The organism is Mycobacterium sp. NPDC050551 (assembly GCF_040674075.1).
In the GTDB taxonomy this organism is placed as follows: domain Bacteria; phylum Actinomycetota; class Actinomycetes; order Mycobacteriales; family Mycobacteriaceae; genus Mycobacterium.
Genome location: NZ_JBFARC010000003.1, coordinates 397299 through 454494, shown reverse-complemented (window position 1 = coordinate 454494; position 57196 = coordinate 397299). Strand labels below are relative to the sequence as shown.

Here is a 57196-nt window from a genome sequence, read left to right as displayed (position 1 = left end):
GGTGACGGTGCAGTTTCCGGCTTCGATCGCCACCACCCGCGTGCGCCGCACCACCGCGACGATGCCCGCCATGTCGAAGGAGAGCGTTATCGCCAATTGAACGGTGGCACGGCGTGTTCCGTCGATGAAGACGTCGACCGTCGGGCGATGGCTCGACTCGATCCGGTGCGTCGCCATCGAGACCCGCTCCTCTTTGCCCGTGCCGCTGGAGCGGATCGCCGCCTGGCGGAGCTTCTCGTACCGCCGCCACGCGGACGCCACGAGGTCCGTCGGATTGGTGTCGAGGAAACCATCGGTCGCCTTCGCCACCTCCCGCTCGACGATGGCGGTGAGGCCGGGGTAGCCGGGAAGGAGGCGGCGAGCGGTGGCATTGTCGTGCAGCGATCGGGTCAATTCCGCGCATGCGTCGGGCCCGAAGAAGAAGTCCCGAACGGTGGCTTCGCGGGTCGGTTCAAGGGACATGGTGCACCTCCGTGATGGTGGGAACGCTGATTCCGGCGCGGGCCTCTACGCGGATGGCGTGAGTCATCTCGCCGTTGGCGGGTGTCTCGTGGAAGTCGGCGGCGGGCGGATTGGTCGTACTGGCGACGACGTGTACGCGATTGAGTTGCCGCTTCTGGTGGCGACGACGGAGGTGGCGTGCGGTGAGTGACGCCGCTACCACCAGGGCCAGCGCGACCAGCCACGGCCAGATGCTCGGGCCGGACGGCGGATCTTCGTCGGAGTCGGTGTCGTCTTCATGGGCGACGGCAGTGGTCGGTGGGGCCGTCGTACGGAGCGTGGTCGTGGTCTCGGTGGCGGTCGTGGTCTCGGTGGTGGTGGTCGTGGTCGTCGGAGGTGGAGGTGCTGCGACGATCTCGACCGACTTGCGGTCGGCGATGGACGGGTCGTCCTGACACTCCGCCACCAGTACGCGTGGGCCGAGGGGAGCATCGTCGTCGATCCGGATCGGCACGTCGAAGTCGGGCGGCGTGGCCTGCATGACAGGTGACTCGCCGTCGGCCCAGCTGAGGTCGACCGATGACGTGCAGGCGAAACCGGTTCCGGTCGCCCGAATTTCTGAGCCGCGTTGTGGCTCTGCCGTATCGAGTACGAGATGCGGGTCCGGCGGTGGTGCTACGACAGTGAATGTGTCGTACGCCGCCTGTCCTCCGCACGCTGCCGCAACGGTGTAGCTCGGAGCCGCAGGATCATCCGGCACGGTATGTCGAATGGTCGCGACGCCGTCACTCACGGTGGCGTTCGAGATGACATCCTCGGCGCCCCACACCACCAGTAGTCGCTGTCTATCCAGTTCGAATGAACTTGTACAACCGCTGACGCCGCCCACGGTGATCGTCACTTCTGTTCCAGGAGGACCTGATTCTGGTGAGAGGCCGATCGTCAGCGCTGCCGGCTGGGTGACGTTGTTCCTGATCAACGGATCCTCAGCGGGCAGCGGAAGTCCGGGCGTCGTTGGCGTCGGGTCCGCCGGTGGCGGCTGCGCGCCTGCCGCAGCACTTCCCGCGATCAGCAGCACGAACGCGACGGCAGCCGTCCACGCGGCGAGCAATAGCCGCGGGGTGACCCCGTAGGACCTCGCTCGTGATGGCGCCATACCTGCACTGTCGCCCTCGGCGCAGCCGCCGTCATGCGTAGTCGACTACCCGAAGCGCTCTAGCGGCCCTCGAACTTCGACAGGTAGAGCCACGTCGGGCGATAGCCGCGTCGCTGATAGAGCCGGATCGCGTCCTCGTTGCCCGAAAGCACACCGAAGACAATGTCTTTGACGCACTGCTCGTGCAGGCGGCGCTCCAGCGCGTCGAGCAGTTGCGATCCCAGGCCGGTTCCCCGGTAAGCCGGCAGCACACTGAGCGACTCGATCTCGCCGATCCGCTCACCGGTGCGCCATGTGTCGGCGACCCACGTGTCGCCCACCGCCATCACATGCGCCAGCCCGTATCCGACCAACTCGCCGTCGACCGACGCCAGCAGCAATACCGTGTCGGGCTTGGCCAGCAGCCCGGCGTACACGCGCCGGCGCTCGCTCCACGTTGCGTCGTCGTCCACGTAGGGAGCGAGCTCCGGCATCGACTCGACGTGCCGGTGGTGCACGGCGAGCCACAACGGCGCCAACGACTCCAGGTCGTCGGCCGATCCGGAACGCACCTGCCAGGCGTCGGTCATCGCCCGTGCGGCGGTCTAGTTCCAGATCCGCACGCGCCGTTCGGGTTCCAGGTACAGGGCGTCGTTCTCCGACACGTCGAACGCCTCGTAGAAGGCGTCCATGTTGCGGATCACGCCGTTGCACCGGAACTCCGGCGGCGAGTGCGGGTCGACGGCCAGCCGCCGAATCGCCTCGGCTGAACGGGATTTCGTGCGCCACACCTGCGCCCAGCCGAAGAAGACCCGCTGCTCGCCGGTCAACCCGTCGATCACCGGCGCCTCCTCGCCCTTCAGGGACAACCGGTACGCCAGCAGCGCGATCGACAGACCGCCGAGGTCGCCGATGTTCTCTCCTACGGTGAACGCGCCGTTGACATGGTGTCCGTTGGACAGCTCGCGGGGCACGAACTCCTCGTACTGCTCGATCAGCGCCTTGGTGCGGGCGCCGAACTCCGTGCGGTCGGCGTCGGTCCACCAGTCGACGAGGTTGCCGTCACCGTCGTACTTGGCGCCCTGATCGTCGAAGCCGTGCCCGATCTCGTGACCGATGACCGCACCGATGCCGCCGTAGTTCGCCGCGTCGTCGGCCTCGGCGTCGAAGAACGGTGGCTGCAGAATGGCTGCAGGAAAGACGATCTCGTTCATGCCGGGGTTGTAGTAGGCGTTGACCGTCTGCGGCGTCATGAACCACTCGTCGCGGTCCACCGGCCCGCCGAGCTTGGCCAGCTCGCGGTCGTAGCCCACCTCGTAACCGCGCCGGTAGTTGCCGTACAGGTCGTCGCGCCGGATGACCAGCGCCGAGTAGTCCCGCCAGTTCTTCGGGTAACCGATCTTCGGCGTGAACTTGTCGAGCTTGACCAGCGCCTTGCGCCGGGTCTCCGGCGTCATCCAGTCCAGCTCGTCGATGCTGACGCGGTAGGCCTCCCGCAGGTTGGCCACCAGCTCGTCCATCCGAGCCTTGGCCTCGGGCGGGAAGTACCGCTCGACGTAGAGCTTGCCCAGCGCGTCGCCCATCAGGCTCTCCACCACCGACACCGCCCGCTTCCAGCGGTCACGGATCGCCTCAGTGCCCGACAGCGTGCGCCCGTAGAAGGCGAAGTTCTCGGCGACCAGCGCGTCGGTCAGCAGGAAGGCCCTGGCGTGGATGACCCGCCAGCGCGCCCATGCCTTCCAGTCCTCCAGCGACTCGCTCGACCATGCGGCCGCGAAGGCAGTCAGGTAGTCGGGCTGGCGCACCACGACCTCGGCGGCCTTCTCGACCGAACCGCCCAGCGCCACCAGCCAGCCGGCCCAGTCGAAGCCGGGCGCCTCCTCGGGCAGGTCCGCGAACCGGCGCAGGTTGTAGGTCAGGTCGGCGTCGCGGCGCTTGACGACGTCCCAGTGCGCCGCCGCCAGCTTCGTCTCCAGCGCCACGATGCGCTCGGCCGTCGACGCGTGGTCGTCCGCGGTGCCGCCGTGCACGAGGGCGAGCATCGCCGCGATGTGCCGCGGATAGCCGGCCAGGATCTCGGCGTGCTGCTCGTCGCGGTAGTACGACTCGTCGGGCAGCCCGAGGCCGGACTGGCTCAGGTGCAGCAGGTAGCGGGTGGAGTCCTTGGAGTCGGTGTCGACGTAACCGCCGGTGCCACCGCCGACCCCGGTGCGCTGCAACGCGCCCAGCACCGCGGCCAGCGCGTCGGGGCTGTCGGCGGCGTCGATGGCGGCCAGCTCCTCGAGCAGCGGGGCGACGCCCACCCGCTCGACGGTCTCCTCGTCGAGGAAGCTCGCGTACAGGTCGCCGATGCGCTGCTCGTCGGATCCGTCCTGGGCGCCGCTCTCGGCGGCCTCGGTGATGAGGTCGCGGATCTGCTCCTCCGCGCGGTCGTGCAGCAGGCGAAACGCGCCGTCGGTGGCGCGGTCGGCGGGGATCTCGTAATCGGTCAGCCAGCGCCCGTTGACGTGACCGAAGAGGTCATCCTGGGGGCGGGCTGAGGGGTCGACGTGGGTCAGGTCGATGCCTGACCGGATTGCTTCTACCGTCACCCCGACATTCTTCCAGAACCCGCCCGGTACCCTCACGGCCATGCCCGACGACCCCTCCGACGAGCCCGCCGACACGCCCGCCGACGAGGTCGAAGGGTCCAGCGGGACGTTCACCGCGTTCGGGGTTGCGTCGATGGCGCTGGGGGCGGTGGCCGTCGCGGCGGTGCTGCTGGCCACGATGATCTGGTCGGGGCACCGCGACGAGGTCGACGAGCGCCGCTACCAGACGCAGGTGCTGCAGGCCGCCGCCGAGTGGGCAAGCGTGCTGGTCAACATGAACAAGGACAACGTCGCGGGCAACATGGCGCGGCTGCACGAGAACACCATCGGCGAACTCAACGCCGACTTCGACTCGGCGGTGCAGCCGTACCGGCAACTGGTGCAGACGCTGCAGTCACGCACCACCGGCCAGGTCGACTCGGTGTCCATCGAGACGCTGCACCACGCCACCGGGCCCGACGGCGCCCCGGCTCCGCCGCCGCCACCCAACCCGCAGCTGTCGGCGTTCGCCTCCCGCACCGACACCGTGCTGGTGGTCGCCACGTCGATCAGTGAGAACGCCGCCGGGGAAGAGCCCCGAACGGTGCGCTGGACGCTGCGGCTGGACGTCTCCGACGTGGACGGCAAGCTGATGATCTCGCGGCTGGAGCCGATCCGATGAAGAACCTCCTGCGGGTACTGGCCGTCGACGTGCTGGCGCCGGCCGCCGCGATCGCCGCGCTGATCTACATCGGTGTCGCGCTGGCCTGGCCGTCGTGGTGGGTGTCGGTGTGCTCGGTGCTGTGCCTGCTGATCGTGCAGGGCGTGATCGTCGACTTCGTGCTGGCCCGCCGCGACGGGGTGACCGTCGGCACCGACGACGACGGGCCCGGTCTGCGGCTGGCCGTCGTCGGCGTGGCCACCGCCGCGCTGTGCGCCGCCGTGCTGGTCGGCTACCTGCGATGGACCACGCCCGACCGTGACTTCGACGCCGACTCCGACGAGGTGGTGGGCATCGCCAGCAGCGTCTCGGAGGCGACCGCCACCTTCACCCCGCAGAGCCCCACGGCGTCGATCGACCGCGCCGCCGAGATGATGTCACCCGAGCGTGCCGAGGCGTTCAAGACCGAGTTCGCCGGGGTGGCAAAGCAGCTGACGAGCCGCAACGTCTCCGCGCAGGCCACCACGGTGTCGGCGGGCGTCGAGGCGATGGGTCCGGCGGTGGCCAGTGTGGCCGTGGTGCTGCGTGGCACCCAGAGTGTGCCGGGCAAGCCCGTCGACACTGCGGTGCTGGCGCTGCGCGTCACGCTGACCAAGACCGACACCCGGTGGCAGGTGGAGGACGTCGTCCCCATCCACTCCCGTTAGCGGTCGAGTTTGCCTGCCACGGCGCCCACTTCGCGGACGACGTCCATGGCGATCTCTTCGAACGACCGCACTTCGCCCTCGGCGATCCAGTGTGCGAACGCGATGCCGAACGCCATGACGGCGATCTGGGCCGCCACGTCCGCGGCCATTCCGTCGACGCCCCGATCGCGGAGCGCACCGCCGAGCGCCTGTCCGAGGCCGACGAGCTTGAGCGCCTCGCGTTCTCGCAGGGCGGGGTTGTCGTCGATGACGGACTGACGCATGCGTGATCGCGGTCGGCGCTCGTCGTCGAAGAAGGTCGACGAGGCCCGCAGCGCGCTGACCGCCAACTCGACGGGCGCGGCGTCGTGGGGTGCGTCGTCCAGCCCGGCCAGGAAGGCGTCGGTCAACGCCTGCTGACCGTGGAAGAGCACCTCGCGCTTGTCGCTGAAGTGGCGGAAGAAGGTGCGCTCGGTGAGGCCGACGGCCTGGGCGATCTCGGTGGCGGTGGTCTGCTCGTAGCCACGGGCGGCGAACAACTCGAGGGCGGCGTCCTGCAGCCGCTCCCGTGTTCCCGACGCCCACCTGGCCATGAAGCAGAAGTCTAGTGATGACAGTGACTGACCTCGCGTGTACGGTCGGGATGTCAGCAACTGACATCGCCTCGGAAGGATCGCCATGCACGTCTTCATCACCGGAGGCTCCGGTTGGATCGGCAGCGCCGTCGTCGCCGAACTCCTGGCCTCCGGCCACGCCCTCACCGGCCTCGCCCGCTCCGACGCGTCCACCGCCGCACTCGAGGCGAAGGGGGTTGACGTCCGCCGCGGTGACCTCGACGACCTGGACGTCATACGATCCGGGGCCCGAGACGCCGACGCCGTCATCCACCTCGCCAACAAGCACGACTGGGCGGACATGGCGGGCACCAACGCCGCCGAACGCGCCGTGGCTCAGACGATCGGGGACGCACTCGTCGACACCGGCAAGCCGTTCCTGCTGGCGTCGGGACTCGCCGGCCTGACCGTGGGTCGGGTGGCGACCGAGGACGACGCCTCGCCGTTCCACGGTCCCGAGTCACCGCGCGGGGGCAGCGAGAACCTGCTGCTGGACTTCGTCGACCGTGGCGTCGGCTCTGTGGCACTGCGCTTCTCGCCGACGACGCACGGCACGGGCGACCACGGCTTCATCGCCACGCTGTGCCAGGTGGCCCGCGATCGAGGGGTGTCCGGCTACCCCGGCGAGGGGCAGAATCGTTGGGCTGCAGTGCACGTCGCGGACGCCGCACGCATGGTCGTGCTCGGCCTCGAGAAGGCTCCGGCAGGCACCCGCCTGCACGCCGTCGCCGAAGAGGGGATCCCCACCCGGGTGATCGCCGAGGCTATCGGTCGCGCGTTCGACCTGCCCGTCGCGGCCATCCCAGCCGACCGCATCGACGAGCACTTCGGCTGGATCGGCGGGTTCTTCGCCCGTGACATGGCCGGCACTAGTGCTGCGACGCAACGACTCCTGGGGTGGACGCCGACCGGCCCCACTTTGATCGAGGACATCGACGGCGGCGCGTACCGGCCGGCGCTCAGACGGGTCTAGCGCAACCGGGCGTAGTCGACCTTGAGGCAGCGGTCCATCACGACCTGCAGTCCGGCCGCGGCGCCCTCGCGCGCCACCTCCTCGTCCCACAGGCCCTGCTGCAGCCACAGCGTCTTCGGCCGCGGGTCGAGCGCCAGCACGTCGCGCAGCACCGCTGGCAGTTCCTCGCTGCGGCGGAAAACGTCGACCATGTCGGGCACCACCGGCAGGTCGGCCAGCGACGGGTAGGCGGGCACGCCGTCGACGTCGCTGATCGTCGGGTTGACCAGGTACAGCTCGTAGTGGCTCGACGCCCGCAGTGACTCCCATACGCCGTAGCTGGGCCGCATGGGATTCGCGGAGGCGCCGACGATCGCGACGGTGCGCGTCTCGGCGAGGATGCGCCGCAGGTCGTCGGCGTCGGGTTCGGTCCATTCGACGGAGTTCGTCATGAGGGCAGCATTCCCAACAACCGGCCGGCCAACTCCTCCGGTCGGCTCAAGGCCACCATGTGCCCGCCGGGCATCTCCTCGATGTCGAGTCCGAGCCGCTCCCGGGCCAGGCGCCGCTGGAACTCCAGCGGGAACAGCCGGTCGTCACGACCGGTCAGCACCCTGATCGGCACGTCCGGCCAGCGGTCGAGGGGCCATGGCTGCTCGAACGGCGTGTCGGACTGCTCGGGCTCCGGTGCACTCGCCGCCTCGGCCCGCACCGCCTCGGGCACGTCGTGGTAGAAGTCCTCGTCGGGATCGAACGCCCTGGCGCCGAATCCGAGCCGTTCGAAGTGCGCGGCCATGGCGGCGGGCTGGCCTGTGGCCTCCCACCACTGCCGGGCTGACTCACCGGGCGCGGGCACCATCGGGTTGAGCAGCACCAGAAGTTCCGGGTCGAGGCCGGTCGCCGCGATGGGCGCGGTGTAGGCGCCCATCGAGTGTGCGACGAGGATCAGCGGTCGCGGACTGTCCCGCGCCGCGCGGCGGACCACGTCGGCGTAGGTGAGCAGGTCGGCGGTGTCGTCGCCGGCGGGCAGGTCGACCGCGACGGCGTGCATGCCTGCGGACTCGAGAAGCGGCACCACCAGATGCCAGTCCCAGGCGCTGCCGCCCCCGCCCGGTACGAGCACGTAGGACGCGGCGGCGTCGCCGAGGGTCAGCCCTGGCCGCCCTGCTGCTGCGGGCGTGCCATCTTGGCGAACCGGTCGGAGAGCCGGCGCATGCGGATCATCAGCGATGCCGACGGGCTGGTGCGGCCTTCGAGGTACGCGCCGAAGTCCGTGGGGTGCACGCCGATTCGCGACGCGAACTCCTGCGGGGCCAGGCCCGAGCGCTTCAGCAGCAGCCGCACGTGGCGCGCCACCTCGGTGCGTTCGTCGGCCTCGAGCTGTTCGCGGGTGCGCACCAGCACCTCGGCCAGCGCCTTGGACACGCCGTAGGGCCGCGCTTTGTCCAGCACCTCTTCGACTTGCCGGGCCGTGCGGCCGTACGGGTCGCGCTTGATCGCGGTGACGATGCGCTGCCAGACGGTCAGGTCGTCGGTCTCCAACGCGGCGCGGATGGCCGCGGTGGACCAGAACTCGACGGGGCGCTCGTCGACCGGCGGCCGTCGGGGCGGCACCGGGCGGCCACGCGGAGGACCGGGATCGCGGCGGAATTCCCGCACGTCCGGTGTCACCGTCACCTCGCCTCCTCCAGCATGGCCACGGCCACCGACAGGCAGCGCTGCCTGACCGTGGCCCAGTCGGCCTCCGCATCCGGGTCCGACATCACCGAATCGTGCTCGTCGGACGGCTGCGGGTCGGCCAGGCGGCGCACCAGCTGGGTGGCCACCCACTGCTTTCTCGCGTGCTGCCCACAGTAGTACCGGTCCATCCCGGCCAGCACCACAGCGGCGGTTTGAGTTTCCATGGAGTCGACCAGATCGGCAAACTCTGCGTAGTCGTGGCTGCTGTTCCTGCACATGATCAGGTAGCTCGCCAGGCGCAACGTCTCCGCGCCGGTCGGGATCTGCAGCCGGTCGCCCGTCGGCAGCTGGACGTTGGTGGTCTCCACCGGGCTGCGCCGCTCCACCGGCGGCCGGTCGGTGTCGGCCTCGGTCTCCAGGGCGTCGAGCGCCACCGACAGCCGACCCCGCCACATCGTCACCGGATGCACGGGCAGCGTCGTGCGCACCGTCCTGCCGTTGCCGTCGGAGCCGTTGCGGCCGCCGTTGCGGCTGCCGGCGCCCACCTTGACGGCTGTCCTGACCCGGGACGTGTCCGCGCCACGGACCCGGCGCACCGCCTGCTTGATCGGCTGGCAACCGCTGAACGCCAACGGATCGGCCACGGTGATGGTTTGTGGCGCAAGGTTTTTCAGGCGAGCCGCGGACCGGACCATCATGCGCAGGTCCGCGCCGCTCGGGCCGAGCGCCGAGATGTCGTCGGGGATGATCACCAGGTCGTCGATCTCGACCTTGGGCAGTGGCTTCTCGAAGTCGACCGACGGCAGCACCCGGTCCAGCCAGTGCGGCAGCCACCAGTTCCACTTGTCGAACATGGCCATCAACGCCGGCACCAGCACCAGCCGCACCACGGTGGCGTCGACGGCGATCGCCACCGCGCACGCGACACCGAGCTGCGCGACGAGCGGCATACCGGCGAAGGCGAAGCCGATGAACACCGCGATCATGATCAGCGCCGCGCTGGTGATGGTGCGGGCACTGGTGCTGACGCCGTAGGCGACGGCGTCGCGGGTGTTGCCGGTCTGAAGGAACCGCTCCCGGATGCGGGTCAGCAGGAAGATCTCGTAGTCCATCGACAGGCCGAACGTCATCGCCAGCACCAGCGGCGGGATGGTGCTGTCCAGCGACGGGATCTTCTCGAATCCCAGGGCCTCGAACCAGCCCCACTGGAACACCACGACGAGGCTGCCGTAGGCGGCGGCCACCGACAGCACGGTCATCAGCACGCCCTTGAAGGCCAGCACCACCGACCGGATCGAGATGAGCAGCATCAGGAACGCGATGAGGGAGACGAACGCGAACACCAGCGGCTGTTTTGCCGAGACCTGGTCGTCGAAGTCCTTGATCAGCGCGGTCGGCCCGCCGACGTCGATGTTGACGCCGTCGCCCGCCACGCCGGGAAGCTTCTCTCGCATCCAGTCCACGGTCTGGCGCGCGCCGCTGTCCTCCGGGTCGACCGACAGCACGGCCGACAGCAGCGCACTTCTGTCGTCGGAGGAGAACACCGGCGGGGAGACCGACATGATGTTCGGCGCCTTGGCCATCTCCTGGCGCACGGTGTCGAGCTTGTTCGCGTTGTCCGTGCCCGCGGCGTCGCCACCGGGGAAGCTGACCAGCACCCGGACCGGGCCGAGCGCGCCCGCACCCAGTGCCTCTGCGGCCGCGTTGACGCCGCCCCTGATCTCGTGGGTCGGTTCGAACTGCCGCTGCATGCTGTTGCCGAGTTGCATCGAGAAGGCAGGCGCCGCGAGCACCAGCAGCAGCGCGGCGGCGCCCAGCGCGGCGATCCACGGCCGCCGCATCACCCAGCCGGTCCAGCGGGTCCAGAACCGGGACTGGGTGGCGTCCGGCCTGCGGGACCAGTGCAGGTACGACGACCGCTTGGCCGCCGACCGCCCGAATGTCGCCAGCACCGCGGGCGTCAGCGTGGTCGACGCCAGCACCGCGACCGCCACCGCGAGAATCGCGCCGGTGGCCATCGACACCAGCACCGGGGTGTCGATGAGATAGATGCCGGTGACCGAGGCGATGACCGTCAGCCCGGACAGCACCACCGCGAGCCCGGACGTCGCCATCGCCGCGTCGGCCGCCTGCTCGGGATCGCGGCCGGCACGCAGTTCCTCCCGGAAGCGCATGAGGATGAACAGGGAGTAGTCGATGGCCAGCGCGATGCCGAACATCGACACCGTGGAGGCGACGAACACCGACATCGTGGTGACCGTCGACAGGGCGTAGACCACGCCCATCGTGACCACGACGGTGCACAGGCCGAAGACCAGCGGTACCGCGGCGGCGGCCAGCGAGCCGAACACCGCCAGCAGCACGATCAGCACGATCGGCAGGTTCCACTTCTCCGCCTGGCCGATGTCGGTCTTGATCGCCTCGGACGCCGCGGCGCCCAGTGCGCCCTGACCGATGACGTACAGCTTGACTCGGCCGTCCTCGATCTGGCCGGGCTCCTCGCCCTCGATGCCGACCTTCTTGCGCAGCTGCTTGGCGATGTCGGTGGCGCCGGTGTTATCGAAGCCGAGTTGCAGGGTGACGACGTAGGGCCGGTCCGGCTGCGGCGCCGGTTGCTGCGGGTTGGGCATGATCGTGACGCTCGGCACCTGCGCGGCGATCTGCTCGAGGTGGGCGACCGCGGCGTTCATGTCGTCGAAGGACGCGTCCGCCCGGGGCGCGGCGACCAGGGCCAACGGCGACGAGCCCTGATCGGGGAAGTGGTCCTCGAGCTCGTACTGCACGTGCAGCGACTGCGAGCCCTCCACCTCGAACCCACCACCGGTCAGGTTCGACGAGTGGTTCAGGGCGAGGTAGACGGCCGGCACCAGGAGCAGCAGCCATACCGCGAACACGGCCCAGCGCAATCTGCGCAGCGTGCCGCTGAGGCGCATCATGAACTGCTGGATGGCGGACTCCCCATGTCGTGCCCGGCGTTGCCCCTGTGTTTCAGCGTGAGCGTACCCCGTCATCAGGTAGGCTCGCCCGCTCTTGGAATCGCCCGGTGGCCTGCGGTTCGTTACATCCCCGGCCTACCGGCTCATGCGCCGTCACCTGCGCGTCTGCTGTCAGGATTGGGCACCGCGTCGCTCTTGATGGCAAGATGGCCCCCGGTTGTACGTCGGGTCGGGGACACCACGCCGTCCGATCGCGAGGTTTGCCGGACCCTCGACAGCGTCGCCAGACGCCCGAGAGCGTCCGCGAATCGTAAGGAGCGTCCATGAAGTCCACCGCCATCGGGCTGCGCCGCGGCCTGCTCGCCGCCGTCGTCGCCACCGCAGCGGCAGGCGCCGCGCTGACCGGGCCGTCGGCCACCGCCGCCCCCGATCCGTGCGCGGCCAGCGAGGTGGCCAAGACCATCGGCACCGTCGCCACCAACACCGGCGAGTACCTCGACGCGAACCCGCAGACCAACGCCGCGCTGACCACCGCGTCGCAGTCACAGGGCGGTCCGCAGTCGCTGGCGGCGCTCAAGACCTACTTCGACGCCAACCCCGAGGTCGCCGCGGACATGCAGGAGTTGCAGCGCCCGCTGACGAACCTGTCCGGGCGGTGCAAGTTGCCGGTGACGCTGCCGCAGGTGATGGGTCTGATGCAGGCGGCCCAGTCGCAGACGGCGACGTCGCCGGCCGCGCTGCCCGGTGCGCAGACCCCGCGCGTGCCGATGTCGCCGGCGCAGTCCTCACCGGTGTCCGCGGCCACCCAGGGCAGCGGTCCGCTGCCCGGTCCGTACCGCTGAACCTGCGGGGCGGCGCGCCCCCTGGCAGCGCGGTAGACCTGCGGATTCCCCGTTTTTGATATTGGATGGCCGCAAGGCAGGAAAGTCTCCGCTGATTCTGATTAGCTTTGCGTTACCGATAACCGCCGATGGTTACGGCCACTCCAAGATGAAGGAGTTCGTCCATGTTGCTCTCTGCCCGTACCGCGCGGCGTGCGGTAGCCGGCGCGGTCGGCGCTGGCTCGGTTGCCGGTGCGATGTTGTTCGGTGCGCTGCCCGCGGCCTCGGCCCAGCCGGCACCGCCGCCGCCGAACTGCACTGCCGCCGATCTGGCCGGTGTGGCCGCAGGTGTCTCGGCCTCGACGTCGGCGTACCTGTTCACCCACCCGGACGTGAACAACTTCTTCACCGGCCTCGAGGGCAGGCCGCGCGAGGAGATCCGCACCGAGGTGCAGAAGTACCTCGACGCCAATCCGGTGGTGAAGGGCGAGCTCACCTCCATCCGGCAGCCGTTGGTCGACCTGAAGAATCGCTGCGGCGACACCAACGGCGACGGCCTCGCCGACAGCTAGGCCAGCGTTCGCGTGGCTACTGGGCCGCCCGCGCAGCAGGAGGGTGCGGGCCGCACAGTGCTGATGGTCGACGACGACCCGGACGTGCGAACCTCCGTCGCCCGCGGACTGCGGCTGTCGGGGTTCGATGTCCGGGTCGCTGCGACCGGCAAGGAGGCGCTGCGCCTCCTCTCCAATGAGACCCACGACGCACTGGTGCTCGACGTGCAGATGCCCGAGCTCGACGGTGTCGCGGTGGTGACGGCGCTGCGCGCGCTGGGCAACGAGATCCCGATCTGCGTGCTGTCGGCGCGCGACACGGTCAACGACCGCATCGCGGGACTGGAAGCCGGCGCCGACGACTACCTCACCAAGCCCTTCGACCTCGGTGAGCTCGTCGCGCGGCTGCACGCCCTGCTGCGCCGGGCCAGCCACTCCGATCAGCCGTCGGACACCCTGGTGGTGGGGCCGCTGACCATCGACACGGCGCGCAGGCTGGTCTTCGTCGACGGCGAGCGGGTGGAGCTGACCAAGCGGGAGTTCGACCTGCTGACCGTGCTCGCCGAGAACGCCGGTGTGGTGCTGTCCCGGCAGCGGCTGCTCGAGCTGGTCTGGGGTTACGACTTCGACGTGGACACCAACGTCGCCGACGTGTTCATCTCCTATCTGCGACGCAAGCTGGAACGCGACGGCCTGCCGCGGGTGATCCACACGGTGCGCGGGATCGGATACGTGTTGCGGGACGAGCCGTAACGAGGTGTGGTTCTCGCGGGCCTTCCGGCGTATCAGCTCGGCGTCACTGCGGACGAGGGTCGCCATCGCCTCGGCGGCCGCCGCCTCGGCCGTCGTCGCCGCGTTCACGATCCTGACGTCGCTGGTGCTGGCCAACAACGACGCCGCGCAACTGGACCGCAGGCTCGACTCGATCGTCGACGCCAGCATGTATCCCGAACAGCTGCAGGATCCGCGGCGCGGCGTCCTCACCACCGGCAGGTCCCGGTCGACCGGGCAGGTGGTGTTCCAGCGCGGCTTCCAGCTGCCCTCGCTGCCGCCCGGAACCGAGACCGTCGAGGTCAACGGCCTCGAGTACCGCGTCCGCACCCTGCCCGTCGACCAGGAGGGCGGGGTGCTGGTCTCGATCGGCCTGCGCGCCGACAGCATCCTGCTGAGCAGCGCGCGGATCCCCGAGTACGTCCTCGTCGGGCTGGGCACCGTGCTGATCGCCGCCGGGCTGGGCTGGTTGCTGGCCGGGCCGGCCATCCGGCCGCTGCGCAAGCTCACCGAGCACACGTCGAGGCTGGGCAAGGGCAGCGACGAGATGCCCGCGGTGCACGGCGTGCGGGAGGCCGAGGAGCTGTCCGAGGCGATGGCGGGGATGCTGGCGCGTCTGGCCGCCGCGCAGCAGGCCACCACCAATTCGCTGCAGGCCGCGCAGGACTTCGCCGCCAACGCGGCGCACGAGCTGCGCACGCCGCTGACGGCGATGCGGGCCGACCTGGATACCCTGCGCATCCACGACCTGCCCGAGAACGAGCGTGCCGAGGTGGTGGCCGACCTGGCCCGGGCGCAGCGGCGGGTCGAGGCCATCATCACCGCGCTCGGGCAGCTGGCGTCGGGTCAGCTCGCGCAGGACGAGGACCGGGAGCTGATCGACGTGACCGATCTGCTCGACCGCGTGGCCCGGGAGAACCGGAGGGCGGGCGCCGGGGTGGAGATCGTCGTCGAGGCCGACGACGCGCTCGGCGTGGTGTGGGGGTGGCCGGGCGGGCTGCGGCTGGCCGTGGACAACCTGGTCCGCAACGCCGTGACGCACGGCGGGGCGACGCGGGTGGTGTTGGCGGCGCACCGGAGGGCAGGAGCGGAGCGACCGGGGGAGCTGACGATCGTGGTCGACGACGACGGCCGCGGACTGCCCGCCGACGAGCAGGAGACGGTGCTCGGCCGGTTCCGCCGCGGCAGCACCGCCGCCCCGGGTGGCTCCGGCCTCGGGCTGGCGCTGGTGGCGCAGCAGGCCGCGCTGCACGGCGGGTCGATCCGGCTGTCCGACAGCCCACTGGGCGGGCTGCGCGCCACGCTCACGGTGTCGACGGCACCGGCGGAAGCGGGCTAGCGCCTCGACGCCAGCAGCGCGGCGGCGCGCCAGCCGAGCAGCAGCACGGCGGTCGTCACCGATGCGACCACGATGAAGCTCGTCGCGGTGCCCTGGCCGGTGACCTTGCGCAGCACCATGCCCACCACCACGGTGCACACCCACACGATCAGCCCCGTCGGGGCGAGCGTCAGCGGACGCCGCCACCCGCGGGCCACCAGCCAGCCGACGGCGGTGCCTGCCAGGAACGGCCAGGCGGTGTGCGCGATGCCCGTCGCCGTGAGGCCCTCCTCGTGGCTGCGCCGGCCGAGCGTGCAGAACACCGTCACGCAGACGGCGTCGGCGAGCAGCGCGAGGGCCGCCGGGCGACTACCGGTCCGCATAGGTCATCACGTCGAGGAACAGCGGCATGACGTCAGTCTCGTCGGCTCCGGCGAAGCCGGGCTGCCTGGGTGCCGGCTTGTTGTCGAAGAGCCCGTCGATCGCTGCGGGGGACGCGAGCCGGGAGTCGAGGCGGTAGGAGGAGAACACGAACGGCAGCCCGTCGGAGAGCAGCGGGTCGGGCGTGCTCATCACGTGGAAGTGCAGGTGCGGCGCGTCGGTGTTGCCGGTGTTGCCCAGCGATGCGATCACCTGGCCGGTGGTGAGCCGGTCGCCGGGCTTCACCTTGACGCTGCCGGTCTTCAGGTGCGCGTAGAAGGCGTAGTTGCCGTCGCCGAGGTCCTGCACGATGTGGTTGCCGCCGTACTGGTCGAGCGGCAGCCCGGTGGGGCTGGCCCCGGCGACCTGTTCGGGGAGGTCGTCGACGATCGCGACCACCGGCCCGTCACCCACCGCGTGGATGTCGGCGCCGAAGTAGGCGTAGCTCTCCAGCTTGGCCTTGTCGCCGGTGAACAACAGGCCGTCCGGCTGCATCTGAACGTAGTCGATCGCGAATCGCTCGGCGGCCCAGTACTTTCCGTTCAGCCCGTTGAGCGCCATCCGGTGTGGCGTCATGTCGCAGCAGCCGTTGCCGTCGAGCCAGTTCGGGCCGTGCAGCGGCGGCTCGATCACCACCGGTCTGCGCTTCTGGACGGTCACCGGTGCGATGTCCTCGGTGAGCGTCGCGGGTAGCAGCGGCGGCATGGGTTGTGCCAGAGTGAGTTTCAGCCGGTGGGTCAGCTCGGTGGGGATGGCGGCGGGTGCGCCGTCGGCCTGACGGTCGATGGCCACGTCGAGCCAGACCCTCGCGGTCTGCCCTGGCGCGAGCTTCGTGGTCGGCGCGGGCGCGGGCGTGCCCACCGGCCTCGTCCAGTAACCGAGCCGGTCGCCTGCGAGTTCGAGCAGCGTGGTGTCGCCGGACCGGACCTCCAGCGAGTCCATCGTCACCTCGCTCGGCAGCTGGTTGGTGAGCACCAGTTCGTAGGCCAGGTGGTCTCTGCCGTCGGTGGCGGGCACAGGTATCGGATCGGCGACCGCGTAGGCGAGCACGGGAGTCACCTGCGCGGGTGCCTGCGCCGACGGGCCGGGCGTTGCGCCGGTCGACGGGCCGGCCGCCGGTGGTGGCGTGCCGGTGTCCGCGGGCTCGTCCTGCGACCCGGAGCACGACGTGGCCAGGAGTATCAGCACACCGACAATGGCCGTGGCGCAGCGCTTTCCGGCGATCATCGGCGCTCCTCTTCGCGGGGTTGACGCGGCGCGTCCGGGTCGACGTCCTTCTCGGTGCGGAACATGAAGAAGAACACCACCCAGCCGATCGCGGCGATGAAGATCCAGCTGACCAGCCGGTAGATCAGCATGGCCGAGATGGCCGAGGCCAGCGTCATACCGCTGGAGACGAGGCCGGGCACCAGCACGGCCTCCACCACCAGTAGCCCGCCGGGCATCAGCGGGATCGAGCCGACGGCGCGGGCCGCGGCGTACGCGACCGTCACACCCGCCAGACCCGGGTGCCCGCCGGCGGCGTAGCAGGCGAACGCCAGGCAGGCCACGTCGGCGATCCAGTTGAACAGCGACCAGCCGAAGGCGACACTGAGGTCGCGGCGACCCAGCTGCACGGATTCGAGCTGGCTCAGCGTCGCCCGCCACGTGCCCAGGCCGGTGTCGACGGGCCTGCCGCGCAGCTGATTCGCCCAGCCCAGCACCCGCACCGCGATCCCGTCGATCAGCTCCGGCCGGGTGGCCACCGCCTGGGCCAGCAGCACGATGGCCAGGAATCCGCCGAGCGAGAAGATCAGCGACAGCGGGTTCTTGCTGGCGCCGAGCAGGAACGCGCCGCCCAGCCCCAGCAGTGCCAGGCCGACCACCTGAAGCACGCCCGACATCACCAGCTGCCAGGACGCCACCACCGGCGATGCGCCCCACATCCGCTGCTGGCGGTACACGAACGTCGCGGACAGCACGGGGCCGCCTGGCATCGTGGTCGACAGCGCGTTGCCCGCGTAGAACGCCGCCTCCGACCGCCACTGCCGCACCGGCACGCCGGCCGACTCCAGCAGCGTCCGCTGGATCTGGGCGAAGCTGTGCATCGACGCCATCGCCGCGACGACCGCGGCAAGCACCCACCACCAGTTCGCCGAGATCAGGCTCTTCCAGGCCTTGGCCAGCTGGTCCCACACCAGCACCAGCTCGACGGTCAGGACCGTCACCGCGACGCCGATCAGCACCCACCGCAGCCACCAGTACCTGCTGCGGCCGGAAGCCACCCGGCTGGCACGTTCCGGCTGTGCGCCGGCGGCCGGGGCGTCGTCGGACACGACTTACAGGGTAACTGCGCAGGTACCGCGGACGACGCCGCTGCGCCGGGCGCGTTTCGCCTGCTTCGCGCGCGGTGCCCGGCGGATCGTCGCGGTGCGGCTACGCTCGCGGCATGTCAGCAGGTCTGGGTGTCGATCCGCTCGCCGACAGCGCGGTCACGCCGTTCGTCCGCAAAGCCGCCGCCTGGGCGTGGCGACTGCTCATCCTGTTCGCCGCGCTCCTGGCGTTCCTGTGGCTGGTCAAACAGCTCGAGGTGATCTTCGTGCCGGTCGCGCTGGCCACCATCATCGCCGCGCTGCTGATGCCGGCCGTCGACTTCCTCGACCGTCGTGGAGCCCCGCGCGGAGGCGGGGTCGCGCTGGTGATGCTCACCGGGATCGCCGTCGTGGGCGGCCTGCTGACGTTCGTCGTCAGCCAGTTCATCGAGGGCGCCCCGGCGCTGGTGGCCGAGGTGACCCGGAGCATCGACGGTGTGCGCGGGTGGCTGGTCGACGGGCCGCTGCACCTCAGCCGCGACCAGATCGACAACTCGGGCAACGCGGCGATCGAGGCGTTGCGGGACAACCAGGAGAGGCTCACCACCGGCGCCCTGTCGACGGCGGGCACCATCACCGAGATCCTCACCGGCGCGCTGCTGGTGCTCTTCACGCTGATCTTCCTGCTGCACGGCGGCCGCAACATCTTCGGCTTCGTCACCCAGATCTTCCCCGAGGACGTCCGGGGGCGTGTCCGCGACGCGGGCCGGGCGGGTTTCCACTCGCTGATCGGCTACATCCGGGCCACGTTCCTGGTGGCGCTCGTCGACGCGGTGGGCATCGGCGCCGGCCTGGCGATCATGGGCATCCCGCTGGCGCTGCCGCTGGCCTCGCTGGTGTTCCTCGGCGCGTTCATCCCGCTGATCGGCGCGGTCATCACCGGATTCCTCGCGGTGATCGTGGCGCTGCTGGCCAAGGGCTTCGTCTATGCGCTGATCACCCTCGGCCTGATCATCGCCGTGCAGCAGTTGGAGGCACACGTGCTGCAGCCGCTGGTGATGGGCCGCGCGGTGTCGATCCACCCGTTGGCCGTGGTGCTGGCGATCGCGGGCGGCGGCGTGCTGGCCGGCATCGTCGGCGCGCTGCTCGCGGTGCCCACGATGGCGTTCGTCAACAGTGCGGTCCGCGTCATGCTGGCGTCCGACCCCGAGGCGGTCGCCGAGGCGATGGAGGACGACGACGGGCCGCGGATCGACGCCGAACCCGACGACGTGGGACCGCGGCCCCCCGACGACGACAAGTGATTTCGGCGCGGAGACGTTCGGTGCGCGATCGTGTGCGCGCCGAAGTCGCCAGTCGCTAGAGCCGGCCCTCGCGCCGGAGCAGGTCCGCTGCGCTCATCCCGCCGCCCCGGCGACGCTGCTGCTCGTCGTCGGCCTCACGGGTGTCGATCTTCTCGGTGCTCGCCGGATCCTGCGTCCGCGGCGTCGGGATCGCGGTGGTGGCATCCGACTCTGGCTGCGGCTGCGGCTGCCGCGGACGCGGGGCGGGGATGGCTGTCGTCGGCTCGTTGCCCTCGTCGGCCGTGCGTGGGGTGCCGTTGCCGATGCGTGGCCCGCCCTGGCGCATCGCCCGGGTGGAATCGGCCGAGGGCTGCGGCGGCCGCGGCGGCTGGCCGGGCTCCGCGCCGCCGGCCGGCTTGCCACGCAGCTCGCCCAGCCACGACTCGATCTCGCGGTCCTCGCGCTGCTGTGCAGGCGGCGTGGGCCGCGGCACCCGCTGGGTGGGTGCGTTGCCGACCGCACCGCGGACGGCGTTCTTGGCCGCCGAGAACCGGGTGGTCGGCGGTTCCTCGGGCGTTGCGGCGGGTGCGGCGCCCCGCGTCGGGATGCGGGTGGTGCCCGCGGCCGACGGTCCACTGGCCCGCGGCGGTATCCGCACCGGTCCGGCCCGGACGGGGCCCTCCGGATGGGTCGGGTCGTGCGGCGGACGCGGCGGTGCGGACACCGGGCCGCCTGCGCCGACCAGGGCCTCGGGATCGTCGTCGGGTTCCCGGACGTTGGGGCGCTTGCGCTCGTCGGGCAGTTCGGTCTCGCCGAGGCCCAGACGCTCCTGGATGCGCTTCATCCAGCGCGGCGCCCACCAGCAGTCGTCGCCGAGCATCTTCATGATCGCCGGCACCAGGAACATCCGGACGATGGTCGCGTCCAGAAGCAGCGCGATCAGCAGGCCGAACGCCAGGTACTTCATCATCACCAGGTCGGAGAACACGAACGCGCCCGCGACGACCGCAAGCACCAGGGCGGCGCCGGTGATAAGTCGCCCGGTGGTGGCCGTACCGATCCGGATGGCCTCGGCGGTGGACAGGCCGCGTTCGCGCGCCTCCACCATGCGGGACACCAGGAACACCTCGTAGTCGGTGGACAGGCCCCAGATCACGGCGATGATCAGGCCGATCATCGGCGCCATCAGCGGCTGCGGGGTGTAGTTCATCAGCCCTGAGCCGTGGCCCTCGACGAACATCCAGGTCAGCACGCCCATCGTCGATCCGAGCGTCAGCGCGCTCATCACCGCGGCCTTGATCGGCAACACCACCGAACCGAACGCCAGGAACATCAGGATCGTCGTGGTGATGATCAGGATGGCGACCATCAGCGGCAGCTTGTCGAACAGGCTGTGGATACTGTCCTGCTCCAATGCCGGTGTGCCGCCGACATATACGGTCACGCCCCGCGGTGGCGACAGTGCCCGCAGCTCCTCGATCTTCTTGGCGGCGTCGTTGCGGCTCTCCAGGCCGTTCTGGATCACCCGCACCGAGGGATCCTTCGACCCGGTGTCCTGAGCGGCGCGTTCGGCCCACATCTTCGACGGGTCGTTGTCGGCGTCGATGAAGCCGTTGATGGTCATCGCCTTGGCGCGCATGTCGGCCAGTTGCTGATCGGTGATCGGCTCGCCGTTGTCGCTCTTGAGCACCATCGTCAGCGGTTCGGTCCGGAAGCCGGGGAAGCTGCGGTCGAAGTTCTCCTGCGCCGAGCGCACGGAGTTGTCCGGCGGGAGGTACTTCTCGCTGATGCCACCGAGGGCCAGCTGTCCCAGCGGGATGATCAGCAACACCATCACGATGATGATCGGCACTGCGAAGGCGGCGGGACGCTTCATCACGCGGTTGACGAGCTTGCCCCAGAAGCCCTGCTCCACCTCGGCGCGGGTCTTGGTCTTCTGCGTCTTGTCGGCCAGCCAGTGCAGCCACCAGACGATCGGGGTGCGCGCCAGCGGCACGTAGCGCGCCAGCGCGAGGCCGAAGGTGACGACGACGAGGAAGATGATGATGCCGAGCAGCATCCAGTAGACGGCGTTGCCGATGACGTCGTTGTCCTTGAGCGCCATCACGCCGTAGGCCATGGCGCCGTACAGCGCGGTGTAGCCGAGGACCAGGCCGATCAGCGCCAGGTTGGCGCCCTGCTCACCGGTCTCCTTGATGCGCTTGCGGGCGATGTGGCCGAGTGCGATGCCCGCGGGCGGGACCAGCAGCCCCAGGGGGATCGACGCGATGGCGAAGGTGTTGGTCTTGTGGTTCGCGGGATCGCCCTCGATGGGGTCCGGAAGGGCGAACTTGATCAGCGTCTTGACGCCGAGCGCGTCGACGCGCGGGCCGAGGATGGCCAGTCCGGCGGCCAGCACGGTGATCGACAGGATCGCCGCCAGCATGACCGAGGCGATGATCGCGTAGGTGATCGACTTGAGGAAGCCCTGCGGGAACAGCAGCAGCGGCACCGACGACGCCACCAGGATGACGGCGGAGAACATGATGGTGCGGCCCGACGTCATCACGGTGCGGCGCACGGCCGCCTCGGTGTCGTAGCCCTCGGCGAGTTCCTCCCGGAATCGGCTCACCATGAACAGGCCGTAGTCGACGGCGATGCCCAGGCCCATGAGCGTCACCACCGGCTGGGCGAAGAAGTGCACGGGGATGAACTCGGCGGCCAGGCGCATGACGCCGAGCGCACCGGCGATGGTGAGCCCGCCGATCAGGCCGGGCAGCGCCGCGGCGATCACGCCGCCGAAGACGAAGAACAGCACCACGCAGACCAGCGGGATGGCTGCCACCTCGGCGCGCTTCTGGTCCTCGCCGATGGTGCCGGTGAGCTCGCTGGCCAGCGGCTGCAGGCCGGCCAGCTGGATGTCGCCGCCGTTGATCTGCTGCAGGTCGGGTTCGACGGCCTGGTAGTTCTTCAGGATCGCGTCGTCGTCCTCGCCCTTGAGCGGGATGCTGACGAAGGTCTTCGACAGGTCCTCGGTCTTCATCTGCTGGACGGTCTCGCTGGCCGCGTCGGGCGCCTTCAGCCAGCCGACCCAGCTCACCACCTGGTCGGGGTGGTCGGTGACGAAGGTGTCGAGCTCGCCGACGACGTCACGCTGCCACTGCGGGTCGGTGACCTTCTTGCCGTCCGGTGGCGTCAGGATCGCGACGACGTGGCTGGCGCGGTCGCGGCCGTACACCTCGTCGCCGAGCAGGGACGCCTGCACCGACTGGCTGCCCTCGTCGTAGAACCCACTCTGCGTGACATGCTGGCCCAGGCTGATGCCGTAGACCCCGCCACCCAGGCACAGGGCCACCATGACACCGATGACGATGTACCGGAATCGGTAGACCGTTCGACCCCACCAGGCGAACACGTGAGCTCCTTACATTGGCATCTTCTCTGGGGCGACCTCGCCGCGGTCGATTGAGTTGTCAGACACGCGAGGTCAGCAGCGCGGACAGCGGCCCCGACGGCTGCAGCCACATCCTGGACGGGTCGCCGATCGAGTCCGGTCCGCGGTAGCGGCACCCGGGGGACACAGGGGTGCCCTCCAAGTCGATGGACTCCAAGGTATCCGACGCTAGCGCCCGCCTCGCATGTTCGCGAAATCCCGGCGGCCGGAAATCGGCTGCTTTCTGGGCGGTGTCCTGCGACGATCGCCCCCGCAGACCGGTGGTCACAATCGCATCACGTCGGGCGCCCGTCATCGGTCAGAGGCGCCCTTCGCGGCGGAGGACGTCCTGCGCGCTGATCCCCCGACCACGCCTGCGGTCCTCGTCCGCCGGCGGTGCCTGCGGCTCCGTCGGCACGGCTTCCTGCTGGCGAAGCGCAGGGATCGCGGTGGTGGGCTCGTCGCCTGCCGGCTCGGCGGCGTCGTCGTGCGCCGCGGGCGGCTGTTCCGGGCCGCCGCGCAGCTCACCGAGCCACGACTCGAGTCCCCGTTCCCCGCCGGGTTGCTGCGGCGCCGGCGAGCCGGGCGCCCGCGGGGGAATCCGTCTCGGGGTGGCGCGTGGGGGCGTCGGCTGGGTCGGGTCGTGCGGCCGCGGCGGGCGGGCCGGTCCGGACACCTCGGCGCCGACGGGCACGGCGCCTTCGTCCTCTGCGCCCGGGTGCTTGCGTTCGTCGGGCAGCTCGATCTCGCCGAGGCCCAGTCGCTCCTGGATGCGCTTCATCCAGCGCGGCGCCCACCAGCAGTCGTCGCCGAGCATCTTCATGATCGCCGGCACCAGGAACATCCGGATCACGGTGGCGTCGAGCAGCAGCGCGGCGATCAGCCCGACCGCGAGGTACTTCAGCATCACCAGGTCGCTGAACACGAACGCGCCGCCGACGACCACCAGGATCAGCGCCGCGGCGGTGATGATCCTGCCGGTGGTGGCGGTGCCGACGCGGATCGCCTCCGACGTCGACAGGCCGCGGGCCCGTGCCTCCACCATGCGGGACACCAGGAACACCTCGTAGTCGGTGGACAGGCCGTAGATCACCGCGATGATCAGCCCGACGACCGGAGCGGTCAGCGGTGTCGCGGTGAAGTTCAGCACCCCGGCGCCGTGCCCCTCGACGAAGATCCACGTCAGGATGCCGAGCGTGGAGCCAAGCGTCAGCGCACTCATCACCGCGGCCTTGATCGGCAGCACGAGCGACCCGAACGCCAGGAACATCAGCAGCGTCGTGGTGGACACCAGGATGAGCAGCATCATCGGCAGCTTGTCGTAGAGGCTGTGGATCGAATCCTGTTCCAGCGCGGGTGTGCCGCCCACCGAGATCGTCACCCCCCGCGGCGGTTCGATCGCGCGCAGTTCGGCGAGTCTCTTGGCGGCGTCGTTGCGGACCTCGAGCCCGTTCTGCAGCACGGTCACGTCGGGGTCGGATTTCTGCGGGGTGTTGCCGCTCTCGTCCGGCGCGACCGGACGCTCACTCCACTGCGGCTCGGTGAAGCCGCTGATCTGCGCCGCCTCGCTCTTGATCTGGTCGACCTGGGTGGGCGACCCGCCCTCGATGACGAGGGTCAGCTTCTCGGTGCGGTAGCCGGGGAAGGTCCGGTCGAAGTCCTCCTGCGCCATCCGGACGGGATTGTCCGGCGGCAGGTACTTCTCACTGATACCGCCGAGCGCCAGCTGCCCCAGCGGGACGATCAGCAGCACCATGATGACGAGGATCGGCACGGAGTAGAGCACCGGCCGCTTCATCACCCGGTTGACGAGTCTGCCCCAGAAGCCGTTCTCCACCTCGGCGCGCGTCATGGTCTTCTGGGTCCGCTCGGCGAACCAGTCGATGATGCGGCTGGTGAACTGGTTGTCGCGCAGGAACGGGATGCGGTAGAGCGTGCGCACGCCCAGCGCGTCGACGTTGAGTCCGAGGATCGCCAGCGCCGCGGGCAGCACCGTGATCGACAGCAGCGCCGACAGTGACACCGACGCGATGCCGGCGTAGGTCAGCGACTTGAGGAAGCCCTGCGGGAACAACAGCAGGCCTGCCAGTGAGGCGACGATCAGCACGGCGGAGAACGTCACGGTCCGCCCGGCGGTCTGCACGGTGCGCCGGACGGCGGTCTCGGTGTCGTAGCCCTCGGCGATCTCCTCGCGGAATCGGCTCACCACGAAGAGGCCGTAGTCGATCGCGATGCCGAGGCCGATCAGGGTGACCACCGGCTGGGCGAAGTAGTGCATGGGTTCGCCGGTCAGCCAGATCACCATCCGCAGGATGCCGAGCGAGCCGATGATCGACAGACCGCCGATGATCACCGGCAGGCTGGCCGCGACGACGCCGCCGAAGACGAAGAACAACACGACGGCCACCAGCGGGAGCGCGATGATCTCCATGCGCTTCTGGTCCTTGGCGATGGTGCCCGTCAACTCGTTGGCCAGTGGGTTCAGGCCGGCCAGCTTGATGTTGCCGTCGTCGACCCTCTGCAGGTCGGGCTCGATCTCCTTGTAGTTGTTGAGGACGGTGTCGTCGTTGTCGCCCTTGAGGGTGATGTAGACGAAGGCCCGGTCCTTGTCCGGCGTGGCGAGGGCCGCCGGGAATCCGCGCAGGTAGCCGTACCACTCGAGGAACTGGTCGGGGTGCTCGGCCTTGACCGCGTTCAGCTGGTCGGTGATCTCCTTGGACCACTGCGGATCGTCGACCTTGCGGCCGTCCGGGGCGGAGATGATGCCCACCACGTGGCTGGTCCGGTCGCGGCCGTACACCTCGTCGGCGAGCACCGAGGCCCGCACCGATTCACTGCCGTCGTCGAAGAAGCCGCTCTGGGTGACGTGCTTGCCGAGGTCGAGGCTGAGCACCCCGCCGAGCGCGCACAGCGCGACCATGACGGCGATGACGATGTACCGGAACCGGTAGACGATTCGACCCCACCAGGCGAACACCTCGAGCTCCTAACGTCGGGACTGTCCGGGGGGACGCGGCACCGGGCTGCCGCTATGCACGAGAGGTCAGCAGCGCAGACAGCGGCCGGAACGGCTGCAGCCACGCGCCCTGCTCGGGAAGCGAATCCAGGCCGATCCTCGGGAGCGGCTCCCGGAACACCCCCGGGATGTCCTCCAGGTCCAGGAAGTGCAGCGCGTCGGACGCCAGTGCCCAGCTGGCGTGTTCGCGGAAGCCGAGCACCTGCACCGGGATCTCGTCGCGGGCGATGTCCTCGAGCGGCTGCCGGAACGCCTGACCGTCGGCCGAGGCGACGATCACCGAGGCCAGCCCTTCGCCGCGGCGCAGCGCGATGTGCGCGAGCATGTCGGAGTCGACGTCGCTGTCGTCGTCGATCTTCGGTTTGGCGAACACCGCGAACCCGACGTTGCGCAGCGCCTCCACCCACGGCCGGACCACGTCCGCGCTGCCCGGGGCGATGTTGGTGAACACGGTGGCCTCGGGTTCGAGGGTGACGTCGGAGCCGCCGTCGGCCAGCTGCGCCGACAGCTCGGCGGTGCGCCCGAGCAGCCAGCGGCCCAGCGCGTCGAACCGCGGCCGGTGCGCGGCGGTGGGCCGCCCGCCGAGGATGGAGCCGAGGCCCATGTCGAGGTTCGGCGCGTCCCACACCAGCAGCACCCGCTGGCTGCCCGCAGGCGGGCCCGCGGGCGGTGGCGGGGTCGTGACGGGGACGTCCTCGGTGAGACTCATCGCGAAGCCTTCTCCCAGAGCAGTTCGGTGACGTCAGGACCTGCCAGCGCCTTGCGCTCGTACTTGGTCACCGGGCGCTGCACCGAGATCGGCAGCTCGGCGTGGCCCGCGACGCTCACCCGGCGCAGCAGTGGTTCAGCGTCCCCGACCGCGGCGATGTGCTCGGCATAGCCGTCGTGATCGGTGGCGGCGTGCAGCACCCCGCCGGGCCGCAGCCGGTCGGCGATCAGGGCCACCGTCGCGGGTTGCAACAGGCGGCGCTTGTGGTGGCGGGCCTTGGGCCACGGATCGGGGAAGAACACCCGCACCCCGGTGAGCGACTCGCCGGCGAACATGTGCTCCAGCACGTCGACACCGTCGCCGCGGACGAGCCGGAGGTTGGTGACCGGCGGGTCGGCGCGGTCGACGGCGCTGAGCAGCTGGGCCAGCCCGCGGCGGTACACCTCCACCGCCACGACGTCGAGATGCGGCTCGGCCTGAGCCATGGCCAGTGTCGACGTACCGGTGCCGCAGCCGATCTCGAGCACCACCGGCGCGGACCGGCCGAACCATGCCGGAAGGTCGATCAGCGGGGCCGGCCGGCCCTCGTCGTCGCGGGCCTGGGCGCCCAGTTCGGGCCAGAGCCGGTCCCAGGCGGCCTGCTGACCGCCGGACAGCGCGGAACGCCGGGAGCGGAAGCTCGTCACCCGCGGATACGGGTGGCCTGCCGGGGCGCCGGTGGCGTCGTGCGGAGCCGGGGTGCCCGCGACGTCGGACCTGCGCGCTTGCATCCGTCCATGGTCGCTCATCACATCTCGGGTACCCGCTTCGTGGTGCATATTGATACCCAACAGTTGCCTTCGGCTGGTACGTCGGCGCAGGCCGGGCCCTGGGGACGAAGCGTTCGCCAAGCGGCGCGGCAGCTGCCACGATCGGCGTGAGCACCAACGCCCGAACCACCGGAAGGGACGCGCCATCTTCGCCGACGCGCTGACGGATTTCGCCGCACGGTCGGGTGACCGCCGGACGGCCCTGGCCCCTCTCATCGCCGGGCTCACCGCGCCGTTGTCGGTCGAGGTGCTGGGCCGCCGCGGAGTGGGACGTCGCACGGTGGCCGCGGCGCTGCGGACCGCCGGTGTGTCCGTCGTGGACGGCCGTGCGGCCGACCTCGCGGTGCTGGTGATCGCAGAGACGCTCAAACCGGAGGACACGGCGATGCTCGCCGCCGCGCGCGTGCCGGTGCTGATCGTGTTGAACAAGGCCGACCTGTCCGGCGCCGCGGGCGGCGGGCCGGTGGCGCGGGCGCAGCTGCGTGCTACCGAGTGCCGCGCGCGCACCGGCGTGCCGACAGTGCCGCTCATCGGGTTGCTCGCCTGCGCTGCACTCGACGCCGAACTGGTCGCGGCGCTCGACGTGCTGGTCCATCACCCCGCCGATTTGCGCTCGACCGACGCGTTCCTCGACGGCGGACACGACCTCGACCGTGCGGTGCGCGAGCGGATGTTGGCTGCGCTGGACCGGTTCGGGATCGCGCACGCGGTGCTGGCGCTGGGTCGGGGCGCCGACCCGCAAGCGCTGCCCGGCATGCTGCGGCGGCTCAGCGGCATCGACGAGGTGCTCGCGGCGATCGACCGGCTGGCCGCGCCGGTGCGCTACCGGCGGGTGCGCTCCGCACTGGCCGAGCTCCAGGTGCTCGCCGTGCGGTCCGGCGACGACGCGCTGTCCGATTTCCTGGCGGCGGACGATACGGTGCTGGCCGTGATGGCAGCCGCGGTCGACGTCGTCGCGGCCGCCGGGCTGGACGTCGACCCGGCGGACGACCAGGCCGCCCACCTGCGCCGCGCGGTGCGGTGGCGGCGGTACGGCCGTGGGCCGGTGAGCGCCCTGCACCGCGAGTGCGCCGCCGACATCAGTCACGGGTCGATGCGGCTGCTCGGCATCGGACGGCACGCCCGATGACGGCCGACCCGATCGCCGCGGCGGACGCCGTGGTCGCGGCCATCGACCCTGGACTGAGCTCACCCGGGGTGGAGAGCAGCGACGTGGTGCTGGTGACGGGACCGTGGCTGGCCGGCACCAGCAGCCTGATCGCGGAGCTGCGCCGCGAGCTGCCCGAGCACACCTTCGTCGAGTCCGACGACCTGCCGCCCGGCAAGGCGCCCGCGGCCGTGGTGTTCGCCGTGTCGGCGGGCGCGCCGCTCACCGAATCCGATTGCACGCTGGTCGAACTCGCGTCGAACTACACCGATCTGGTGGTGGGCGCGGTGACCAAGATCGACGCGCACCGCAACTGGCGCGACGTGCTGTCCGCTGACCGGACGCTGCTCGCCGAGCGCTCGCCCAGGTACCGGCAGATGCCGTGGGTGGGGGTGGCAGCAGCGCCGGATCTCGGCGAATCGCGGCTCGATGAAGTGGTCGGGCTGCTCCGCCAGCGGCTCGCCGATCCCGACCTGCAGCGGCGAAACCGGTTGCGGGCGTGGGAGAGTCGACTGGAAGCGGTGATCCGGCGCTACCACGCCGACGGCGTCGGCGCCGACCGCGAGGCCCGGGTGACGGCGCTGCGCAGCAGGCGCGAGGAGATCCGCCGGGACAGCAGGCTGGCGAAGTCGGAGCGCGGCATCGCGCTGCGCAGCCAGATCCAGCAGGCCAAGGTGCAGCTCGCCTACTTCGCTCGCAACCGCTGCACGTCGGTGCGGGCCGAACTGCAGGAGGACGCCGCCGCTCTGAGCCGGCGCCGCCTGGCCGGTTTCGAGGACGAGGCACGGGCCCGCGCCGCCGACGTCGTCACCGAGGTCGACGAGGGCATCACCGAGCATCTCGCCGGTGTGGCGGCCGAGGTCGATATGTCGGCCCCGCCCGCGCCGGCCGCACGCCCGCCGATCCCGGACTTCCCCGCGCCACCGCTGAAGAACCGCCGCCTGGAGACGGTGCTGATGATGCTGCTCGGCGCAGGCTTCGGCCTCGGGGTGGCGCTGGCCGTCAGCCGACTGTTCGCCGGGGTCGCGCCGGGTCTGACCATCGCCGGCGTGGTCGCGGGCGGTGCGGTGGGCCTGCTGCTGACGGTATGGGTGGTCGGCATCCGGGCGCTGCTGCACGACCGGGCGGTGCTCGACCGCTGGGTCGGCGAGGTCACCACCACGCTGCGGTCGGCGGTCGAGGAGCTCGTCGCGACCAGGGTGCTGGCCGCGGAGGCGGCGCTGACCACCCAGGCGACCGCCCGCGACGAGGCCGAGGCGGCCACAGCCGGGCAGCAGATCGCGACGATCGACGCCGAACTGCGCGAACACGCCGTGGCCACGGCCAGGGCGGCGGCGCTGCGCGACCGACGGTCACCGCCGCTGCAGCGGGCGCTCGACGCCGTGCGCACCGAGCTCTACGGATCGGCTCCCGCGGCTGAGCCGAACGGGTCCGGCCCGCCGCCGTCCGGTGCCGAACCGGTGGCCGCGGAGGATCCGGCCGAGAACTGAATCGGTCAACCGCGGCCCAGCTCTGCTGAATCGTTCTTTCTGAATCGTTCCTGTGAGTGATCGGACATGATCCAGAATTTCCCCGGGTATGTCACCCACGTTAACCTCACTACAAGGGACGACCGCGGCACCACTGATTTCGTAGTTTCGGCGGCGTCGGGGTCTGCGTCCGGCAGCGCCCGTCAGCAGAAGATGCAGGAGACGAGAGATGACCTCAGCGACTATTCCGGGTCTGGACACCGCACCGACCAAGCATCAGGGCCTGCTCGCCTGGGTTCGGGAGATCGCCGAGCTGACACAGCCCGACCGGGTGGCGTTCGCCGACGGTTCCCAGGAGGAGTACGAGCGCCTCGCGGCCCAGCTCGTCGAGGCGGGCACGTTCCAGAAGCTGAACGACAAGAAGCAGCCGAACTCCTACCTGGCGCTGTCGGATCCCTCCGACGTCGCCCGCGTCGAGTCGCGCACCTACATCTGTTCGGAGCGGGAGATCGACGCAGGCCCGACGAACAACTGGATGGATCCGGCCGAGATGCGCGGCATCATGACCGACCTGTACCGCGGCTCCATGCGCGGCCGCACCATGTGGGTGGTGCCCTTCTGCATGGGCCCGCTGGACTCCGAGGACCCCAAGCTCGGGGTGGAGATCACCGACTCCGAGTACGTCGTGGTGTCGATGCGCACGATGACCCGGATGGGCGCCGCCGCGCTGGACAAGATCGGTGAGGACGGCTTCTTCGTCAAGGCGCTGCACTCGATCGGCGCGCCGCTGGAGCCGGGCCAGCAGGACGTGCCGTGGCCGTGCAACGACACGAAGTACATCACCCACTTCCCCGAGACCCGCGAGATCTGGAGCTTCGGCTCCGGGTACGGCGGCAACGCGCTGCTGGGCAAGAAGTGCTACTCGCTGCGGATCGCGTCGGCGATGGCGCGCGACGAGGGCTGGCTCGCCGAGCACATGCTGATCCTGAAGCTGATCTCGCCCGAGGACAAGGCCTACTACATCGCCGCCGCGTTCCCGTCGGCGTGCGGCAAGACCAACCTCGCGATGCTGCAGCCCACCATCCCGGGCTGGCGCGCCGAGACCGTGGGTGACGACATCGCGTGGATGCGGTTCGGCAAGGACGGCCGGCTCTACGCCACCAACCCCGAGTTCGGCTTCTTCGGCGTCGCGCCCGGCACCAACTGGGACTCCAACCCCAACGCGATGAAGACGATCGCGAAGGGCAACACCGTCTTCACCAACGTCGCCAAGACCGACGACGGCGACGTGTGGTGGGAGGGCCTCGAGGGCGAGCCCGACCACCTGATCGACTGGAAGGGCAACGACTGGGTCCTGCGTGAGACGGAAACCAAGGCGGCGCACCCGAACTCGCGCTACTGCACCCCGATCTCGCAGTGCCCGACGCTGGCCCCCGAGTGGGACGACCCACAGGGCGTGCCGATCTCGGCGATTCTGTTCGGTGGCCGTCGCAAGACCACCGTCCCGCTGATCACCCAGGCCCGCGACTGGCAGCACGGTGTGTTCATCGGCGCCACACTGGGTTCCGAGCAGACCGCGGCCGCCGAGGGCAAGGTGGGCACCGTCCGCCGCGACCCGATGGCGATGCTGCCGTTCCTCGGCTACAACGTCGGCGACTACTTCCAGCACTGGATCGACATCGGCAAGAACGCCGACGAGTCCAAGCTGCCCGCGGTGTTCTTCGTCAACTGGTTCCGCCGTGGCGACAACGGCCGCTTCCTGTGGCCGGGCTTCGGTGAGAACAGCCGCGTGCTGAAGTGGGCCGTCGAGCGCATCGAGCACAAGGCGGACGGCAAGACCACGCCGATCGGCATCGTGCCCACCGCCGAGGACCTCGACCTCGAGGGCCTCGACGTGGACGCCGCCGACGTCGACGAGGCGCTGGCCGTCAACCCCGAGGAGTGGCGCAAGGAACTGCCGCTGATCGAGGAGTGGTTCGAGTTCGTCGGCGAGAAGCTGCCGACCGGCATCAAGGACGAGTTCGACGCGCTGAAGACCCGCCTCGCCGAAGCGGAGTAGCTGCACGCTCGACGCTAGGTGAGAGTGCGTGCCCGGTCGATCTGCTCGAGGGCGTACTGCGCGATCGCGGAATTCGCCATGTTCGCGCCCAGCCGGTTGAGCCGGGCGTACTCGTCGTCGCCGAGCGCCGAATGCAGGTGCTCGGCGGTGGCATCCACCTCGGGAAAGGTGGCCCGCGCGAAGACCGTCTGGGCGAACCCGATGAGGACGGCTGCCTGCTCGGACAGTCCGAGGCGGCCCAGGTGTGCGCCAAGCACCCCTAGCGGACTGACCATGTGGGCGTAGGTGCCGGCATCGTAGAAACTCTTGATCGCCGACGCGAGGAAGTCGAGCGCATCAGTGGCATCGCCGTAGGTGCCCGCCAGCGTGGAGAGGTTCACAGCGAGGTACAGCTCTGTCATCCGATTGCCGCTGTCCATCGCGATCGACAAGCCACGCCGCAGCGCGTCGTACGCGGCGGCGCCGTCGTTCACCCGGCGGGCATAGCCGTATGCGAGCAATCCGTATGCACGGGCACACGGGTTGTCGGTGGACTCGACGTAGGCCAACAGTTGATCGCACGCACGCTCGGCCTCCTCGACTTGCCCGTTTGTCAGTAGTGCGATGACCAGTGACCCCTGATTGAAGGCATCAGCACCCTCGCCGGTGGGAGTCGTGTTGCGGCACAATTCGACCCAGCGCTTCGTCGAACCCACCGTGATGTAGGTGCCGCCGAGTGCTGTGGGTTCGATTCCAAATGGAGAGCGCAGGAAGCGGGCGCCGTCCATCAGCGCAATGGCGGCGTCGGCGTACTCGACGGACTGAGTGAGCCGACCCGTGCGATAGCACGCGGCGGCCGCAACACAGAGCTGGCCGAGCCGTGGATGATCAGCGGCTCTGGCCGCGCCCAGGAGCGATTCGGCCCACCGTGCCGGTTCGTGCTGTTCCATCCAACCGCTGATGAACGCCGCATACACGGCGATGGTCGCGGCGGCGTCGAGGTCGCCGCGATCCGCCGCGAAGCGATACGCCGCGCGGAGATTCGCCAATTCCGTTTCGTACCAGCGGTAGACCTCCACCTGTGCCGGTCCGTCCCATCGCGTGAGCACATCCGCCTCGAGGCCGGCGAAGTGTCGTGCATGGGCTGTCCGAACATCATCGGCTTCACCGCGGCCCCGCAATTCGTCCTCGCCGAACTGACGGATCGTTTCCAGCATCGAATATCGCGTCCGCTCACCGGAACGGTCGGCGATCAGCAGTGACTTGCGCACGAGTGCATCGAGCACATGCAAAGTGGTCACCTCGTCACCGGTCGCCGTCACGGCATTTGCTGCAGACAGGTCGAATCCACCGGCGAACACCGAGCACCTCGCCAACGCCCGCTGCTGGTCGTCGTCGAGCAGGTCGAAGGACCAGCGCACGGCGTGCGACAGCGTGTGGTGCCGCGGGCTCGCGCGACGGGACCCGATCAGGAGTCGGAACCGGTCATCGAGGCGGTCGCGCAGCTCGAGGACGGTCATCGACTGGAGGCGTGAGGCCGCGAGTTCCAGCGCGAGAGGTATCCCGTCGAGGCGGCGGCAGATGTCGGCGACAGCCTCGTCGGCGGCACTCACGTGTGCTCCAGGTGCTGCGGCGCGGGAGCGGTCGACGAACAACTCGACTGCCAACGAATCGCTCGGATGCATTCCGAGCGGGGACACCTGGTGGATCTGTTCGTCGGCGACCTGCAGGCCTTCGCGGCTGGTTGCCAGGATGCGCACGGTCGCCGATCGGCTCAGAATCAGCTCGACGAGGTCCGCCGCAGCGTTCAGAACGTGTTCGCAGTTGTCCAGTACGAGCATCCTGGACCGTCCTTCGAGTGCGACGGCGACACTTTCCGCCACTGTCATCCCGGGTTGCTGGACGAACCCCAATATGGCGGCAGCCGCTTCAGCGACGGCGTTGGAATCGCTGACCCCAGCCAGCTCGACGACCCAGACACCGTCGGGGTGGTCGCTCACCGATCGCGCCGCAACCTCCAGCGCGAGGCGGGTTTTCCCGACGCCGCCGACGCCGGTCAGGGTCACGAGCCGATGCTTGCGGAGTGTCGCAGCAATCGCGCTCAACTCTTCGTCGCGTCCGATCAAACTCGTCGGTGGCACGCGCAGATTGCCCGGGGCGGCGTCAAGGGACCGCAGCGGCGGGAAGTCGGTCGCCAGCCCGTCCGCGCACACCTGGAACACCTCGACCGGTGCGGCGATGTCCCGTAACCGCTTCTTGCCCAGAACGATCAGGTCGGCGTCGCCGACGAGGCCCGAGGCGGCGCCGTCCAGGAGGATCTGTCCGCCGTGCCCCGCGGACATCAGCCGGGCCACCCGGTTGAGCACCGGGCCGAAGTAGTCGCCGTCGCGCTGCTGGGCCTCGCCGGTCGCGATGCCCATCCGCACCGGCAGGTCCAGCGCCCGCTGTGCGGCGACGGCGGCGTCGACAGCGGCTCGCGGTGAGCCGAAGACCGCGCACACGCCGTCGCCGGTGTGCTTGAACACCTCACCGCCGCGGGCGGTCACGGCGTCCCGCAGCACGGCGTCGTGCTCGGCGAGCGCGCCCCGCATCTCCTCTGCGTCTGCCTCCCACCGGCGCGTCGAGCCCTCGATGTCGGTGAAGAGGAAGGAGAGCACAGCCGAGGGCGTGGACGTCGTCATGGGCACACCTCAGAACCCCCATTCCCCGGCGGTTCATCGTAGGTCTGCTTAACCCCCCGCCCTCGGGTTTCGGCACATTTGGGCCGCCCACTTGACACCCGTCAAGTACGGGCGTCGTAGAGTCTGTCCATGCAGATCCGCGAGCATGTCGGCACCGGTAAGCCGGCGATCGTTCTCCACCCGTCCGGCACCGTCATCACCTTCGACGACCTCGAGGCACGGGCCAACCGGCTGGCGCACCACTTCCGCGCCAACGGCCTGCAGGAGGGCGACGCCGTCGCCATCCTGATGGAGAACAACGAGCACATGCACGCCGTCATGTGGGCGGCACGCCGCAGCGGCCTGTACTACGTGCCGATCAACACCCACCTGACCGCGGCCGAGGCGGCCTACATCATCGACAACAGCGCCGCCAAGGCCGTCATCGGATCGGCGGCGCTGCGCGAGACCTGCGCGGAACTCGGTGAGCACCTGCCGCGCGGCCTGCCCGCCGTGCTGCTCATCGCCGACGCCGACCTCGACGGCTGGACCCGCTATCCCGAAGGCGTTGCCGGGCAACCCGACACACCGATCGCCGACGAGATCGAAGGCGACCTGCTGCAGTACTCCTCCGGCACCACCGGCAGGCCCAAGGGCATCAAACGCCAACTCCCGCACCTGCCGCCGTCCGAGGTGCCCGGCATGATGGCCGCGCTGGTCTCCTTCTGGCTCGACCCCGAGGCCGTCTACCTCAGTCCGGCACCGCTGTACCACACGGCGCCGTCGGTGTGGTCGATGCAGATCCAGGCCGGCGGCATCACCACCGTCGTGCTGGAGAAGTTCGACGCCGAGGGCTGTCTCGACGCCATCGCGCGCCACCGCGTTACCCACGGGCAGTTCGTGCCCGCGATGTTCACCAGGATGCTGAAGCTGCCGGAGTCCGTGCGCAACAGCTACGACGTCTCCAGCCTCAAGCGGGTGATGCACGCCGCGGCGCCCTGCCCCGTGGAGATCAAGAAGCAGATGATCGACTGGTGGGGCCCGATCGTCGACGAGTACTACGCCTCCTCGGAAGCACACGGGTCGACGCTCATCAGCGCCGAGGAATGGCTGGCCCACCCCGGCTCCGTCGGCAAGCCGATGAGCGGCGCCATCCACATCCTCGACGAGGACGGCAACGAGCTGCCGCCGGGGCAGGCCGGCGAGATCTACTTCGAGGGCGGCAACTCCTTCGAATACCTCAACGACCCGGACAAGACGTCGGCGTCGCGGCACGAAAAGGGTTGGGTGACAGTCGGAGACATCGGGTACCTCGACGAGGAGGGATACCTGTACCTCACCGACCGGCGGCACCACATGATCATCTCCGGCGGGGTGAACATCTACCCCCAGGAGGCGGAGAACACGCTGGTCACCCACCCGAAGGTGATGGACGCCGCGGTGTTCGGTGTGCCCGACGACGAGATGGGTCAGCGCGTCAAAGGGGTGGTGCAGACCGTCGATCCGGCCGACGCGACCGAGGCGTTCGCCGAGGAGCTGCTCGGTTGGCTGCGGGACCGCCTGGCGCACTACAAGTGTCCGCGGTCCATCTCGTTCGAGGCCCAGCTGCCCCGCACCGACACCGGCAAGCTGTACAAGCAGGAGCTGATCGCGAAATACTCCGGCTGATGCGCGTCGTCGACCTGTCGGACCCGCCGGACCTGGACTACGCGGAACCGACGGGCGTCGTCGTCGCGACCGGCGACCTGACCGCGCCGGGCGCCGAATACTGGTTGCAGCGAGCCACATTCACCCTCACCGAGCGGCCCTGTGAGGACCGCCGCGCGGTGGCGGTGCCGTCGGTGCAGCGCACCCTCGCCGATCTGGACCAGCGCTGCCGCACCTGGCCGCATGCGGCCGAGGTCGGGGACGATGTGCTGCGGGCTGTGGACGTCGCGGCGCCCGCCTACGCCGGCCTGATCGCGGAGTCGCTCGCGTACTCGACGCTGCAGGGCAGCGCCGAGTTCCAGGCCTGGCTCGCCGCGCGCGGACCCGAAACCCCACCGGCGCTGCCCGATCCGGTACTGGCGGAACGCAGGGAGGACACGCTGCGGGTGCGGTTCAACCGGCCCGGCCGGCACAACGCCTTCTCCACCGACGCACGGGCCGCGCTGCTCGAGGCGCTCGAGATCGCCCGGCTCGACCCGTCCGTCACCGAGGTCGTGCTGTCCGGCAACGGCCCCTCATTCTGCAGCGGCGGCGATCTGGCCGAGTTCGGCTCGTTCACCGATCCGGCCGACGCGCACCTGGCCCGCACCCGGCACAGCCCCGCGCTGATGCTCGACGAGTTGCGCCGCCGCCTCGGGCCGGCGCTGCGGGCCGAGGTGCACGGTCAGGTGCTCGGCAGCGGACTGGAAATGGCCGCGTACTGCGGACGGGTGACCGCACATCCGCAGTCGGTGATCGGGCTGCCGGAACTGCAACTGGGCCTCATTCCCGGGGCGGGTGGCACCGTCAGCATCACCCGCCGCATCGGACGGTGGCGCACCGCCTACCTGTTCCTCACCGGCTACACCGTCGACCCCGCCACCGCCCTGCACTGGGGCCTCGTCGACGAGATCGCCGCCCACCGGTAGGACGGCACCCGATCAGCGGCGCGTCAGGTGTGACTGTGCTGCGTCAGGCAGTAGGTGCGGGCGGGTTCCGGGAAGGCCAGCGCCCTCGCCGGCGGCGTGCACGCGCCGGGGTCGTTGCTGTCAAGGCGCGTCTCGACCTTGCCCGCGGCGTTGGGGTCCGTGCAGTCGACCTTGTTGAACATCGTCTGCACCGAGTCCACCCGGAAGCAGTTGCCCTCCTCGAAGTTGGGGAGGAAGCACCTGGTCCTGCCGGCGGACGTGGGCTGGTAGAGATAGGCGCCCAGGCTGGCGGGGCCGTCGGGGCACTGGTCGGGCCCCTCGATGGCGCCCAGTTCGAGCTGGGCAGCGGGGTTCGAGCAGTCGACGACCTCGAAAGGGCCGGTCGCGGGGATGTCGATGACGCAGTCGCCGACGTCCAGCCCGTCGTCGCTGCGCGCCGTCGTCGACGAGGCCGACGACGAGGAACGCTCGGACGACGACGAGTTGGGCGACGACGACGTCGCCAGCCGGCCGATGTTTCCCAGCAGTCCGAGGGCCAGGATGATCGCACCGGCGACGATCAGGCCGGTGCCCTGTTTCTTCGGCTTCGGCGCGAACGGCGGGTAGCCGGGCGGCGGGTACGGCGGTTGCATGCCCGGTGCGAAGTAGGGCTGCTGCTGGGGGTGGGGCGGCGGATAGCCGGGTTGCTGCGGGTAGCCGGGGTAGCCGCCGGGCGGTGGCGGCTGACTGCCGTAGGGCGCCTGGCCCGGCGCCCAGCCGTACGGCGGGTTGGGTTGCGGTGAGCCCGATTTGCTTCGCTTGACGAGCCCGACGATCAGCAGGACCAGGCCGATGATGGGGATCACGGCATAGCCGACCATCTCGCCGACGTCGGTGGCGGCGGCGAGCACCGAGATGTTGGACGTCACGCTTTCCTCCGCACCCGTCTGGCGCGCACCGTGCGCCGCCCCGACAAGCCTATGACGGATGACGCCGCCGCACCGTCACCGGATCGCCCGTCAGCGCTGCCGTGCGGGCCGGATGATCAGCTCGTTGACATCCACGTCGGCGGGCTCGCCGATGGCATAGGAGATCGCGCGGGCGATCGCGTCGGGCGGGATCGAGTCGGCCCGGTACTCCTGCATCGCGCCCGCCGCCGTCGGGTCGGTGATCGAGTCCGCGAGCTCGGATTCGACCACGCCCGGCGACACGGTCGTCACCCGGATCGACGGGTCGACCTCCAGTCGCAGACCCTCGGTGATGGCCCAGGCCGCGAACTTCGAGGCGCAGTACACCGCGCCGGTCGGCACCACTTCGTGCGCGCCGACGGACGCAACCGTGATGAAGTGGCCGCTGCCTTGCCGCTGGAAATGCGGGAGCGCGGCGGCGATGCCGTGCAACAGCCCGCGGATGTTCACGTCGATCATCCGGTCCCACTGGTCGACGAGCAGTGCGTCCAGCCGCGACAGCGGCATCACGCCCGCGTTGTTGACGACGACGTCCACCCGGCCGTGGGCGGCCACCGCGGCGTCGACGAACGCCGCCACGTCGGCACGGTCGGTCACGTCCAGGCGGCGGACCTCGATGCTGCCGCCGTCCTGCTCGATGCGGCGCGCGAGGTCGGCGAGGCGGTCCTCCCGCCGGGCGCCCGCAATGACGTGATGGCCCTCGGCGGCCAGGCGTGCGGCGACGGCTTCACCGATGCCGCTGCTGGCGCCGGTGACGAGAATGATCTTCGAATCGGTCATGCGTCCAGCATCGTGCCAGCCATGCCGGTCAGCCAGGGTGTACTGCACCCTGCCTGACGCCCACGGCGGATCTAGGCTGGCACGATGGCCGAGTTGGGTGACTACCTCAAGGGGCGTCGGGCCGCGATCAGCCCCGCCGAAGCGGGTCTGACCAGCAGCGGCGTCCGGCGGGTTCCCGGGCTGCGCCGCGAGGAGGTGGCGATGCTGGCGGGTGTCAGCGTCGACTACTACAGCCGCCTCGAACAGGGCCGGGAGCGTTCGCCGTCGGTGCAGGTGCTGGAGGCGCTCGGGGCGGCGCTGCGGCTCGACGACGACGGCCGCAGGCATCTGTTCCGGCTGGCCGGCCTCGCCCCGCGGGAGCAGCACGCGCGGGTGACCGACCGCGTCGACCCCGGGCTGCTGCGGCTGATGGACGCCTGGCCGAACAACCCTGCGCTGGTCTACAACCGGGCCTACGACGTGCTGGCAGTGAACGCGCTCGCCGAGGCGCTGTTCGGCGAGTTCGGCGCGGTGGGGAACCTGATGCGGCTGGTGTTCACCGATCCGCGGGCCCGTGACTTCTACGCCGACTGGCATGCCGTCGCGGCCGACTCGGTCGCCGGGTTCCGGATGGGCTACGGCGCCGCCCCGGACGACCCGCACGCGCGGGCGGTGCTGACCGAGCTGCTCGACGCCAGCGAGGAGTTCCGGACGCTGTGGGGTCGGCAGGACGCCCGGCGGAAGTGTCTGGCGGTCAAGCGGTTCCGCCACCCGGAGGTCGGCCTGCTGACGCTGAGCATGCAGACGTTCGACGTGCGGTCCGCCCCGGGGCAGGAGCTCGTGGTCTACGACGCGGAGCCGGGCAGCCCGAGCGCCGACGCCCTGGTCCTGCTCGGCAGCATCGCCGCAACCCACGCCGTCTGAGCGATTTCGGCGCGCTGACGTTCGCTCAGCGTCGGCCAGCGCGCCGAAATCACAATCCGGAGCGGCGCAGCGTCACGCGGTACGTGTACTGCTCGGGCAGGAAGTGGCTGATCGCCAGTTCGACCGGGCGCCCGGAACTGTCGGAGTAGAGCCGGTCGACCCGCAGCATCGGATGGCCGGGTGCACAGTTCACCGCGTCGGCCACCGCCGCATCGGCCTCGGCGACGGTGATCGACTGCGCCGCTTCGACGATCGGCTCGCGAAGATGCGGCTCGAGCAGTCCGATGACGGTGTGCGTGCCCGCGGATCCGGTCGTCAGCGCGCCGACGCCGGCGACGGAGGCGGCCACCGATTCGGGCAGGTGCACCGTGGTGGCGACGAACGGAACCCCGTCATGCAGACGGCGGAACGTGACGGTGTGCACCGCGTCGTTGTCGAGGCGCAGCCGGCTCGCGGCCGCCACGTCCACCCGGCGCGACAACCCGTTCAGCACCTCCATGGTGGTGTCCTGTGACAGGTTCATCAGGTCCTCGATGGAGCCCAGCTGCCGCAGGTAGCGGCGCGCGGAGTCGCTGGCATAGGTGCCGCGCCCGGGCACCCGGTACACGATCCCCTCGGCGACCAGGTCCTGGAACGCCCGGCGCACCGTCTGGCGCGACAACCGCTCGCGCGCAACGAGTTCGGACTCAGTGGGCAGCCGCACACCGTTGCGGTAGCGACCCGCGGCGATCTCGTCGCGCAGCCGGTCGCGCAGCAGTCGGTATGCCGGCGCGGTCAACTCGTCAGATCCCGCCCCGCGCGACGAGCTGGCCGGCGATGACGTTGCGCTGGATCTCGTTGGTGCCCTCACCGACGATCATCAGTGGCGCGTCGCGGAAGTAGCGCTCGACGTCGAACTCGGTGGAATAGCCGTAGCCGCCGTGGATCCGGACCGCGTTGAGCGCGATCTCCATTGCCACCTCGGAGGCGAACAGCTTGGCCATCCCCGCCTCCATGTCGCAGCGTTCGCCGCTGTCGTAGCGTTCGGCCGCATAGCGGGTGAGCTGGCGGGCGGCGGTGAGTTTCGTCGCCATGTCGGCCAGGTAGTTGCCGATCGACTGGTGCTTCCAGATCGGCTTGCCGAAGCTCTCGCGCTCCTGGGCGTAGCGCAGCGAGTCCTCGAGCGCCGCGGTCGCCACACCCAGCGCCCGGGAAGCCACCTGAATGCGGCCGGTCTCGAGACCCTTCATCATCTGCGCGAAGCCGTGGCCGGGGGTGCCGCCCAGCACGGCCGACGCGGGCACCCGGCAGTCGTCGAAGGACAACTCGCACGACTCGACACCCTTGTATCCCAGCTTGGGGAGATCGCGCGACACCGTGAGACCGGGGGTGTCGCGCTCGACGAGCACCACCGAGATGCCGCGGTGGCGCGGCTCGGCGTTCGGATCGGTCTTGCACAGCAGGGCGATCAGGCCGGAGCGGCGGGCGTTGCTGATCCAGGTCTTGGTGCCGTTGATCACCAGGTCGTCGCCGTCCCGGACGGCGCCGGTGGAGATGTTCTGCAGGTCGGAACCGCCGCCGGGTTCGGTCAACGCCATCGTCGCGCGGATCTCGCCGCTCGCCATCGGCGGCAGATAGGTGCGCTTCTGTTCCTCCGTGCCATACAGCGCGAGCAGCTTGGCGACCACGGTGTGCCCGCCCATCGCGCCCGCGAGGCTCATCCATCCGCGGGACAGCTCCTGGGTGACCTCGACGTAGCAGGGCATCGACACCGGGGAACCGCCGTACTCCTCGGCGATGGCCAGGCCGTAGATGCCGATCCGCTTCATCTGGTCGATCCACGCCGCGGGGTAGTCGTTGGCGTGCTCGGTCTCGCGGACGGTCGGCTTGACCTCCCGGTCGACGAAGGCGCGCACCGTCTCGACGAGGAGTTTCTCTTCTTCGGTCATATGTACGGCCATATTGACACACCCATTGCTGCACTGCCAGCATGACGCCTTGTGACTTTGTACGGCCAAATCGAGGGCGGCCCCTACTTCGACGATCTGCACGTCGGCGAGGTGTTCGACTCGGCGCCGTCGATGACGCTGACGCCCGGCACCGCCGCCGTGCACCACTCGATCATCGGCGACCGGCTGCGGCTGACACTCGACGCCGAACTGGCCACCGCCGTCACCGGCGCCACCGCGCCGATCGCCCACCCGGCGCTGGTGTGCGACGTGGCGATCGGGCAGTCCACGCTGGCCACCCACCGGGTGAAGGCCAATCTGTTCTACCGCGGCCTGGTGTTCCACCGGTATCCCGTCATCGGCGACACCCTGTTCACCCGCACCGAGGTGGTGGGTCTGCGGCAGAACTCGGCGAGGGCGGGCCGGGCGCCGACCGGTCTGGCGGCGCTCCGGATGACGACCGTCGACCAGCTCGGCCGTCTGGTGCTGGACTTCCACCGGTGCGCGATGCTGCCGCTGTCCGAGGGTGCGGGCGAGACCGGCCACGCCGACGATCTGTCGGCCGTCGGCGCCGACATGGCGCCCGCGCCGGATCCGACCGCTGCCTGGGACGCCGACGCCTTCCGTGCCCGGGTGCCCGGTGCCCGGTTCGACGCCGGGCTGGCCGGACAGGTGCTGCACGGCACCGCGGACGTCGTCAGCAGCGCCCCGGAACTCGCCCGGTTGTCACTGAACATCGCTGCGACGCATCATGACTCGCGGGTGAGTGGACGCCGCCTGGTGTACGGCGGGCACACCATCGGTCTCGCGCTGGCGCAGGCGACACGGGCGCTGCCCGACCTGGTGACGGTGCTCGGCTGGGAGTCCTGCGACCACACCGGGCCGGTGCAGGAGGGTGACACGCTCTACAGCGAACTGCACGTCGAGGGCGCGATCCCCGCGCCGGAGGGTCGCGGCGGGGTCTACCGGCTGCGGTCGCTGGTGTACGCGGTCGAACCGGACGGCGGCGCGGATCGCCAGGTGCTGGACTGGCGCTTCACCGCCCTGCAGTTCTAGCCCGCGGGACAATGGCGGCGTGACTGCGCTCGCGATCCCGGCAGCGGTGCTCACCCGTGCCCGCGAGACGGCGGCCGCGGTCGCGACGTGGCTCGGTGTCGCCGTCGACGCCGACGAGATCCTCACCGGCCGGGCGGCGCTGCTCGGCCTGACCGCAGGCGGCCGGGTGTCCGCCGGCGGTGCGACCCGGCTACTGCCCACCGGTGACGGCTGGTGCGCCCTCACCCTGTCCCGTCGCGACGACCTCGACGCCGTGCCCGCCCTACTGGAAACCGATGCGCTGGAGCCGGATTCGTGGCCGGCGATCACCGCATGGGCGGCACGCCGCAGCGCCGCCGACGCGGTGGCACGCGCCCGCCTGCTCGGCCTGCCCGCCGCCGTCCTCGGTGAGACTCCGGCGGCCTCACCCGTGGTGCGTCCGCTCGGCCGGCGGGCATCGCCGCGGACGATCCCCGGCCTGCTGGTGGTCGACCTGTCGTCGATGTGGGCCGGCCCGCTGTGCGGGCGGCTGCTCGCGCAGGCCGGCGCGACCGTGGTCAAGGTGGAGAGTCCGCGCCGCCCGGACGGCACCCGCGCCGGAGCGCCGGCGTTCTTCGACTGGATGAATCACGGAAAGCTCTCGTACGCGGTTGATTTCGATGAGCCCGCGGAGCTCGAGGGATTGCTCGGTGCCGCCGACGTGGTGATCGAGGGATCGCGCCCGGCGGCGCTGCGCCGCCGCGCCCTCGGGCCGCAGGACATCGACGGGCGCGACGGCCGGGTGTGGCTGCGGATCACCGGCCACGGGACCGCCGGTGAGTGCGCCGACCGGGTGGCATTCGGTGACGACGCCGCCGTCTCCGGCGGGCTGGTGGTCGCGGGCGCCGACGGTCCGGAGTTCTGCGGCGACGCCATCGCCGATCCGCTCACGGGCCTGCATGGCGCGCTGGCGGTGGCCGAGTCGCTGGGGCGCGGCGGCGGTGAACTCGTCGAGATGTCGATGGCTGCGGTGGCCGCCTGCTACGCCACTGCGGCCAGCCCTGCTGTGCAGGTGCAGGCCGCGGCGCCGCCGTCGCCGGGCCGGGCCGCCGGGTTGGGCGCCGACAACGCGGCCGTCGCCCGCATGGTTGCCCGACGGCGGCCTGCGCCGTGCTGATCACCCGGGCCGTGCTGCTCGACGGCACGCCCACCGACATCCGGGTCGGCGATCAGATCCTCGACATGGCCGTTGGACTCACGGCCCGACCGGACGAGACGGTGCTCGACGTCGCGGGTGGCACGGTGATTCCCGGCCTGCACGACCATCACGTGCATCTGCATTCGACAGCGGCGGCGGCGGATTCGCTGCGGGTCGGTCCGGCCGACGTGCGCGGCCGCGACGGCCTCGCGCATGCCCTGGCGGGTGCCGTCCCCGATGCCGATGGCTGGATCCGGGCGGTCGGCTACCACGAGGCCGTCGCGGGCCCGCTCGACCGGGATGCGCTGGACGCGGTGGCGCCGCCGGTGCCGGTGCGGGTGCAGCACCGCAGCGGGGTGCTGTGGACGCTGAACACCGCAGGCCTGCGACGCGTCGGCATGGCCGATCATCCCGACGGCGTGCTGCGCAGCGCCGATCCGAGCTGGGCGCCGGAGCGCCGCGGCGCCACCCTGGCCGGGGTGTCACGCCGGCTCACGTCCTGGGGTGTCACCGGGATCACCGACGCGACACCGGATCTCACGGAACACGATGTCGTCGGCCTGCGCGACGCGCATCGTCGCGGCGAACTCGCGGTCAGGGTGCACGTGCTGGCGCCCGGGAAACGCATCCTGCACGACGACGGCCTCGACCTCGACGAGTTGACCCGCTGGGTCGCCGCCCGCCACGCCGGCGGCACCCCTGTCGCGGTGCATTGTGTGACCGCCGCCCAGCTCGTCGTCACCATCGCCGCATTGCGCGCCGCCGGAACGCGTCCGGGCGACCGCATCGAGCACGCGGCCGTGGTGCCCGACGACTGCCTGGCCGACCTCGCCGAACTCGGGCTCACCGTCGTGACACAACCGAACTTCGTCGCCGAACGGGGCGATCAGTACCTCGTCGACGTCCCGGCCGACGAACTCCCGCAGCTGTGGCGGCTGCGTTCGCTGCTGGAGTCGCGGGTCGGGGTGGCGCTGTCCACCGACTCACCGTTCGGCAGTGGCGACCCGTGGGCGGCCATGCGAGCGGCCGTGCACCGCGAGACACCGGCGGGCGCCGTCCTGAACCCTGCCGAACGTGTCACCGCGGCAACAGCGTTGAGCTTGTTCCACGGATCGGCGGAGCAGCCGTCTGTGCCGCGCTGGGTGGCGCCCGGTCAGCCCGGCGATCTCTGCGTGCTCGCCGCGTCACCGCGCGAGGTGCTCGATGCGCTGGACGCCGACCTGGTCGCCGCCACGGTCGTCGGCGGCGAGGTGGTGTACACGAGTCAGTGGAGCCGCAGACCGTTCGACGACAGATAGCGCTCCGCCAGGACGCAGCTGCCCCGCGCGTAGGTGATGGCCTTGGTGCGTGACTCTTTCGAGTGGGTGTGGGTGCTCATCCATGCCAGCAGCTTCAGGCGTCGCAGCATGACGAACGACGGCAGCATCTCCTCGTCGGCAGCCGTCATCGGTCGTCGGCTCCGGTAGCCGGCGACCCAGGCGTCCTGCCACTCGGGAAGCGCCGGATCGTCCTCGATGAACGACACCGCGGCGCCGAAATCATAGAAGTACCAGCTGAACCCGGAGTCGTCGAAATCGATGACGGTGGTGTCGGACCCGTCGACGATGAGGTTGGCCAGCCGCAGGTCGGCGTGGATCAGGCCGAATCTGTCGGGTCCGGCGCCGTACTCCGTGAGGCGGTGGTGCAGGACGTCCTGCGCCCGGTCCAGCATTGCGTGCTCAGCAGGCCCGACACCGGCGGCCTGCTGCCAGTGCCCCCAGCGGGCGCCCGCCCCGAGCGAACTCTCCCAGTCCCAGGTGAAGCGGCCGAAACCCGCCGGGCGCCGCCAGGATCGGGAATGGTCGTGCAGCGCCGCGGTGATGCGGCCCAGCGTGCGGAAGTCGTCCGCGGTGACCGTGGCCTCGTCCGGTTCCGCGCCGGGTACGAGGGCGAAGTGCACGACGTGCCGCGGTGTCCCGTCGACGTCGACGGTGACCATCCGGCGCCCATCGCGGGCGGGCAGCACCGTGGGCACCGCGACTCCGGAGTCATCACGGCGCAGCGCGGCGAGCCAGTCCAGCTCGGACTCGATCTCGTACGGCCGGTGATAGTTCCGGCGATGCACCCGCAGCACGGAGGTGACGCCGGTGCCCTCGTCGTCGACCAGGTAGGTGGCGTTCTCCGACAGGTTGAGCAGTCGCAGCGCCGAGTCCGGTGCGAGCTCGAAGTGCGGGATCGCCAGGCGCGCGACGTGGATGTCGTCGGTGATGATCCCGTCGTCGTGCATCCGGTCACGCTATGGGCACACCGCACGCCCGTCAAAGCCGGTCCGGTGGGTCAGGCCGCGATGTCGAACGCCTTCCGCAGCGCCTCGCACTGGCTCTCGAAGAACTCAACGGCGACATCGGCTTTGGGGACGATGGCATCGAACCCGTGAAACGCCCCCTCCACCACCTCGACGTCGCACGGCACTCCGGCGGCGCGCAGTCGTTCGGCGTAGGCGAGACCCTCGTCGTGGAACAGGTCGAGCGTGCCGACTCCCAGCCAGGCCGGTGGCAGGCCCTCGAGATCGTCGCGGCGCGCGGGCACCGCGACGTCACGGTCGGCGTCGGCGAGGTAGGCGTCCCAGCCGAACCGGTTGCTCCACTGGTTCCAGAGCCGGTGTCCGGGGTTGTCGAGGTCGTCGCGCTCGACGGTGCGGTCGTCGACCATCGGATAGATCAGCAGCTGCGCCACCAGCGGGATCTCCCCGCGGTCCCGGGCCAGCAGCGCCAGCGCCGCGGCCAGTCCGCCGCCCGCGCTGCCGCCGGCGATGGCCACCCGGTCGCGGTCCACGGCGGGCAGCCCGGCCAGCCACTGCAGCGCTGCGTAGCAGTCGTCGAGCGCGGCGGGATAGGGGTGTTCGGGGGCGAGCCGGTAGTCCACCGACGCGACCGTGATGCCGAGTTCGGCGGCGTAGCGCCGGCACAGGTCGTCGTCCTGCGCCGGGGTGCCGAGGACGTAGCCGCCGCCGTGCATCCACAGCAGTGCCGGCGTGTTGCCCGTGACGCCGGCCGGCCGGTAGAGCCGCAGCCGGATGCCGGAGTGCAGGGTCAACTCCTCTACACCCTTCGGGGTGCGCTTGGGCTGCATGCGGGTGACGGCGCGCAGCAGCGGCAGGGTCACCGGCGTGACGATCTGCTTCGGGACGTACTTGGCCGCCTTGCGCAGGTCCGGGTGGAAGTGCACGAGGGACTCGGCGGACGGCTTGCGCATCCGCTCAGTATTACCAGCGTCGCCGCGCCGTAATCCGACCCGAGCACCTGCTACTTGATCAGCGGATCGCGCGGCAGGCCGAGGATCCGCTCGGCGATGGTGTTGCGGGTGATCTCCGACGTGCCGCCGGCGATGGTCATCGCCCGGTTGCCGAGGTAGCCGGTGGTCAGTGCAGGCGTGGCGCCGGTGACGGCCGCGGTGCCCGCGAGTTCCACGCCCAGCTCGGTCAGCCACTGTGAGTGCTCGGCCACCAGCAGTTTGGTGACGTTGCCCTCCGGGCCCGGCTCCGCCCCGGCGATGGCTCGGCTGGCCCGGCGCAGGTTGAGCAGCCGCAGGGTGTGGCCGGCCGCGATCACCTCACCCGCCCGCCGCGTCCGGGCGGCGGCGACGTCCGCGGGTGCGCTGTCCAGCAATGTGATCAGGTCGTCGGCGCTGAATCCGGTGGGCGCGCCCGACCCGCCGCCGATCGAGATCCGCTCGTTGCCCAGGGTGGCGCGGGCCACCAGCCAGCCGCGGTTGACGTCGCCGACCACGTCGGCGTCGGGCACGAAGACGTCGTCGAAGAACACCTCGTTGAAGTGGCTGTCGCCGGTGATGCCGCGGAGCGGATTCACCGTCACTCCGTCGGCCTTCATGTCGATCGCCATCATCGTCACCCCGGCGTGCTTGGGGGCGTCGGGATCGGTGCGGACAGTGGCAAGGCCCCACTGGCACAGGTGCGCGAGGCTGGTCCAGACCTTCTGACCGGTGACCCGCCAGCCCCCGTCCACCCGCTTGGCCGCCGTGCGCACCGCCGCGGCATCGGACCCGGCGCCGGGTTCGGAGAACAGCTGACACCACATGGTCTCTCCGCGCAGCACCGGTTCCACCCAGCGTTCCCGCTGGTCGTCGGTGCCGGCCTGGCTGATCGTCAGCGTGACCCATCCGGTGATGCCCATGTCCGGAACCTTCACGTCGCGGAACTCTTCCTCGATCACCAACTGCTCCAACGTGCCCGCCCCGCGGCCCCACGGCTTCGGCCAGTGCGGCACCAGATAGCCGGAGTCGACCAGGAAGTCGCGACGGCGGTCCTCGGGCAGCGCGCGCAGTTCGGCGACCGCGCTGCGGGCGGCCTGCCGGTACTCGTCGGCCTCCGGGGGCAGCGTGAAGGTGGCGCCGCGGGCCTGCCCGCTGCGCTGCGCCTCGACGATGTCGGCCAGCGGGTCCGCGCCGTCGCTCAGCAGCGCCGCGAGGGTGCGGGCGCGCCGCAGATACAGGTGTGCGTCGTGCTCCCACGTGTATCCGATTCCGCCGTGTAGCTGAATGTTGTTCTGCGCGTTGGCGACCTGCGCGCGCACGGCGTGTGACGCGGCGACCGCCGCCGGGAACCAGGCGCTGTCGAGGTCGTCGGAGCGGGCGGCGTCCCAGGTGGCCGCGGTGGTCAGCTCGGCATCCACCAGCATGTTGGCCGCGTGGTGCTTGACCGCCTGGAACGTGCCGATGGTCCGGCCGAACTGTTCGCGCACCTTGGCGTATTCCACCGCCATCTCCAGGCATGCCCAGCTGATCCCGACGGCCTCGGCGGAGGCAAGGATGCGGAACACGGTGCGCGCGTGGCGGGCCGCGCCGCGGATGACTCGGTCCTGCGGCAGTCGCACCCCGCGCAGCGCGACCGAACCGATGCTGCGAGTGGTGTCGAGGCCGGTCAGCCCGGTGACGGTGACGCCGTCGGCGTCCGCGTCGACGACCACGAGGTCGTCACCTGCGACCAGCACCAGCACATCGGCGTCGGGTGCGCCGAGCACCGCCGGGCTCTCCCCGTCGGCCACTGTGTCCGAGCCGGCCGCCACCGTCCCGGACAGCCCGAGCGCTGACACCGCCGTGCCGTCGGCGAGGCGCGGAAGGAGTTGCGAGCGAACGGATTCCGATGCGCAGCGGTCGATCACCACAGCGGCGGCCACCGTGGGCAGGAACGGACCGGGGCACACCCGCCGGCCCTGGGCCTCCAGCACGACGGCCAATTCGGCCAGGCCGAATCCCGAGCCGCCGTGCTGCTCGGGGAGCGCAAGGCCGGTGAGTCCGAGGTCGGCGTGGGCGGTCCAGAGCCCGGCCGGGTGCGCCGAGCCCTCGTCGAGGGTGGCCCGGGCCGCAGCGAGCGCCTGCAGTCGGTCCAGCAGGCCGGCGGCCGATTCCGCGAGATCGCGGTGTTCGTCGGTGATGGCCAGGGCTGATCTGTTCACGGCGGACGTCCTCTTCGCTTCGTCATCGAGTCGTAACTTGACGGTCGTCAAGTGCACGTTAGCGGCAAACGTGCCGGTCAGAAAGGTGTGACTCCGGTCACATCGCGTTACGAAAGTGCCGCTGGTTGACAAGTTCCAGATGTCGTCGTTTAGGAACTGACCTGCGGGGTACAGTCGCGATCATGACCGTGCGACCGGACACCCGGTACCCCGGACCGACAATGTGGACGCGCGCACGTTGGCTCCTCAACGCCAAGCCTGCCGATCACCTGCTCGCCATGAGCGTGGCCTCCGCCTCCCTGCCGGTGATCGGGAAACACCTTGAGCCGCTTGGCGCCCTCGCCGCGATGGGGGTGTGGGGGTACCGGCAGATGCCCGAACTCCTGTCCGCGTCGGCGAAGTCCTGGTTCGAGCCGGGTAACGACGAGGTGCGGCAGAAGGAGCGCGATATGACGCACTCCGTCACCGACGCCGCCCTCCGCGGCGTCGTCCCGGCCGCCGACCTCGCCATCGACTGGCCGGCCCCGGAGAAGGCGCCGCCGTTGTGGAAGGCATTCGAGCACCGCCGCAACGTCTACAAGTCCTCGGTTCGTTACGGCCCGTTGCCGTCTCAGCTCCTCGATGTGTGGCGGCCCAAGAACCTGCCCACCGAACCGGCGCCGGTGCTGCTGTTCATCCCGGGCGGGGCGTGGGTGCACGGCAGCAGGCTGCTGCAGGGCTACGCATTGATGTCGCACCTGGCCGAGATGGGCTGGGTCTGCTTGTCGATCGACTACCGGGTGTCGCCGCACAACCCGTGGCCGGCGCACATCACCGACGTCAAGACGGCGATCGCGTGGGCCCGCGCCAACGTCGACCGATTCGGCGGTGACCGCAACTTCGTCGCGATCGCGGGCACCTCGGCGGGCGGCCACCTCGCGGCGCTGGCCGGGTTGACCATCAACGACGCCGAACTGCAGTGCGAGCTGCCGGAGGGATCCGACACCTCGGTCGACGCGGTGATCGGCATCTACGGCCGTTACGACTGGGAGGACCGCTCCACCGTCGAACGCGTCCGCTTCGTCGACTTCCTCGAGCGGGTGGTGGTCAAGCACCGGCTGTCGCGCCATCCGGAGATCTTCCGTAAGGCATCGCCGATCGCCAGGGTGCATCCCGGGGCGCCGCCGTTCCTGGTCATCCACGGCAGCGGCGACAGCGTGATCCCGGTCGCGCAGGCGCGCAGCTTCGTCGACAGGCTGCGTTCGGTGTCGCGTTCGGTGGTCAGTTACGTGGAACTGCCCGGTGCCGGGCACGGCTTCGACATGATCGACGGCGCACGCACCGGATCGATGGCCACCGCGGTCCGGCTGTTCCTCAACCAGATCCATCGAAACCGGATGAGCGCCGCGGCCAAAGAGGTTATATAGACGCCTCCGACAGGGAGGTATCCGGTGAAACGGCTTCGCGGGTGGGACGCTGTGCTGCTGTACAGCGAGACGCCGAACGTGCACATGCACACGCTCAAACTGGCGGTCATCGAACTCGACGATCTCGGCGGGCGCACTTTCGGCGTCGAGGATTTCCGCAAGGTCCTGCACGGGCGGCTCTACAAGCTCGACCCGTTCCGCTACCAGCTCGTGGACATCCCGTGGAAGTTCCACCACCCCATGTGGCGGGAGAACTGCGAGGTCGATCTCGACTACCACGTGCGGTCGTATCGGGTGGACAGCCCGGGCGGCCGGCGTCAGCTCGACGAGGCGGTCGGCCGGATCGCCAGCACGCCGCTGGACCGCAGCCGCCCACTGTGGGAGATGTACCTGATCGAGGGGCTGGCGGGCGGCCGCATCGCGGTGCTGGGCAAGATCCACCACGCGCTGGCCGACGGCGTCGCCTCGGCGAATCTGCTGGCGCGCGGGATGGATCTGCAGACGGGGCCGCAGGCCGATCGGGACTCCTATGCCACCGACCCGGCGCCGAGCCGAGCGGAGTTGGTGCGCACCGCTTTCGGTGACCACATCCGCCAGTTGGGCCGCATCCCGGGCGTGATGCGCTACACCGGCCAGGGGCTCGGTCGGGTGCGGCGTAGCTCGCGCAAGCTCTCGCCCGAGCTGACCCGGCCGTTCACGCCGCCGCCGACCTTCATGAACCACATGATCGACGCGACCCGCACCGTCGCCACCGCGACGCTGGCGCTCGCCGACGTCAAGCAGACCAGCAAGCACCTCGGCGTGACGATCAACGACCTGGTGCTGGCGATCTCCGCCGGCGCGCTGCGAAAGCTGTTGCTGCGCTACGACGGTCATGCCGACCATCCGCTGCTGGCATCGGTGCCGATCAGCTTCGACTTCTCACCGGACCGGATCTCCGGCAACTTCTTCACCGGCATCCTGGTCGCGCTGCCCACCGACTGTGAGGATCCGCTGGACCGGGTGCGCAAGGCACGGGAGGCGGCCATCTCGGCCAAGGAGAGCCACGAACTGATCGGGCCCGAACTGGTCAGTCGCTGGTCGGCGTACATGCCGCCCGCGCCGGCGGAGTCGCTGTTCCGGTGGTTGTCGAAGAAGGACGGCCAGAACAAGATCCAGAACCTGACGATCTCGAACGTGCCGGGGCCGCGGGAACGCGGGCGGGTCGGCGGCGCGCTGGTGACCGAGCTGTACTCGGTCGGTCCGCTCACCGCGGGCAGCGGGCTCAACATCACCGTGTGGAGCTACGTCGATCAGCTCAACATCACCGTGCTGTCGGACGGCTCCACACTCGACGACCCGCACGAGGTGACCGATGCGATGCTCGCGGCGTTCGTCGAGATCCGCAAGGCCGCAGGGCTTCCCGAGGAGCTGACGGTCGTCGAGACCGCGATGGCGCCCTGACGGCCGCGCGCCGGGACTACGGTTGCTGCGCGATGTCGGCCGGTGCGGCGTCGACAGCCGTCGTGTCGGCGGCCGTCGACGAGGACGCGCGGGTGGCGTACACCCAGGACAGGAACCGCTCGATCGCCTGGCCGGTGTAGTGCCCGCGGGGTGAGCCGAAGAAGTCGAACGCGTGCTGAGCGTGTGGCACCTCGACGTAGGCCACCGGCGACGTCGACACGTTGCGCAGCGCGTCGACGAACTCGCGGCCCTCCCGCACCGGGATGATGGAGTCGTCCTGGCCGTGCAGCACGAAGAACGGTGGGGCGTCGGCGCGTAACCGTGCGATGGGTGACGCGTCGACGTACAGCTGCCGGTTGCGGGCGAAGCTCTTCTTGACGACGAACCGCTGAAGGAAGGCGATGAACTCCGGGCGGCCCGTGCCCTCCCTGCCGACCCAGTCGTAGCGGCCGTACACCGGCACCGCCGCCTTCACCGAGGTGTCCGCGTCCTCGAAACCCGGCTGGAACTGCGGATCGTTCGGAGTGAGCGCGGCGAGCGCGGTCAGGTGTCCACCCGCAGAACCGCCGGTGATGGTCACGAAGTCGGGATCGCCGCCATACTCCGCGATGTGCTGCTGGATCCACGCCAGCGCACGCTTCACGTCGACGATGTGCGCCGGCCAGGAGTGCCGCGGGCTGACCCGGTAGCCGATCGACACGCACACCCAGCCGCGTTCGGCGAGATGGCTCAGCAGCGGATAGGCCTGCGGGCGGCGCATTCCGATCGCCCAGGCGCCTCCGGGGACCTGCAGCACCACGGGTGCCTTGCCGTCACGGGGGAGGTCGGCGCGGCGCCAGATGTCAGCGGTGTTGGAGCGGTGGGGGCCGTACCGTACCGCCTTCTCGGTGTAGCGCCGCCGCGACCATCCGGTGCGGAACACCCCTGACCGCCGACGGGGTGTCGGGGACTTCGCGGTCACGGATTCGTAGTTGGCACCGAGGGTTTCGCGCAGGCCGGCCTCGAAGACCGGCTCGCAGCGCACGTTGCGACGCTGGAGGAACACCAGCACCGCCCACGTGACGGCGTTGAGCGCCAGCGCGACAGCGCCCCGCTTGCCGGTGAAGTGCCCGCGCCAGTACCGGCGCGCGGTGTCGAGCACCGACGCCGTCAGGAACAGCGGCGCCAGCTCGCTGGTGGGCCAGCCGAGGAAGAAGACCGGGATGGTGACATAACCCTTGCGTGCCAGTGGTTGCACGCCGTTGGCGGCGTTGGCCAATTCACCCACCGCGCGCAGCACAGGGCGCGGCTTGACGATCTTCCTGAGCACAGACATCTCCCCCGGAGCGTTGGTGATTGGCCGACGGATAGCCTATGCGGCCCGCACTGAAACCCGGTCAGCCCAGCACGGGCAGCCTGCGGTCGGCGGCCAGCTCGTCGAGCGCCCGCTGCATGACGCGGCGGACGTGGGCGTCGACCTCGTCGATGTCGGGGTTTTCGCCGAACTCGGCGACGATGTCGATCGGCGTGAGCACCTGGGTGACGATCTTGGTGGGCAGCGGCATGTTCAGCGGCACCACCGCGGACAGGCCGAAGGGGAAGCCGAACGACACGGGCACGATCTTGGTGCGGGCCAGCCGCGCGATCGGGCCGAGCCGCTTGGCCAGCCAGGTCCCGCGGGTGAGGAACAGCTGGGCCTCCTGGCCGCCGATCGAGACCGTCGGCACGATCGGGACACCGGCGTTGAGTGCGGCCTTGATGTAGCCGGTGCGGCCCGCGAAGTCGATCTTGTTCTGGGTCAGCGTCGGGCGGTACACGTCGTAGTCACCACCGGGGAACACCACCACCACCCCGCCCGAGCGCAGCGCGTCGTCGGCGTTGTCGTGGTTGGCCCGGATGAAGCCGATCTTGATGAAGAACTCCGCGGTCGGGCCGGTCATCAGCATGTCGTGGCTCAGCGTGTACACCGGCCGGTCGTAGCCGAACTTCTCGTAGAAGCCGCTGGCGAAGACCGGGACGTCCATCGCGAACAGGCCGCCGCTGTGGTTCGACACCACCAGCGCGCCGCCCGGCGGGAAGTCGTCCAGGCCGCGCACCTCGACCCGGTGGTAGGCCTTGAGGATCGGTCTCAGCACCGCCATGACCTGCGCGGTGAACCCGGGATCCCACTTGGAGATCTCCGACGGGATGCTGTCGGTCGAGCTCATGAGGTGGTCCCTCCGGTAGAATTGAAACGTGTTCTAGTTTTTCGATGGTACCGGCACAGCGGCGCCGCTCGCTAGCATCACGTCGTGAGCAATGACGCCGACAGCGCCCAGGACCCCGTACTCGTCGAACAGCGTGACCGCATCCTGATCATCACCATCAACCGGCCCAGGGCCAAGAACGCCGTCAACAAGGCCGTCGCGGAGGGCCTCGCGGCCGCCGTGGACCGCCTCGACGACGATCCCGGGCTGTCTGTCGGCGTGCTCACCGGCGCCGGCGGGACGTTCTGTGCGGGCATGGACCTCAAGGCCTTCGCCAGCGGCGAGCTGCCGATGGTGGAGGGCCGCGGGATGGGCTTCACCGAGCGTCCGCCCGCCAAACCGCTGATCGCCGCCGTCGAGGGCTACGCGCTGGCAGGCGGCACCGAGCTGGCGCTGGCCACCGACCTCATCGTGGCCGCGCGCGATTCGGCGTTCGGCATCCCCGAGGTGAAGCGCGGCCTGGTCGCCGGCGGCGGCGGGCTGCTCCGGCTGCCACAGCGGATCCCGTCGGCCATCGCCATGGAACTCGCCCTGACCGGCGAGGCGCTGCCCGCCGAACGCGCCTACGTGCTGGGCCTGGTCAACGCGCTGGCCGAACCGGGTCACGCCCTCGACGAGGCGATTGCGCTGGCCGAGCGGATCACCGCCAACGGCCCGCTCGCCGTGGCCGCCACGAAGCGGGTGATCGTCGAGTCCCGCGGCTGGTCGCCCGAGGAGTTCTGGTCGAAGCAGAACGCGATCATCATGCCGGTGTTCGGCAGCAAGGACGCCCAGGAGGGGGCAATCGCGTTCGCCGAGAAGCGCCCACCCCACTGGACCGGCAGCTGAAGCGCGTCTTCTCCGGCCACATCGCGGGGGTCGGATCCGAGTCCGGTCACCGCCTCGTCGTCGGAAGCTGGCAGACCTCCCCGTTCGGCGAGTTCACCGATGTGATGGTGCAGCGAGCCGACGACGAGCGGGTGCTGCTGGCGCCCACCCGCGAGGTGGCCGACTTCGTGTCGACCACATATGCGTTCGACCGGGTGCTCGTCGGGCCGGTGCGCGCCGAGCTCACCGGGGACCGGCTCACGGTCGCGGCCCCGAACCTCGACCTGCGGATCGACATCGGTGGCGCGGCGCCGCTGGACCGACTGCTGCGGCTGGTGCCTGCGCGGCTGGCCGTCGCGCCGTGGTGGCTGCGGGCGATCGACCCGGTGGCATCGCGCATGGTGCCCGGCGTGCACACCGCGGGCACCGCGGGCAACGGCAGGCGCGAGTACTACGGCGTCCGGCGGTCCCGCCGCATCGTCGGAGTGTCCGGCCGGCTCGACGGTGAGGACCTCGGCGCACTGGCCCCGCTCCGACCGCCGGTGCGCTTCGGGTTCGCCTCCGCCCCGGCCGAACCGCAGATCGTCTCGGTGACCACGACGATCATCGAGACCGCGTAGCCCGCGTTTCGGTCCCGGCACTCGGGGGCACACGTCGGAGATGAACACGCTGTCCCGGCTGCGCGACGTGCAGCGCCGAATCCTCAAGGCCCAGCGGCGGGTATGGCTGCTGCAGGCCTCGCTGTGGGTGACGCTGGTCCTCACCGGCCTGTCCGCCGTCGTCGGCGGCGCGTGGTGGCTGACGCACCGCCGCACCGAGACGCCCCAGGCCGGCGCCGCGTCGCGCGACACCGTCAACCCCGCGACCAACGGCCAGCTGACGCACACAGGATCCCGAGGAGACGTCTGATGGCACACGACGAACTGCCGCTGCCCGACTACGACCAGCTGCCGCTGACCGAACTGCGGCACCGCATCCGCTCGCTCGAGGAGCCGGCACTGCGCGTGCTGTTCGACCACGAGACGGCGCACGGCAACCGCATCCCGGTGCTCGAACTGCTGCACGCCCGCCTCAAGGAGCTGCACGGCGGCGCGGAGCCGTCGGGCGGCGACCCGGCCAACGCGCCGCGGGTGTCGGGCACCGCGGGGGACTCCCCGGTCAGTACGGCCACCGCCGCGGAGGCGAACACCCCGCTGCGGCACGGGGTGGCGGCGCAGACCCCCGCCCGCGGCAAGCCCTGAGGACGCTCAGCTCTCGACCACAATCGGTATTGACCTCAACCACCGTTGAGGTCGCAGGATGAGGCGATGACCATCGCCACCACAGTCGACGTCACCGGATACCTCGACCGCATCGGTCACCAGGCAGCGGTGCAGCCGGACCTGCCGACACTGCGCGCCGTCGTGGCCGCGCACAACCGGACGATCCCGTTCGAGAACCTCGACCCCGTGCTGGGCATCCCCGTCGCCGACCTCGGGGCGGCGGCGCTCACCGACAAGCTCGTGCAGCGTCGCCGCGGCGGCTACTGCTACGAACACAACGGCCTGATGGGCTACGTGCTGGAGGCGATCGGGTTCGGGGTGGACCGGCTGGCCGGCCGGGTGGTGTGGATGAACGACGACTGGGATCCCGGCGACGACGGCTTCGCCGCCGCACTGCCCGCGCAGACCCACCAGCTGCTGGCGGTGACCGTGCCCGGTGAGGACGGCCGCTTCCTGGTCGACGTCGGGTTCGGCGGGCAGACACTGACCGCACCGATCCGATTGGTGGCCGGGCCGGTGCAGCAGACCCGCCACGAGCCCTACCGGCTGCGTGAGCACCGCGACGGCTTCGTGCTCGAGGCGCTGATCCGAGACACGTGGCGCCCGCTGTACATCTTCTCGCTGCGGCCGCGGCCACTCATCGACCTCGAGGTCGGGAGCTGGTACGTGTCGACACATCCGCGGTCGGGCTTCGTGGTGGGCCTGACCGCCGCCCTGATCGCCGACGACGCGCGGTGGAACATGCGTGGCCGCAACCTCGCCGTGCACCGGGCCGACAGCACGGAGCGGATCCGGTTCGACACGGCGGCGCAGGTGCTCGAGGCG

At 70.3% G+C, this 57196-nt stretch carries 50 protein-coding genes and 1 pseudogene (2 of these 51 only partly in view); 24 read left to right on the top strand and 27 right to left on the bottom strand.

Translation table 11 applies throughout. From position 1 onward, the window contains the following. From AB0K11_RS14590 to AB0K11_RS14575, 4 genes are all read right to left on the bottom strand, one after another. Window positions 1–462: the 5' portion of a hypothetical protein gene (locus tag AB0K11_RS14590; RefSeq protein WP_364977580.1), read on the bottom strand. It extends 123 nt beyond the left edge of the window; the window shows 462 of its 585 coding nt (coding positions 1–462); the start codon lies at window positions 460–462; the stop codon falls past the left edge of the window. Beyond that, on the bottom strand, window positions 452–982 hold the full coding sequence (locus tag AB0K11_RS14585) for a hypothetical protein (protein ID WP_364977578.1): 531 nt from the start codon (window positions 980–982) through the stop codon (window positions 452–454). Before AB0K11_RS14585 ends, AB0K11_RS14590 begins: the two co-directional genes overlap by 11 nt. A gap of 674 nt (window positions 983–1656) precedes the next feature. Continuing rightward, on the bottom strand, window positions 1657–2166 hold the full coding sequence (locus AB0K11_RS14580; protein ID WP_364977576.1) for a GNAT family N-acetyltransferase: 510 nt from the start codon (window positions 2164–2166) through the stop codon (window positions 1657–1659). 15 nt (window positions 2167–2181) lie between these two features. Continuing rightward, window positions 2182–4209: a M13 family metallopeptidase gene (locus tag AB0K11_RS14575; RefSeq protein ID WP_364977574.1), complete on the bottom strand. Its 2028-nt coding sequence runs from the start codon at window positions 4207–4209 to the stop codon at window positions 2182–2184. Here AB0K11_RS14575 and AB0K11_RS14570 point away from each other — a divergent pair. Both AB0K11_RS14570 and AB0K11_RS14565 read left to right on the top strand, forming a co-directional pair. After that, the gene (locus AB0K11_RS14570) at window positions 4208–4828 is read left to right on the top strand and encodes a hypothetical protein (protein WP_364977572.1); all 621 of its coding nucleotides are present in this window, start codon (window positions 4208–4210) and stop codon (window positions 4826–4828) included. The genes AB0K11_RS14575 and AB0K11_RS14570 overlap by 2 nt on opposite strands. Continuing rightward, window positions 4825–5514: a hypothetical protein gene (locus tag AB0K11_RS14565; RefSeq protein WP_364977570.1), complete on the top strand. Its 690-nt coding sequence runs from the start codon at window positions 4825–4827 to the stop codon at window positions 5512–5514. Before AB0K11_RS14570 ends, AB0K11_RS14565 begins: the two co-directional genes overlap by 4 nt. Here the strand turns inward: AB0K11_RS14565 and AB0K11_RS14560 are convergent. Beyond that, a complete protein-coding gene (locus AB0K11_RS14560) occupies window positions 5511–6086 on the bottom strand; it encodes a helix-turn-helix domain-containing protein (protein ID WP_364977568.1) in 576 nt (191 codons plus the stop codon). The genes AB0K11_RS14565 and AB0K11_RS14560 overlap by 4 nt on opposite strands. Before the next feature lie 85 nt (window positions 6087–6171). Here AB0K11_RS14560 and AB0K11_RS14555 point away from each other — a divergent pair, with 85 nt between their 5' ends. Then, window positions 6172–7080: an SDR family oxidoreductase gene (locus AB0K11_RS14555; RefSeq protein WP_364977566.1), complete on the top strand. Its 909-nt coding sequence runs from the start codon at window positions 6172–6174 to the stop codon at window positions 7078–7080. Here the strand turns inward: AB0K11_RS14555 and AB0K11_RS14550 are convergent. From AB0K11_RS14550 to AB0K11_RS14535, 4 genes are read right to left on the bottom strand one after another with little or no spacing between them, the layout of a single operon-like run. Beyond that, window positions 7077–7511, bottom strand: coding sequence for a CoA-binding protein (locus AB0K11_RS14550; RefSeq protein ID WP_364977564.1), 435 nt, complete (start codon window positions 7509–7511; stop codon window positions 7077–7079). The two genes, AB0K11_RS14555 and AB0K11_RS14550, sit on opposite strands and share 4 nt — an antisense overlap. Then, window positions 7508–8182, bottom strand: a complete 675-nt coding sequence (locus tag AB0K11_RS14545) for an alpha/beta hydrolase (protein WP_364977562.1) — start codon at window positions 8180–8182, stop codon at window positions 7508–7510. The genes AB0K11_RS14550 and AB0K11_RS14545 overlap by 4 nt, the downstream gene beginning before the upstream one ends. A 26-nt stretch (window positions 8183–8208) precedes the next feature. Further along, window positions 8209–8736, bottom strand: coding sequence for a helix-turn-helix transcriptional regulator (locus tag AB0K11_RS14540; protein WP_364977560.1), 528 nt, complete (start codon window positions 8734–8736; stop codon window positions 8209–8211). Further along, window positions 8733–11675 (bottom strand): MMPL family transporter, encoded by a 2943-nt coding sequence (locus AB0K11_RS14535; RefSeq protein WP_364977558.1) that lies wholly within the window; start codon window positions 11673–11675, stop codon window positions 8733–8735. Before AB0K11_RS14535 ends, AB0K11_RS14540 begins: the two co-directional genes overlap by 4 nt. A 323-nt stretch (window positions 11676–11998) precedes the next feature. Here AB0K11_RS14535 and AB0K11_RS14530 point away from each other — a divergent pair, with 323 nt between their 5' ends. The 4 genes from AB0K11_RS14530 (at window position 11999) to AB0K11_RS14515 (ending at window position 15157) form a co-directional block, all read left to right on the top strand. Next, on the top strand, window positions 11999–12517 hold the full coding sequence (locus tag AB0K11_RS14530; RefSeq protein WP_364977557.1) for a hemophore: 519 nt from the start codon (window positions 11999–12001) through the stop codon (window positions 12515–12517). 164 nt (window positions 12518–12681) lie between these two features. Further along, on the top strand, window positions 12682–13068 hold the full coding sequence (locus AB0K11_RS14525; protein ID WP_364977556.1) for a heme-binding protein: 387 nt from the start codon (window positions 12682–12684) through the stop codon (window positions 13066–13068). 63 nt (window positions 13069–13131) lie between these two features. Next, window positions 13132–13800 (top strand): response regulator transcription factor, encoded by a 669-nt coding sequence (locus AB0K11_RS14520; protein WP_264015171.1) that lies wholly within the window; start codon window positions 13132–13134, stop codon window positions 13798–13800. Between the two features lie 4 nt (window positions 13801–13804). Beyond that, entirely contained in the window at window positions 13805–15157 is a 1353-nt protein-coding gene (locus AB0K11_RS14515) for a HAMP domain-containing sensor histidine kinase (RefSeq protein ID WP_364977554.1), read from the top strand. Here AB0K11_RS14515 and AB0K11_RS14510 read toward each other — a convergent pair. Genes AB0K11_RS14510 through AB0K11_RS14500 form a run of 3 tightly spaced genes read right to left on the bottom strand, consistent with a single transcriptional unit; the run spans window position 15154 to window position 17820 of the window. After that, window positions 15154–15519 carry a DUF3054 domain-containing protein gene (locus tag AB0K11_RS14510; protein ID WP_364977552.1) on the bottom strand — a complete coding sequence of 122 codons (366 nt, stop codon included), beginning with the start codon at window positions 15517–15519 and terminating at the stop codon, window positions 15154–15156. The two genes, AB0K11_RS14515 and AB0K11_RS14510, sit on opposite strands and share 4 nt — an antisense overlap. Continuing rightward, window positions 15506–16783 carry a peptidoglycan DD-metalloendopeptidase family protein gene (locus AB0K11_RS14505; protein ID WP_364977550.1) on the bottom strand — a complete coding sequence of 426 codons (1278 nt, stop codon included), beginning with the start codon at window positions 16781–16783 and terminating at the stop codon, window positions 15506–15508. Before AB0K11_RS14505 ends, AB0K11_RS14510 begins: the two co-directional genes overlap by 14 nt. Further along, a complete protein-coding gene (locus tag AB0K11_RS14500; RefSeq protein ID WP_364978470.1) occupies window positions 16780–17820 on the bottom strand; it encodes a YbhN family protein in 1041 nt (346 codons plus the stop codon). The genes AB0K11_RS14505 and AB0K11_RS14500 overlap by 4 nt, the downstream gene beginning before the upstream one ends. A 164-nt stretch (window positions 17821–17984) precedes the next feature. Between AB0K11_RS14500 and AB0K11_RS14495 the strand changes: the two genes are divergently transcribed. Next, complete coding sequence (locus AB0K11_RS14495) at window positions 17985–19151, top strand: AI-2E family transporter (protein WP_364977548.1); 1167 nt, start codon at window positions 17985–17987, stop codon at window positions 19149–19151. 55 nt (window positions 19152–19206) lie between these two features. Here AB0K11_RS14495 and AB0K11_RS14490 read toward each other — a convergent pair whose 3' ends face one another. The 5 genes and pseudogenes from AB0K11_RS14490 to trmB all read right to left on the bottom strand — a co-directional run bounded on the left by AB0K11_RS14490 (window position 19207) and on the right by trmB (window position 27055). After that, a complete protein-coding gene (locus AB0K11_RS14490; protein WP_364977546.1) occupies window positions 19207–22524 on the bottom strand; it encodes an MMPL family transporter in 3318 nt (1105 codons plus the stop codon). 58 nt (window positions 22525–22582) lie between these two features. Continuing rightward, window positions 22583–22762, bottom strand: a pseudogene (locus AB0K11_RS14485) (NYN domain-containing protein); the annotation flags it as partial. 99 nt (window positions 22763–22861) lie between these two features. Next, a complete protein-coding gene (locus AB0K11_RS14480) occupies window positions 22862–25519 on the bottom strand; it encodes an MMPL family transporter (RefSeq protein WP_364977544.1) in 2658 nt (885 codons plus the stop codon). A gap of 52 nt (window positions 25520–25571) precedes the next feature. Next, entirely contained in the window at window positions 25572–26267 is a 696-nt protein-coding gene (locus AB0K11_RS14475; protein WP_364977542.1) for an NYN domain-containing protein, read from the bottom strand. Next, on the bottom strand, window positions 26264–27055 hold the full coding sequence (gene trmB, locus AB0K11_RS14470; RefSeq protein WP_364977540.1) for a tRNA (guanosine(46)-N7)-methyltransferase TrmB: 792 nt from the start codon (window positions 27053–27055) through the stop codon (window positions 26264–26266). Before trmB ends, AB0K11_RS14475 begins: the two co-directional genes overlap by 4 nt. A 31-nt stretch (window positions 27056–27086) precedes the next feature. On the opposite strand from trmB, the gene AB0K11_RS14465 reads away from it, so the two are divergent. The 3 genes from AB0K11_RS14465 to AB0K11_RS14455 all read left to right on the top strand — a co-directional run bounded on the left by AB0K11_RS14465 (window position 27087) and on the right by AB0K11_RS14455 (window position 31751). Continuing rightward, a complete protein-coding gene (locus AB0K11_RS14465) occupies window positions 27087–28205 on the top strand; it encodes a hypothetical protein (RefSeq protein WP_364977538.1) in 1119 nt (372 codons plus the stop codon). Continuing rightward, the gene (locus AB0K11_RS14460; RefSeq protein WP_364977536.1) at window positions 28202–29713 is read left to right on the top strand and encodes a hypothetical protein; all 1512 of its coding nucleotides are present in this window, start codon (window positions 28202–28204) and stop codon (window positions 29711–29713) included. Before AB0K11_RS14465 ends, AB0K11_RS14460 begins: the two co-directional genes overlap by 4 nt. 208 nt (window positions 29714–29921) lie before the next feature. Next, window positions 29922–31751 carry a phosphoenolpyruvate carboxykinase (GTP) gene (locus AB0K11_RS14455; protein ID WP_364977534.1) on the top strand — a complete coding sequence of 610 codons (1830 nt, stop codon included), beginning with the start codon at window positions 29922–29924 and terminating at the stop codon, window positions 31749–31751. A 14-nt stretch (window positions 31752–31765) separates the two neighbouring features. Here AB0K11_RS14455 and AB0K11_RS14450 read toward each other — a convergent pair whose 3' ends face one another. Further along, a complete protein-coding gene (locus AB0K11_RS14450; RefSeq protein ID WP_364977532.1) occupies window positions 31766–34411 on the bottom strand; it encodes an adenylate/guanylate cyclase domain-containing protein in 2646 nt (881 codons plus the stop codon). Window positions 34412–34540: 129 nt separating this feature from the next. Between AB0K11_RS14450 and fadD4 the strand changes: the two genes are divergently transcribed. Then, window positions 34541–36058: a fatty-acid--CoA ligase FadD4 gene (gene fadD4 / locus AB0K11_RS14445; protein ID WP_364977530.1), complete on the top strand. Its 1518-nt coding sequence runs from the start codon at window positions 34541–34543 to the stop codon at window positions 36056–36058. Then, entirely contained in the window at window positions 36055–37005 is a 951-nt protein-coding gene (locus tag AB0K11_RS14440; RefSeq protein WP_364978468.1) for an enoyl-CoA hydratase/isomerase family protein, read from the top strand. The genes fadD4 and AB0K11_RS14440 overlap by 4 nt, the downstream gene beginning before the upstream one ends. 23 nt (window positions 37006–37028) lie before the next feature. On the opposite strand, the gene AB0K11_RS14435 is transcribed toward AB0K11_RS14440, so the two are convergent. Together AB0K11_RS14435 and AB0K11_RS14430 are read right to left on the bottom strand one after the other, a co-directional pair. Then, window positions 37029–37913, bottom strand: a complete 885-nt coding sequence (locus tag AB0K11_RS14435; RefSeq protein ID WP_364977528.1) for a hypothetical protein — start codon at window positions 37911–37913, stop codon at window positions 37029–37031. A 90-nt stretch (window positions 37914–38003) separates the two neighbouring features. Next, window positions 38004–38732, bottom strand: a complete 729-nt coding sequence (locus AB0K11_RS14430) for an SDR family oxidoreductase (RefSeq protein WP_364977526.1) — start codon at window positions 38730–38732, stop codon at window positions 38004–38006. Between the two features lie 84 nt (window positions 38733–38816). On the opposite strand from AB0K11_RS14430, the gene AB0K11_RS14425 reads away from it, so the two are divergent. Then, window positions 38817–39635, top strand: coding sequence for a helix-turn-helix transcriptional regulator (locus AB0K11_RS14425; protein WP_364977524.1), 819 nt, complete (start codon window positions 38817–38819; stop codon window positions 39633–39635). A gap of 49 nt (window positions 39636–39684) precedes the next feature. On the opposite strand, the gene AB0K11_RS14420 is transcribed toward AB0K11_RS14425, so the two are convergent. Beyond that, window positions 39685–40413, bottom strand: a complete 729-nt coding sequence (locus AB0K11_RS14420; RefSeq protein ID WP_364977522.1) for a GntR family transcriptional regulator — start codon at window positions 40411–40413, stop codon at window positions 39685–39687. 4 nt (window positions 40414–40417) lie between these two features. Next, window positions 40418–41575 (bottom strand): acyl-CoA dehydrogenase family protein, encoded by a 1158-nt coding sequence (locus AB0K11_RS14415; protein WP_364977520.1) that lies wholly within the window; start codon window positions 41573–41575, stop codon window positions 40418–40420. Window positions 41576–41614: 39 nt separating this feature from the next. Between AB0K11_RS14415 and AB0K11_RS14410 the strand changes: the two genes are divergently transcribed. The 3 genes from AB0K11_RS14410 to AB0K11_RS14400 are packed head-to-tail and all read left to right on the top strand — an operon-like array spanning window position 41615 to window position 45073. Then, window positions 41615–42619: a MaoC family dehydratase gene (locus AB0K11_RS14410; RefSeq protein ID WP_364977518.1), complete on the top strand. Its 1005-nt coding sequence runs from the start codon at window positions 41615–41617 to the stop codon at window positions 42617–42619. Window positions 42620–42638: 19 nt separating this feature from the next. After that, window positions 42639–43754, top strand: coding sequence for a CoA transferase (locus AB0K11_RS14405; RefSeq protein ID WP_364977516.1), 1116 nt, complete (start codon window positions 42639–42641; stop codon window positions 43752–43754). Beyond that, window positions 43748–45073 (top strand): amidohydrolase family protein, encoded by a 1326-nt coding sequence (locus tag AB0K11_RS14400; RefSeq protein WP_364977514.1) that lies wholly within the window; start codon window positions 43748–43750, stop codon window positions 45071–45073. The genes AB0K11_RS14405 and AB0K11_RS14400 overlap by 7 nt, the downstream gene beginning before the upstream one ends. Here the strand turns inward: AB0K11_RS14400 and AB0K11_RS14395 are convergent. The 3 genes from AB0K11_RS14395 to AB0K11_RS14385 are packed head-to-tail and all read right to left on the bottom strand — an operon-like array spanning window position 45040 to window position 49228. Then, window positions 45040–46041 carry a phosphotransferase gene (locus tag AB0K11_RS14395; RefSeq protein ID WP_364977512.1) on the bottom strand — a complete coding sequence of 334 codons (1002 nt, stop codon included), beginning with the start codon at window positions 46039–46041 and terminating at the stop codon, window positions 45040–45042. The genes AB0K11_RS14400 and AB0K11_RS14395 overlap by 34 nt on opposite strands. Before the next feature lie 50 nt (window positions 46042–46091). Continuing rightward, entirely contained in the window at window positions 46092–47009 is a 918-nt protein-coding gene (locus AB0K11_RS14390; protein WP_364977510.1) for an alpha/beta hydrolase, read from the bottom strand. Between the two features lie 50 nt (window positions 47010–47059). Then, a complete protein-coding gene (locus tag AB0K11_RS14385; RefSeq protein WP_364977508.1) occupies window positions 47060–49228 on the bottom strand; it encodes an acyl-CoA dehydrogenase in 2169 nt (722 codons plus the stop codon). Between the two features lie 182 nt (window positions 49229–49410). On the opposite strand from AB0K11_RS14385, the gene AB0K11_RS14380 reads away from it, so the two are divergent. Together AB0K11_RS14380 and AB0K11_RS14375 are read left to right on the top strand one after the other, a co-directional pair. Next, on the top strand, window positions 49411–50634 hold the full coding sequence (locus AB0K11_RS14380) for an alpha/beta hydrolase (protein WP_364977506.1): 1224 nt from the start codon (window positions 49411–49413) through the stop codon (window positions 50632–50634). 24 nt (window positions 50635–50658) lie between these two features. Beyond that, on the top strand, window positions 50659–52077 hold the full coding sequence (locus AB0K11_RS14375; RefSeq protein WP_364977504.1) for a wax ester/triacylglycerol synthase family O-acyltransferase: 1419 nt from the start codon (window positions 50659–50661) through the stop codon (window positions 52075–52077). 16 nt (window positions 52078–52093) lie between these two features. Here the strand turns inward: AB0K11_RS14375 and AB0K11_RS14370 are convergent, their stop codons facing one another. Together AB0K11_RS14370 and AB0K11_RS14365 are read right to left on the bottom strand one after the other, a co-directional pair. Beyond that, on the bottom strand, window positions 52094–53374 hold the full coding sequence (locus AB0K11_RS14370) for an alpha/beta hydrolase (RefSeq protein WP_364978465.1): 1281 nt from the start codon (window positions 53372–53374) through the stop codon (window positions 52094–52096). 79 nt (window positions 53375–53453) lie between these two features. After that, window positions 53454–54263 (bottom strand): 1-acyl-sn-glycerol-3-phosphate acyltransferase, encoded by an 810-nt coding sequence (locus AB0K11_RS14365; RefSeq protein WP_364977502.1) that lies wholly within the window; start codon window positions 54261–54263, stop codon window positions 53454–53456. Window positions 54264–54347: 84 nt separating this feature from the next. On the opposite strand from AB0K11_RS14365, the gene AB0K11_RS14360 reads away from it, so the two are divergent. The 5 genes from AB0K11_RS14360 to AB0K11_RS14340 form a co-directional block, all read left to right on the top strand. Continuing rightward, on the top strand, window positions 54348–55130 hold the full coding sequence (locus AB0K11_RS14360) for a crotonase/enoyl-CoA hydratase family protein (protein ID WP_364977500.1): 783 nt from the start codon (window positions 54348–54350) through the stop codon (window positions 55128–55130). Window positions 55131–55234: 104 nt separating this feature from the next. Then, complete coding sequence (locus tag AB0K11_RS14355) at window positions 55235–55729, top strand: hypothetical protein (RefSeq protein ID WP_364977498.1); 495 nt, start codon at window positions 55235–55237, stop codon at window positions 55727–55729. Between the two features lie 40 nt (window positions 55730–55769). Further along, window positions 55770–56018 carry a hypothetical protein gene (locus AB0K11_RS14350; RefSeq protein ID WP_364977496.1) on the top strand — a complete coding sequence of 83 codons (249 nt, stop codon included), beginning with the start codon at window positions 55770–55772 and terminating at the stop codon, window positions 56016–56018. Next, window positions 56018–56350, top strand: coding sequence for a hypothetical protein (locus AB0K11_RS14345; protein WP_364977494.1), 333 nt, complete (start codon window positions 56018–56020; stop codon window positions 56348–56350). Before AB0K11_RS14350 ends, AB0K11_RS14345 begins: the two co-directional genes overlap by 1 nt. Window positions 56351–56416: 66 nt before the next feature. Then, window positions 56417–57196: the 5' portion of an arylamine N-acetyltransferase gene (locus AB0K11_RS14340; protein ID WP_364977492.1), read on the top strand. Its footprint extends 87 nt past the window's final position; the window shows 780 of its 867 coding nt (coding positions 1–780); it begins with the start codon at window positions 56417–56419; its stop codon lies beyond the right edge, outside the window.

Bases quoted from the DNA above. Each gene is read 5' to 3' on its own strand.
- AB0K11_RS14505 (WP_364977550.1), bottom strand. From the start codon at position 16,783: ATGATCGCCGGAAAGCGCTGCGCCACGGCCATTGTCGGTGTGCTGATA.
- AB0K11_RS14565 (WP_364977570.1), top strand. From the start codon at position 4,825: ATGAAGAACCTCCTGCGGGTACTGGCCGTCGACGTGCTGGCGCCGGCC.
- trmB (WP_364977540.1), bottom strand. From the start codon at position 27,055: ATGAGCGACCATGGACGGATGCAAGCGCGCAGGTCCGACGTCGCGGGC.
- AB0K11_RS14560 (WP_364977568.1), bottom strand. From the start codon at position 6,086: ATGGCCAGGTGGGCGTCGGGAACACGGGAGCGGCTGCAGGACGCCGCC.
- AB0K11_RS14495 (WP_364977548.1), top strand. From the start codon at position 17,985: ATGTCAGCAGGTCTGGGTGTCGATCCGCTCGCCGACAGCGCGGTCACG.
- AB0K11_RS14345 (WP_364977494.1), top strand. From the start codon at position 56,018: ATGGCACACGACGAACTGCCGCTGCCCGACTACGACCAGCTGCCGCTG.
- AB0K11_RS14395 (WP_364977512.1), bottom strand. From the start codon at position 46,041: ATGCACGACGACGGGATCATCACCGACGACATCCACGTCGCGCGCCTG.
- AB0K11_RS14585 (WP_364977578.1), bottom strand. From the start codon at position 982: ATGCAGGCCACGCCGCCCGACTTCGACGTGCCGATCCGGATCGACGAC.
- AB0K11_RS14455 (WP_364977534.1), top strand. From the start codon at position 29,922: ATGACCTCAGCGACTATTCCGGGTCTGGACACCGCACCGACCAAGCAT.
- AB0K11_RS14525 (WP_364977556.1), top strand. From the start codon at position 12,682: ATGTTGCTCTCTGCCCGTACCGCGCGGCGTGCGGTAGCCGGCGCGGTC.
- AB0K11_RS14355 (WP_364977498.1), top strand. From the start codon at position 55,235: ATGGTGCAGCGAGCCGACGACGAGCGGGTGCTGCTGGCGCCCACCCGC.
- AB0K11_RS14380 (WP_364977506.1), top strand. From the start codon at position 49,411: ATGACCGTGCGACCGGACACCCGGTACCCCGGACCGACAATGTGGACG.
- AB0K11_RS14580 (WP_364977576.1), bottom strand. From the start codon at position 2,166: ATGACCGACGCCTGGCAGGTGCGTTCCGGATCGGCCGACGACCTGGAG.
- AB0K11_RS14530 (WP_364977557.1), top strand. From the start codon at position 11,999: ATGAAGTCCACCGCCATCGGGCTGCGCCGCGGCCTGCTCGCCGCCGTC.
- AB0K11_RS14430 (WP_364977526.1), bottom strand. From the start codon at position 38,732: ATGACCGATTCGAAGATCATTCTCGTCACCGGCGCCAGCAGCGGCATC.
- AB0K11_RS14475 (WP_364977542.1), bottom strand. From the start codon at position 26,267: ATGAGTCTCACCGAGGACGTCCCCGTCACGACCCCGCCACCGCCCGCG.
- AB0K11_RS14520 (WP_264015171.1), top strand. From the start codon at position 13,132: ATGGTCGACGACGACCCGGACGTGCGAACCTCCGTCGCCCGCGGACTG.
- AB0K11_RS14575 (WP_364977574.1), bottom strand. From the start codon at position 4,209: ATGGCCGTGAGGGTACCGGGCGGGTTCTGGAAGAATGTCGGGGTGACG.
- AB0K11_RS14510 (WP_364977552.1), bottom strand. From the start codon at position 15,519: ATGCGGACCGGTAGTCGCCCGGCGGCCCTCGCGCTGCTCGCCGACGCC.
- AB0K11_RS14550 (WP_364977564.1), bottom strand. From the start codon at position 7,511: ATGACGAACTCCGTCGAATGGACCGAACCCGACGCCGACGACCTGCGG.
- AB0K11_RS14350 (WP_364977496.1), top strand. From the start codon at position 55,770: ATGAACACGCTGTCCCGGCTGCGCGACGTGCAGCGCCGAATCCTCAAG.
- AB0K11_RS14535 (WP_364977558.1), bottom strand. From the start codon at position 11,675: ATGATGCGCCTCAGCGGCACGCTGCGCAGATTGCGCTGGGCCGTGTTC.
- fadD4 (WP_364977530.1), top strand. From the start codon at position 34,541: ATGCAGATCCGCGAGCATGTCGGCACCGGTAAGCCGGCGATCGTTCTC.
- AB0K11_RS14570 (WP_364977572.1), top strand. From the start codon at position 4,208: ATGCCCGACGACCCCTCCGACGAGCCCGCCGACACGCCCGCCGACGAG.
- AB0K11_RS14460 (WP_364977536.1), top strand. From the start codon at position 28,202: ATGACGGCCGACCCGATCGCCGCGGCGGACGCCGTGGTCGCGGCCATC.
- AB0K11_RS14365 (WP_364977502.1), bottom strand. From the start codon at position 54,263: ATGAGCTCGACCGACAGCATCCCGTCGGAGATCTCCAAGTGGGATCCC.
- AB0K11_RS14425 (WP_364977524.1), top strand. From the start codon at position 38,817: ATGGCCGAGTTGGGTGACTACCTCAAGGGGCGTCGGGCCGCGATCAGC.
- AB0K11_RS14415 (WP_364977520.1), bottom strand. From the start codon at position 41,575: ATGGCCGTACATATGACCGAAGAAGAGAAACTCCTCGTCGAGACGGTG.
- AB0K11_RS14390 (WP_364977510.1), bottom strand. From the start codon at position 47,009: ATGCGCAAGCCGTCCGCCGAGTCCCTCGTGCACTTCCACCCGGACCTG.
- AB0K11_RS14450 (WP_364977532.1), bottom strand. From the start codon at position 34,411: ATGACGACGTCCACGCCCTCGGCTGTGCTCTCCTTCCTCTTCACCGAC.
- AB0K11_RS14555 (WP_364977566.1), top strand. From the start codon at position 6,172: ATGCACGTCTTCATCACCGGAGGCTCCGGTTGGATCGGCAGCGCCGTC.